Source organism: Rhizobium sp. P1_C7 (assembly GCF_056406295.1).
Genome location: NZ_JBFUAL010000004.1, coordinates 285,091 through 338,657, shown reverse-complemented (window position 1 = coordinate 338,657; position 53,567 = coordinate 285,091). Strand labels below are relative to the sequence as shown.

Annotated in this window: 62 protein-coding genes, 2 tRNA genes and 1 pseudogene (2 of these 65 only partly in view); 29 read left to right on the top strand and 36 right to left on the bottom strand. The window is 61.4% G+C overall.

Features of this window, described 5'->3' with window-relative positions:
* A protein-coding gene (gene cysN / locus AC1D2R_RS08495; RefSeq protein WP_477966675.1) for a sulfate adenylyltransferase subunit CysN crosses the window boundary here: on the top strand, positions 1-1,249 show its 3' portion. 248 nt of this gene lie to the left of the window's left edge; 1,249 of the gene's 1,497 nt are visible here — the last part of the coding sequence; the start codon falls outside the window, past its left edge; it ends in the stop codon at positions 1,247-1,249.
* Between the two features lie 233 nt (positions 1,250-1,482).
* Here cysN and AC1D2R_RS08490 read toward each other — a convergent pair whose 3' ends face one another.
* From AC1D2R_RS08490 to AC1D2R_RS08475, 4 genes are all read right to left on the bottom strand, one after another.
* Positions 1,483-2,301, bottom strand: a complete 819-nt coding sequence (locus AC1D2R_RS08490) for a bifunctional allantoicase/(S)-ureidoglycine aminohydrolase (RefSeq protein WP_477966673.1) — start codon at positions 2,299-2,301, stop codon at positions 1,483-1,485.
* Between the two features lie 136 nt (positions 2,302-2,437).
* Positions 2,438-2,746 carry a hypothetical protein gene (locus AC1D2R_RS08485; protein WP_477966671.1) on the bottom strand — a complete coding sequence of 103 codons (309 nt, stop codon included), beginning with the start codon at positions 2,744-2,746 and terminating at the stop codon, positions 2,438-2,440.
* A 108-nt stretch (positions 2,747-2,854) separates the two neighbouring features.
* Positions 2,855-3,088: a hypothetical protein gene (locus AC1D2R_RS08480; RefSeq protein ID WP_477966669.1), complete on the bottom strand. Its 234-nt coding sequence runs from the start codon at positions 3,086-3,088 to the stop codon at positions 2,855-2,857.
* Positions 3,089-3,278: 190 nt separating this feature from the next.
* Positions 3,279-3,355, bottom strand: a tRNA-Pro gene (locus AC1D2R_RS08475).
* Between the two features lie 268 nt (positions 3,356-3,623).
* On the opposite strand from AC1D2R_RS08475, the gene AC1D2R_RS08470 reads away from it, so the two are divergent.
* A complete protein-coding gene (locus tag AC1D2R_RS08470; RefSeq protein WP_477966667.1) occupies positions 3,624-4,037 on the top strand; it encodes a hypothetical protein in 414 nt (137 codons plus the stop codon).
* A 124-nt stretch (positions 4,038-4,161) separates the two neighbouring features.
* On the opposite strand, the gene AC1D2R_RS08465 is transcribed toward AC1D2R_RS08470, so the two are convergent.
* Positions 4,162-4,497, bottom strand: coding sequence for a hypothetical protein (locus tag AC1D2R_RS08465; protein WP_477966665.1), 336 nt, complete (start codon positions 4,495-4,497; stop codon positions 4,162-4,164).
* A 209-nt stretch (positions 4,498-4,706) separates the two neighbouring features.
* Positions 4,707-4,781: transfer RNA gene (locus tag AC1D2R_RS08460), tRNA-Gln, on the bottom strand.
* A gap of 161 nt (positions 4,782-4,942) precedes the next feature.
* Between AC1D2R_RS08460 and AC1D2R_RS08455 the strand changes: the two genes are divergently transcribed.
* The 3 genes and pseudogenes from AC1D2R_RS08455 to AC1D2R_RS08445 all read left to right on the top strand — a co-directional run.
* The gene (locus AC1D2R_RS08455) at positions 4,943-5,239 is read left to right on the top strand and encodes a cupin domain-containing protein (protein WP_477966663.1); all 297 of its coding nucleotides are present in this window, start codon (positions 4,943-4,945) and stop codon (positions 5,237-5,239) included.
* A gap of 40 nt (positions 5,240-5,279) precedes the next feature.
* Positions 5,280-6,188, top strand: coding sequence for an MBL fold metallo-hydrolase (locus AC1D2R_RS08450; RefSeq protein ID WP_477966661.1), 909 nt, complete (start codon positions 5,280-5,282; stop codon positions 6,186-6,188).
* 13 nt (positions 6,189-6,201) lie between these two features.
* A pseudogene (locus AC1D2R_RS08445) lies at positions 6,202-6,567 on the top strand (thiol-disulfide oxidoreductase DCC family protein); the annotation flags it as partial.
* An 18-nt stretch (positions 6,568-6,585) separates the two neighbouring features.
* Here the strand turns inward: AC1D2R_RS08445 and AC1D2R_RS08440 are convergent.
* Complete coding sequence (locus AC1D2R_RS08440) at positions 6,586-7,491, bottom strand: DUF1499 domain-containing protein (RefSeq protein ID WP_477966659.1); 906 nt, start codon at positions 7,489-7,491, stop codon at positions 6,586-6,588.
* 243 nt (positions 7,492-7,734) lie between these two features.
* Between AC1D2R_RS08440 and AC1D2R_RS08435 the strand changes: the two genes are divergently transcribed.
* A complete protein-coding gene (locus AC1D2R_RS08435; RefSeq protein ID WP_477966657.1) occupies positions 7,735-8,121 on the top strand; it encodes a hypothetical protein in 387 nt (128 codons plus the stop codon).
* 3 nt (positions 8,122-8,124) lie between these two features.
* Here AC1D2R_RS08435 and AC1D2R_RS08430 read toward each other — a convergent pair whose 3' ends face one another.
* Complete coding sequence (locus AC1D2R_RS08430; RefSeq protein WP_477966784.1) at positions 8,125-8,370, bottom strand: hypothetical protein; 246 nt, start codon at positions 8,368-8,370, stop codon at positions 8,125-8,127.
* A 107-nt stretch (positions 8,371-8,477) separates the two neighbouring features.
* On the opposite strand from AC1D2R_RS08430, the gene AC1D2R_RS08425 reads away from it, so the two are divergent.
* Positions 8,478-8,675, top strand: a complete 198-nt coding sequence (locus AC1D2R_RS08425; protein ID WP_477966655.1) for a hypothetical protein — start codon at positions 8,478-8,480, stop codon at positions 8,673-8,675.
* A 74-nt stretch (positions 8,676-8,749) separates the two neighbouring features.
* A complete protein-coding gene (locus tag AC1D2R_RS08420; RefSeq protein ID WP_477966782.1) occupies positions 8,750-9,028 on the top strand; it encodes a hypothetical protein in 279 nt (92 codons plus the stop codon).
* Here the strand turns inward: AC1D2R_RS08420 and ppdK are convergent.
* The 3 genes from ppdK to AC1D2R_RS08405 form a co-directional block, all read right to left on the bottom strand.
* Positions 9,019-11,688 (bottom strand): pyruvate, phosphate dikinase, encoded by a 2,670-nt coding sequence (ppdK, locus tag AC1D2R_RS08415; protein ID WP_477966653.1) that lies wholly within the window; start codon positions 11,686-11,688, stop codon positions 9,019-9,021. The genes AC1D2R_RS08420 and ppdK overlap by 10 nt on opposite strands.
* A gap of 382 nt (positions 11,689-12,070) precedes the next feature.
* Positions 12,071-15,532: a chromosome segregation protein SMC gene (smc, locus tag AC1D2R_RS08410; protein ID WP_477966651.1), complete on the bottom strand. Its 3,462-nt coding sequence runs from the start codon at positions 15,530-15,532 to the stop codon at positions 12,071-12,073.
* 231 nt (positions 15,533-15,763) lie between these two features.
* The gene (locus AC1D2R_RS08405; RefSeq protein WP_477966649.1) at positions 15,764-16,450 is read right to left on the bottom strand and encodes a DsbA family protein; all 687 of its coding nucleotides are present in this window, start codon (positions 16,448-16,450) and stop codon (positions 15,764-15,766) included.
* A gap of 221 nt (positions 16,451-16,671) precedes the next feature.
* Here AC1D2R_RS08405 and AC1D2R_RS08400 point away from each other — a divergent pair, with 221 nt between their 5' ends.
* Entirely contained in the window at positions 16,672-16,809 is a 138-nt protein-coding gene (locus AC1D2R_RS08400; protein WP_477966647.1) for a FitA-like ribbon-helix-helix domain-containing protein, read from the top strand.
* Positions 16,810-17,067: 258 nt separating this feature from the next.
* Complete coding sequence (locus AC1D2R_RS08395) at positions 17,068-17,223, top strand: hypothetical protein (RefSeq protein ID WP_477966645.1); 156 nt, start codon at positions 17,068-17,070, stop codon at positions 17,221-17,223.
* 6 nt (positions 17,224-17,229) lie between these two features.
* On the opposite strand, the gene AC1D2R_RS08390 is transcribed toward AC1D2R_RS08395, so the two are convergent.
* Positions 17,230-17,715 (bottom strand): DUF721 domain-containing protein, encoded by a 486-nt coding sequence (locus AC1D2R_RS08390; protein WP_477966778.1) that lies wholly within the window; start codon positions 17,713-17,715, stop codon positions 17,230-17,232.
* A gap of 97 nt (positions 17,716-17,812) precedes the next feature.
* On the opposite strand from AC1D2R_RS08390, the gene mutY reads away from it, so the two are divergent.
* From mutY to AC1D2R_RS08370, 4 genes are all read left to right on the top strand, one after another.
* Positions 17,813-18,904 (top strand): A/G-specific adenine glycosylase, encoded by a 1,092-nt coding sequence (gene mutY / locus AC1D2R_RS08385; protein ID WP_477966643.1) that lies wholly within the window; start codon positions 17,813-17,815, stop codon positions 18,902-18,904.
* Positions 18,905-18,907: 3 nt separating this feature from the next.
* On the top strand, positions 18,908-19,516 hold the full coding sequence (locus AC1D2R_RS08380; protein ID WP_477966641.1) for an HAD family hydrolase: 609 nt from the start codon (positions 18,908-18,910) through the stop codon (positions 19,514-19,516).
* Positions 19,517-19,518: 2 nt separating this feature from the next.
* Positions 19,519-19,884 carry a nuclear transport factor 2 family protein gene (locus AC1D2R_RS08375; RefSeq protein ID WP_477966639.1) on the top strand — a complete coding sequence of 122 codons (366 nt, stop codon included), beginning with the start codon at positions 19,519-19,521 and terminating at the stop codon, positions 19,882-19,884.
* Positions 19,885-20,122: 238 nt separating this feature from the next.
* On the top strand, positions 20,123-21,052 hold the full coding sequence (locus AC1D2R_RS08370) for a hypothetical protein (RefSeq protein WP_477966637.1): 930 nt from the start codon (positions 20,123-20,125) through the stop codon (positions 21,050-21,052).
* Positions 21,053-21,769: 717 nt separating this feature from the next.
* Here AC1D2R_RS08370 and AC1D2R_RS08365 read toward each other — a convergent pair.
* From AC1D2R_RS08365 to AC1D2R_RS08350, 4 genes are all read right to left on the bottom strand, one after another.
* The gene (locus AC1D2R_RS08365) at positions 21,770-22,900 is read right to left on the bottom strand and encodes a DNA methyltransferase (protein WP_477966635.1); all 1,131 of its coding nucleotides are present in this window, start codon (positions 22,898-22,900) and stop codon (positions 21,770-21,772) included.
* A 31-nt stretch (positions 22,901-22,931) separates the two neighbouring features.
* Complete coding sequence (locus tag AC1D2R_RS08360) at positions 22,932-23,438, bottom strand: hypothetical protein (protein ID WP_477966633.1); 507 nt, start codon at positions 23,436-23,438, stop codon at positions 22,932-22,934.
* 182 nt (positions 23,439-23,620) lie between these two features.
* Positions 23,621-23,974, bottom strand: coding sequence for an antibiotic biosynthesis monooxygenase family protein (locus AC1D2R_RS08355; protein WP_477966631.1), 354 nt, complete (start codon positions 23,972-23,974; stop codon positions 23,621-23,623).
* Entirely contained in the window at positions 23,971-24,300 is a 330-nt protein-coding gene (locus AC1D2R_RS08350) for an NIPSNAP family protein (RefSeq protein ID WP_477966629.1), read from the bottom strand. The genes AC1D2R_RS08355 and AC1D2R_RS08350 overlap by 4 nt, the downstream gene beginning before the upstream one ends.
* 71 nt (positions 24,301-24,371) lie before the next feature.
* On the opposite strand from AC1D2R_RS08350, the gene AC1D2R_RS08345 reads away from it, so the two are divergent.
* Positions 24,372-25,094: an ArsR/SmtB family transcription factor gene (locus AC1D2R_RS08345; RefSeq protein WP_477966627.1), complete on the top strand. Its 723-nt coding sequence runs from the start codon at positions 24,372-24,374 to the stop codon at positions 25,092-25,094.
* A 20-nt stretch (positions 25,095-25,114) separates the two neighbouring features.
* Here AC1D2R_RS08345 and AC1D2R_RS08340 read toward each other — a convergent pair whose 3' ends face one another.
* Positions 25,115-25,786, bottom strand: coding sequence for a GntR family transcriptional regulator (locus AC1D2R_RS08340; RefSeq protein ID WP_037059927.1), 672 nt, complete (start codon positions 25,784-25,786; stop codon positions 25,115-25,117).
* A gap of 181 nt (positions 25,787-25,967) precedes the next feature.
* On the opposite strand from AC1D2R_RS08340, the gene AC1D2R_RS08335 reads away from it, so the two are divergent.
* A complete protein-coding gene (locus AC1D2R_RS08335) occupies positions 25,968-26,657 on the top strand; it encodes an HAD family hydrolase (RefSeq protein ID WP_477966625.1) in 690 nt (229 codons plus the stop codon).
* 22 nt (positions 26,658-26,679) lie between these two features.
* On the opposite strand, the gene AC1D2R_RS08330 is transcribed toward AC1D2R_RS08335, so the two are convergent.
* The 5 genes from AC1D2R_RS08330 to AC1D2R_RS08310 all read right to left on the bottom strand — a co-directional run bounded on the left by AC1D2R_RS08330 (position 26,680) and on the right by AC1D2R_RS08310 (position 29,450).
* On the bottom strand, positions 26,680-26,904 hold the full coding sequence (locus AC1D2R_RS08330) for a hypothetical protein (RefSeq protein WP_477966623.1): 225 nt from the start codon (positions 26,902-26,904) through the stop codon (positions 26,680-26,682).
* Positions 26,905-27,005: 101 nt separating this feature from the next.
* Entirely contained in the window at positions 27,006-27,479 is a 474-nt protein-coding gene (locus AC1D2R_RS08325) for an alpha/beta fold hydrolase (RefSeq protein WP_477966776.1), read from the bottom strand.
* Positions 27,419-27,586 carry a hypothetical protein gene (locus AC1D2R_RS08320; RefSeq protein ID WP_477966621.1) on the bottom strand — a complete coding sequence of 56 codons (168 nt, stop codon included), beginning with the start codon at positions 27,584-27,586 and terminating at the stop codon, positions 27,419-27,421. The genes AC1D2R_RS08325 and AC1D2R_RS08320 overlap by 61 nt, the downstream gene beginning before the upstream one ends.
* A gap of 229 nt (positions 27,587-27,815) precedes the next feature.
* Positions 27,816-28,736, bottom strand: a complete 921-nt coding sequence (locus tag AC1D2R_RS08315; RefSeq protein ID WP_477966619.1) for a diacylglycerol/lipid kinase family protein — start codon at positions 28,734-28,736, stop codon at positions 27,816-27,818.
* Between the two features lie 66 nt (positions 28,737-28,802).
* Entirely contained in the window at positions 28,803-29,450 is a 648-nt protein-coding gene (locus tag AC1D2R_RS08310; RefSeq protein WP_477966617.1) for a hypothetical protein, read from the bottom strand.
* A gap of 235 nt (positions 29,451-29,685) precedes the next feature.
* On the opposite strand from AC1D2R_RS08310, the gene thrC reads away from it, so the two are divergent.
* Genes thrC through AC1D2R_RS08290 form a run of 4 tightly spaced genes read left to right on the top strand, consistent with a single transcriptional unit; the run spans position 29,686 to position 35,965 of the window.
* Positions 29,686-31,086 (top strand): threonine synthase, encoded by a 1,401-nt coding sequence (thrC, locus tag AC1D2R_RS08305; RefSeq protein ID WP_477966615.1) that lies wholly within the window; start codon positions 29,686-29,688, stop codon positions 31,084-31,086.
* A gap of 27 nt (positions 31,087-31,113) precedes the next feature.
* Positions 31,114-32,412, top strand: a complete 1,299-nt coding sequence (locus tag AC1D2R_RS08300; protein WP_477966613.1) for a M16 family metallopeptidase — start codon at positions 31,114-31,116, stop codon at positions 32,410-32,412.
* Positions 32,413-32,441: 29 nt separating this feature from the next.
* The gene (locus AC1D2R_RS08295; protein ID WP_477966611.1) at positions 32,442-33,056 is read left to right on the top strand and encodes a GNAT family N-acetyltransferase; all 615 of its coding nucleotides are present in this window, start codon (positions 32,442-32,444) and stop codon (positions 33,054-33,056) included.
* The gene (locus AC1D2R_RS08290) at positions 33,053-35,965 is read left to right on the top strand and encodes an EAL domain-containing protein (RefSeq protein WP_477966609.1); all 2,913 of its coding nucleotides are present in this window, start codon (positions 33,053-33,055) and stop codon (positions 35,963-35,965) included. The genes AC1D2R_RS08295 and AC1D2R_RS08290 overlap by 4 nt, the downstream gene beginning before the upstream one ends.
* A gap of 6 nt (positions 35,966-35,971) precedes the next feature.
* On the opposite strand, the gene AC1D2R_RS08285 is transcribed toward AC1D2R_RS08290, so the two are convergent.
* The 3 genes from AC1D2R_RS08285 to AC1D2R_RS08275 all read right to left on the bottom strand — a co-directional run bounded on the left by AC1D2R_RS08285 (position 35,972) and on the right by AC1D2R_RS08275 (position 38,127).
* Positions 35,972-37,057, bottom strand: a complete 1,086-nt coding sequence (locus tag AC1D2R_RS08285) for a zinc-binding metallopeptidase family protein (protein ID WP_477966607.1) — start codon at positions 37,055-37,057, stop codon at positions 35,972-35,974.
* 87 nt (positions 37,058-37,144) lie between these two features.
* Positions 37,145-37,336: a CsbD family protein gene (locus AC1D2R_RS08280; protein WP_477966605.1), complete on the bottom strand. Its 192-nt coding sequence runs from the start codon at positions 37,334-37,336 to the stop codon at positions 37,145-37,147.
* Positions 37,337-37,521: 185 nt separating this feature from the next.
* Positions 37,522-38,127, bottom strand: a complete 606-nt coding sequence (locus AC1D2R_RS08275; RefSeq protein WP_477966603.1) for a YqgE/AlgH family protein — start codon at positions 38,125-38,127, stop codon at positions 37,522-37,524.
* A 139-nt stretch (positions 38,128-38,266) separates the two neighbouring features.
* On the opposite strand from AC1D2R_RS08275, the gene AC1D2R_RS08270 reads away from it, so the two are divergent.
* The 7 genes from AC1D2R_RS08270 to AC1D2R_RS08240 all read left to right on the top strand — a co-directional run bounded on the left by AC1D2R_RS08270 (position 38,267) and on the right by AC1D2R_RS08240 (position 44,197).
* A complete protein-coding gene (locus AC1D2R_RS08270) occupies positions 38,267-39,106 on the top strand; it encodes a protein-disulfide reductase DsbD domain-containing protein (RefSeq protein ID WP_477966601.1) in 840 nt (279 codons plus the stop codon).
* A 65-nt stretch (positions 39,107-39,171) separates the two neighbouring features.
* The gene (locus tag AC1D2R_RS08265; protein ID WP_477966599.1) at positions 39,172-39,657 is read left to right on the top strand and encodes a redoxin family protein; all 486 of its coding nucleotides are present in this window, start codon (positions 39,172-39,174) and stop codon (positions 39,655-39,657) included.
* Between the two features lie 252 nt (positions 39,658-39,909).
* Positions 39,910-40,836, top strand: a complete 927-nt coding sequence (locus AC1D2R_RS08260; protein ID WP_477966597.1) for a LysR substrate-binding domain-containing protein — start codon at positions 39,910-39,912, stop codon at positions 40,834-40,836.
* Positions 40,837-41,546: 710 nt separating this feature from the next.
* The gene (locus AC1D2R_RS08255; RefSeq protein WP_477966595.1) at positions 41,547-41,675 is read left to right on the top strand and encodes a hypothetical protein; all 129 of its coding nucleotides are present in this window, start codon (positions 41,547-41,549) and stop codon (positions 41,673-41,675) included.
* Positions 41,672-42,412 (top strand): metal ABC transporter ATP-binding protein, encoded by a 741-nt coding sequence (locus AC1D2R_RS08250; RefSeq protein WP_477966593.1) that lies wholly within the window; start codon positions 41,672-41,674, stop codon positions 42,410-42,412. The genes AC1D2R_RS08255 and AC1D2R_RS08250 overlap by 4 nt, the downstream gene beginning before the upstream one ends.
* Entirely contained in the window at positions 42,409-43,281 is an 873-nt protein-coding gene (locus AC1D2R_RS08245; protein ID WP_477966591.1) for a metal ABC transporter permease, read from the top strand. The genes AC1D2R_RS08250 and AC1D2R_RS08245 overlap by 4 nt, the downstream gene beginning before the upstream one ends.
* Positions 43,282-43,297: 16 nt before the next feature.
* Positions 43,298-44,197, top strand: a complete 900-nt coding sequence (locus tag AC1D2R_RS08240) for a metal ABC transporter substrate-binding protein (RefSeq protein WP_477966589.1) — start codon at positions 43,298-43,300, stop codon at positions 44,195-44,197.
* A gap of 26 nt (positions 44,198-44,223) precedes the next feature.
* Here the strand turns inward: AC1D2R_RS08240 and AC1D2R_RS08235 are convergent, their stop codons facing one another.
* Positions 44,224-44,532 (bottom strand): Dabb family protein, encoded by a 309-nt coding sequence (locus AC1D2R_RS08235; RefSeq protein ID WP_477966587.1) that lies wholly within the window; start codon positions 44,530-44,532, stop codon positions 44,224-44,226.
* A 244-nt stretch (positions 44,533-44,776) separates the two neighbouring features.
* On the opposite strand from AC1D2R_RS08235, the gene fdhA reads away from it, so the two are divergent.
* Positions 44,777-45,967 (top strand): formaldehyde dehydrogenase, glutathione-independent, encoded by a 1,191-nt coding sequence (gene fdhA, locus AC1D2R_RS08230; protein WP_477966585.1) that lies wholly within the window; start codon positions 44,777-44,779, stop codon positions 45,965-45,967.
* Between the two features lie 71 nt (positions 45,968-46,038).
* Here the strand turns inward: fdhA and AC1D2R_RS08225 are convergent, their stop codons facing one another.
* From AC1D2R_RS08225 to AC1D2R_RS08200, 6 genes are all read right to left on the bottom strand, one after another.
* A complete protein-coding gene (locus AC1D2R_RS08225) occupies positions 46,039-46,842 on the bottom strand; it encodes an endonuclease/exonuclease/phosphatase family protein (RefSeq protein WP_477966583.1) in 804 nt (267 codons plus the stop codon).
* Positions 46,843-46,936: 94 nt separating this feature from the next.
* On the bottom strand, positions 46,937-47,377 hold the full coding sequence (gene rnhA, locus AC1D2R_RS08220; RefSeq protein ID WP_477966581.1) for a ribonuclease HI: 441 nt from the start codon (positions 47,375-47,377) through the stop codon (positions 46,937-46,939).
* Positions 47,374-48,339 carry a homoserine kinase gene (locus tag AC1D2R_RS08215; RefSeq protein WP_477966579.1) on the bottom strand — a complete coding sequence of 322 codons (966 nt, stop codon included), beginning with the start codon at positions 48,337-48,339 and terminating at the stop codon, positions 47,374-47,376. Before AC1D2R_RS08215 ends, rnhA begins: the two co-directional genes overlap by 4 nt.
* Before the next feature lie 251 nt (positions 48,340-48,590).
* Positions 48,591-49,592, bottom strand: a complete 1,002-nt coding sequence (ispH, locus tag AC1D2R_RS08210; RefSeq protein WP_477966577.1) for a 4-hydroxy-3-methylbut-2-enyl diphosphate reductase — start codon at positions 49,590-49,592, stop codon at positions 48,591-48,593.
* 120 nt (positions 49,593-49,712) lie between these two features.
* Complete coding sequence (locus AC1D2R_RS08205; RefSeq protein ID WP_477966575.1) at positions 49,713-50,468, bottom strand: SURF1 family protein; 756 nt, start codon at positions 50,466-50,468, stop codon at positions 49,713-49,715.
* Positions 50,461-50,844: a DUF983 domain-containing protein gene (locus tag AC1D2R_RS08200; protein WP_477966573.1), complete on the bottom strand. Its 384-nt coding sequence runs from the start codon at positions 50,842-50,844 to the stop codon at positions 50,461-50,463. The genes AC1D2R_RS08205 and AC1D2R_RS08200 overlap by 8 nt, the downstream gene beginning before the upstream one ends.
* A 130-nt stretch (positions 50,845-50,974) precedes the next feature.
* On the opposite strand from AC1D2R_RS08200, the gene AC1D2R_RS08195 reads away from it, so the two are divergent.
* A complete protein-coding gene (locus tag AC1D2R_RS08195) occupies positions 50,975-51,616 on the top strand; it encodes a chloramphenicol phosphotransferase CPT family protein (RefSeq protein ID WP_477966571.1) in 642 nt (213 codons plus the stop codon).
* A 61-nt stretch (positions 51,617-51,677) separates the two neighbouring features.
* Here AC1D2R_RS08195 and AC1D2R_RS08190 read toward each other — a convergent pair whose 3' ends face one another.
* The 4 genes in view from AC1D2R_RS08190 to AC1D2R_RS08175 are tightly spaced (at most 57 nt apart) and all read right to left on the bottom strand, a layout consistent with a single transcriptional unit that may run on beyond the window.
* Positions 51,678-52,556, bottom strand: coding sequence for a cytochrome c oxidase subunit 3 (locus AC1D2R_RS08190; RefSeq protein ID WP_477966569.1), 879 nt, complete (start codon positions 52,554-52,556; stop codon positions 51,678-51,680).
* A gap of 57 nt (positions 52,557-52,613) precedes the next feature.
* Positions 52,614-53,219, bottom strand: a complete 606-nt coding sequence (locus tag AC1D2R_RS08185; RefSeq protein WP_477966567.1) for a cytochrome c oxidase assembly protein — start codon at positions 53,217-53,219, stop codon at positions 52,614-52,616.
* Positions 53,220-53,357 carry a hypothetical protein gene (locus AC1D2R_RS08180; protein WP_477966565.1) on the bottom strand — a complete coding sequence of 46 codons (138 nt, stop codon included), beginning with the start codon at positions 53,355-53,357 and terminating at the stop codon, positions 53,220-53,222.
* A protein-coding gene (locus AC1D2R_RS08175; RefSeq protein WP_477966563.1) for a heme o synthase crosses the window boundary here: on the bottom strand, positions 53,357-53,567 show its end. It continues 746 nt past the right edge of the window; only the last 211 of its 957 coding nucleotides appear in the window; its start codon lies off the right edge, out of view; its stop codon occupies positions 53,357-53,359. The genes AC1D2R_RS08180 and AC1D2R_RS08175 overlap by 1 nt, the downstream gene beginning before the upstream one ends.

The following is a 53,567-nucleotide window of genomic DNA, read 5'->3' as shown; positions in this document are numbered from 1 at the left end:
GCTGCTCGACGGCCTGCAGGCTGAGCGCGAACAGGGCATCACCATCGACGTTGCCTATCGCTATTTCTCGACCGACAAACGCTCGTTCATCGTCGCCGACACGCCCGGCCACGAACAGTATACGCGCAACATGGCAACGGGCGCATCAACTGCCGATCTCGCGATCCTGCTCGTGGACGCCCGTGCCGGCATTCTGGAACAGACGCGCCGCCATGCGACGATCGCCTCGCTGCTCGGCATCAAGCAGTTCGTGCTCGCGATCAACAAGATCGACCTGACGAACTATGACCGTGCCGGCTTCGAGAAGATCACGCACGAATTCAGGGAATTCGCCCTGTCTCTCGGCGTCAAGCAGATCACCGCGATCCCGATGTCGGCGCTGAAGGGAGAAAACGTCGTCTACCCTGGCGAGGCCTCGATGCCGTGGTACTCCGGCCCGACGCTGGTCGAAACGCTGGAACTTGCCACCGTACGGTCTTCGCAGACTGTCGGCTTCCGCCTCTCCGTCCAGCGCGTCTCGCGTCCGGGCGAAAGCTTCCGCGGCTATCAAGGCACGGTTGCCGGCGGCTCGGTGAAGCCCGGCGACAGCGTGATGATCTTGCCGTCCGGCATGGTCGCCAACGTTGCGAAGATTGTAACGTTCGACCTCGTGCGCAACGCAGCCGTCGCCGGCGATGCGATCACGCTCGTCCTCGACCGCCAGGTGGACGTCGCGCGCGGCGATATGATCGTCGCGATCGATGCCCAGCCGCAGGTCGGGCTCGCCTTCGACGCCCAGATCGTAGCGTTGCAGCCCGAGGGAATCGAGGCCGGCAAACGCTACTGGCTGAAGAGCGGCAGCCGCCGCCAGCGCGTGCAGGTGCAGCCGGTCGCCCAGCTGCAGCTGAAGAGCGGGACCTGGACGTCGGCAGAGACGCTCTACATGAACGCCATCGGCAAGGTGCATCTCGCCTTCGACGAGGCCGCTATCTTCGATCCCTACGAACAGAACCGTTCCTCGGGCTCGTTCATCCTGATCGATCCGGACACCAACAACACGGTGGCCGGCGGCATGATCACGGGCAAGCGCTCGGAGCTCGGCGGCATCCATGGTGGCGATGCCCGCGTGATACTGTCCTTGCCGGCCGATCTCGCCGATCAGATCATGGCTAGCGAACTCTTCGCCAGCCGCCGCCACGAAGCCGAGGTCCGGCGCATGACGGCCGCCCAGGCCGCCGACCTCTGGTCGGACGCCGCAAGCGACATCTGAGTGTTGGAGGCGAGAACCGGGGCCGAGAGGCCCCGGTTCATCGTTGGAAATGCGGAAAGCAACCGGTACTGCGATGTCAGTGTTGAATGTTCCCCATTCGCTCCCTCATCCTTCCATTGTGGCGGGGTCCAGTGCGCTCAAATCCTTGAGCGCGAAAGACCCTTCTCACGGCACAGACGCGCCGTGACTGGATTCCTGTGAAGAGCACAGGAATAACGGCGGCGCATGTATCTCTACCACAACGCCATATGGCGATTGACGTCCTTGTAGAGCAGGTAGCGGAAGCGGCCGGGGCCGCCCGCGTAGCACGCCTGGGGGCAGAAGGCGCGGAGCCACATAAAATCACCGGCTTCGACCTCGACCCAATCCGTGTTCAGCCGATAGACCGCCTTGCCCTCGAGCACATAGAGGCCGTGCTCCATGACGTGGGTTTCCATGAAGGGGATAACGGCGCCGGTTTCCAGCGTGACGATGTTGACATGCATGTCGTAGCGCACGTCCGCCGGGTCGATGAAGCGGGTCGTTCCCCAGCGGCCGTCGGTATCTGGCATCGCCGAAACCGGGTGGTTGTCCTCATGCGTGAAAATCGCCGGCGGCGGCTCCAGGCCGTCAACCACCTGAAACGCCTTGCGCACCCAGTGGAATTTCACCGGCGCGGCACTCTTGTTCCACAGGCGCCAGGCCGAGCCTGCCGGCAAATAGGCAAAGGAACCGGAGCGGAGCGCGTACGGCGTGCCTTCGAACTCGACCGTCATTTCGCCTTCGACCACGAAGAGCACGCCTTCGGCGCGCTTTTCCGGCTCCGGCCGGTCGCTGCCGCCGCCCGGCTGCACTTCCATCACATATTGCGAAAAGGTCTCGGAAAAGCCGGTGAGCGGACGCGACAACACCCAGGCGCGCGTTGCCGACCAGTGCGGCAGCACGCTGGTGACGATATCCGTCATGACGGTGCGGGGAATGACGGCGTAGGCGGTCGTGAAGACTGCCTTGCTCGACAAAAGTTCGGTCTGCGGCGGCAAGCCACCCAGGTTGGAATAGAAGTTGCTGCTCATCGGTCCACTTTTCATGACACGGGATTACCACCAGCTTTAAGCGCCGGATATGCCGCAGGCAACATCTAGATTGGCAAGAGTTCTTTTCTAATCGGAGCGCGATTGCCCTGTCGGCGTGGAGGCGACGCGGCAGGTACTATTGAAAATTATAGAAGGACTGCGAGTCGTGGACGCAGGCGTAATCGAGAACGCACTGCTTCCCATTCGCATCGCGCAAATTGGTGGTGCCGCGCTTCTCACCGAGCTTACATTTGGCCGGCGGATAACGGAAGCTGCGGCCACCGATGCCGACGCGGACGAAGACCGATTTGTTCTGGCGGATGATCTGCGCGAGCTCGCTGCACGTGTGTGTGCGGCCATCGACCTTCAGCGATTCAGCCGCAACGGCTGCTGACGGGATCAGAAAAACAGCGGCCAGAATAACACCCATTACCCTGACATCCATGTCGCCCTCCTGAAACGAAGATCACTCCAAGCCGAGACTATACTCAGGATTGGAAAAACGGAAAGCGTCCACTTTCCCCGGCAAGGGCCTCGCCGAACCGCGTCCGAGCTATTCGATACCCGCGCTGTTCAGCGCCAGCCTTCCAAGTCTCTTCGCCGACACGGCCGTGCGGGTCGACGCGCAGCGTATTACATCAATGCCCCTGAGGATTTTGATCATCTGCCGCGCTTCGTCATGCTGCATCCGCGCAAGCCACACGCCGTCGATCTTTGCAGGCGCCTGCGTCGCCTCATCGACAATCGACCATCTGTCGTCGTCTTGAACCAGGATATACTTTGACATGTTGTCCATACTTCAGGTTTTTCTTGAAGTTGACGCTAACATGACAAATGCGACATGCGTATACCTCACAATGCAGTACGAATTACCTCATTGCGGTAGTAACGAAGTCAGTATTGATCGACGGTCGGGCCTATCTCGCCAGGGTCAGCGACGAAGCAAGAAAAAAGCCCGCTTTCGCGGGCTTTTTGGCTGGTCGGAGTGGAGTGATTCGAACACTCGACCCCCACGTCCCGAACGTGGTGCGCTACCAGACTGCGCTACACTCCGTGACCAGCGGCGCCTCTATAGACCGACCCATCCCATTGCGCAAGCTCCAATATTCAAAAGCCTGCGCATTTTTTTGGCCCCGGCGGATTGGTGAAATCGGTCGCCGGGATGGAGCAAAAAGCCACACCCGTTGCAAATTATGCAATTGCGAAGGCGAGCCGATTTTCTTTTGCTGAGTTCCGGGCTAAAGGGCTCGACGGGACACGCGGAACCGTTGCCAGGCAGCGGTTCCCCGCGATCGAATGCGCGACAATTCAGGGACGATATGATGAAACTCCGCACCTTTGCCGCGGCCGGGCTCGCCATTGCGCTGGCCGGCTGCACGACCATTCCGACTGCAGCAGATCCGATCTCCAGCCGTTGGGTCGGCCAGTCGGCCGGCAAATTCTTTGCCGCCTTCGGCCCGCCGCTTACAGATGCCGATAACGGTTCCGGCAACGTCTATACCTGGAAGGGCGGCTACAAGACTGTAGCGGTTCCGGCGAAATATTCGGAAGGCGCCGACGGCAAGCGCGGCAAGCAGACCTCCCCAGCCCGAAAGCTCTACCTCCGCTGCCAGGCAGAGATCACCACGAACTCCGACTACACGATCCGCACCATCCGCATCTCCGGCGACGTCCCGGGCGTCAACGGTCCCTCCTACTGCGCCGAATTCCTGGCGCCGGCCAACAAGGCGCAATAAGGCCAACCGGATCGATGAACAGGAAAGGCGGCCTTGCGGGCCGCCTTATGCATTTGAACCGATCGGCATCCAGTCCCGAGACCCCTCTCTGGACTGGGGTCGCCCCGCTTATTCGCAGCCACGCCTATTCGTGAATAGTGTAGGAGCCCATTTCGCAGAGGTTCTGCGTATCTGTCGTCGTATCTAGGTCCGAGTTCTCCTCGAATTCGAAGCGCATGTCATACTTGCAGACGTCGCGACCGTCGGCAATCGTGATATCGATGCTCTCGCCCGGATTGAGAACCTGCTCGCCGAAGACATCGTCTTCCCACTCGTTGACGCCGACCGGCGAGGTGTAGAAGTTCGTAAGTACCGAGTTCGTGCCGTTCTTCAGCGAAAAAACGAGATCTTCCGCACAGGATGCGCCGGCGGACGCCAGCAAGGCCGCCGCAACCGCGACGGACATCAGTTTCAGTTTCATGGTTTGCCCCTTGCTCAGAATTGAGCAAGCGGAGGCTTATTTTGCGCGCGGATTTTGTCAACGCCAATGGCGCTAAACGCAAAGCCCGGCGGGAACCAAATTTGGTGCGATCGGGTGGCTGTGGGGTTGGCAAGGATCGGACGGCCCAGCGACGCTCCATCCGGGGAATAAAACGTAACCTATGTGGTCCAGAACGGACCGAAAAGCCGTGGCTGGGGCGCCAGGATTCGAACCTGGGAATGCCGGTACCAAAAACCGGTGCCTTACCGCTTGGCGACGCCCCAGCAGAGTTTGGAAGCGGAGACCGCTTGCCAAATCGACGCCTGATTAGCAAAGGACGATGCCGGTCACAATCATTAAGTTTCGGCCCAAGCATATTTCTGTGCGCATCTGCAGGCGCCGTGCTAGGTCTGGAGAGATGAGACCGAAGTCTGCCGGAGTGATGATGAGCCAGTATCGTGCCCGCCCGCCTGCCCTTGCCACCCTCCTCGTCGACGACGCCGTGGTGCGGATCACGCGCTGGGACTTCGAGCCAGGCGCCGATACCGGCGTACACACCCATGGCATGGGCTATGTCGTGGTGCCGATGACGGATTGCAAATTCCTTCTCGAGGAGAAGGAGGGCAGCCGCAGGGTCGATATCGCCAAGGGTGCCGCCTACCGCCGCGATGCCGGCATGGAACACAATGTGGTCAACGCCGGCGAGCAGCCGATGTCGTTCATTGAGATCGAGTACAAGTAACGGGCCGTCAGCAATTCAACGGCATTCAGCGTAGAACGACATGGCCAACCCTCACTTCAATCGTGCCTTCGATCCGGCCTACGGGCAGCCGGTCCCGGTTGCCCCGCATGTGCAGCGCATCACGGTCAACAATCCGAGCGCCTTCACCTTCCACGGCACCAACAGCTACATCGTCGGCGTGGACTCGGTGGCGGTCATCGATCCCGGGCCTGAGGACGAGGCGCACTTCCAGGCGCTGATGGCCGCACTCAGGGGGCGCGAGGTCACGCATATCCTCGTCAGCCATACGCATCGCGACCACTCGCCGCTCTCGCGGCGCCTGCAGGAGGCAACCGGTGCGCCCGTCGTCGCAGAAGGGCCGCACCGCGCCGCACGGCCGCTGCATGCCGGGGAGATCAATCCGTTCGCGGAAAGCTCCGACATGGAGTTCCGCCCGGACATCGCCATTGGCGACAGCCAGACGATCGAGGGCGACGGGTGGCGACTGACAGTCGTACCGACACCGGGCCACACCGCCAACCATCTGGCCTTTGCGCTCGACGGTACCGGTGTCCTCTTCTCCGCCGACCATGTGATGGCCTGGGCAACCTCGATCGTGGCACCGCCGGACGGGTCCATGGCAGACTACATGACGTCGCTCGACAGGCTTATCGCGCGGCGCGACCGCTTGTTGCTGCCGGGGCACGGCGGGCCTGTTCGGAGGCCGGTGTCGTTCATGCGGGCGCTGAAGACGCATCGGCGCATGCGCGAGCGCGCCGTGCTGGGGCGCATCCGGGCCGGCGATGTCTCCATTCCAGAGATGGTGAAGGTGATCTACCGCGATACCGATCCCCGCCTGCATGGCGCAGCCGCCCTTTCGGTGCTGGCCCATATCGAGGATCTGCTCGAACGCGGCGAGATTGAGACCGATGGCCCGCCGGCGCTCTTCGGATCGTATCGGCCAGTGTAACAGATGTGATGGAATGCACACCGACCGCAGCTGTCGCAGGGATGCCGCCGTTCCCGAGTTTGCCGATGACAAGGTCGTCTTCGATGGCGAATACGTGATCTGCTCGGCGTGGGTCCAGTTCGCGCTGAAGCATGACAAGGCGGCGCGGTATCGCTTTCTCGTCGCCCAATCACCGCTCGGCGAAGCCCTCTATCGGCGCTACGGGCTGGACGGACGCGACTACGAGAGCAACATACTTGCCGAGAACGGGCAGGCTTTCTTCAAGTCGCAGGGATCCATCGGATGATCGCCGGGCTCGGTGCCCCTGGTGGGTTCGGACCTCCCAGCTCCTGCCGCGGGGCCTCGCCGATCGTCTTTAGAATTCGTGGTGCGCAACCGCCGCTTTTGCTGGAGTTCTCTAGCTCCCGGCAATGCCGAGCAGTTCGGCATCGAGCGCCTTCAGATAGTCCTCGGCGATTTCGGCGCTGAAGCCGAGATCGGCGGGGCCGTAGCGAGAGGCGACGCGGACATCGACGAAGGTCGTTTCGGCCTCTTCGCGCAGCCGGATGACGACATCGAACCGCAGGCCGAGAACAAGGGTGCGCGTGTCGCCCTGCAATGTCACACCGTTGGCGCGGCGGATGAGCTGGGCCACGTCGTCGTCGTAGGGTCTCGGGGTCGGAACGGGGACTGCCTCCGGAGCATCTGCGACGGCATTCTCTTCGGCGCCAGCGCTGGCGGGCTTGTTTTCCGGAGCGCGCGGCGGCTCGCTGTCACCCTCGGCGCGGGTGATCCTGATGCCATTTAGCTTGGCGACCTTCTTGACCGCCTCGAGCACGCGGTCGATCGCGCCGTCGTAGCGGCGGCCGGTCAGTTCCGGGTAGGTTTCCAGCTGCTTCTCGCGGTCGTCTGCCGTCACCGCATTGCGCTTCAGCCAGATCTGATCGGCATTTGGCGACTTCAACCATTCCGGCGCGGAAACGAGATCAGTCGACACATCGTAGATAGCCGGCAGGGCGAAATAGCGTTCTACCGCAAGCCCCCCGATCGCCAGCGGCAGCGCGGCGAAAATCAGCCCCTTCAATGCGTCATGTCCGCCCTCGGCGCCTGTCAACCACAGGCTTCGAAGACCGGCGAAGGCCAGGAGGGCGGCCAACGCCGCAAATCCTGCGGAGACAAGGAGAACGAGGACGAGATAGGGTGTCGCCAGTCCGCCGAAGCGATGGCCGAACAGCGCTGCGAGGCAAAGTACCAGCGAGAACGCTGCGAAACGCCGCGAAAAGCGGGCGGCACTGGAAACAGGGCGGTCGAAACGGATTGCCATCAAACTTACCGGTTAGTCGCAAGCGGCGCGTCCCGCATGAACACGCATATCGCCCTATGACTTGTTTAGTGCAAGATTCGCCTAAATTGAAACTGTTGTCTCGAACTGGACTGCGCAATCCACGGAGAAGACAGTGATAGCCTCGCGCAAGACGACGATGGCGTGCGTGAGCGATTTCTGATATTGCATGAAATGACCGTAATGCAGCATGTTCATCGCGCAGGGACGAACAGGAGAAGGGCAATGATTGCATCCGAGCTTGCAGTGGAGACCCAGGCGCCGGCTTTCACCGGAACCGATGGCAAGGACCCGCTTCTGCCGGTGGAGCTTCTGGAACTCGAGCTGTCGCTCGACAGCTATGATGGCGATGCCGATTTCTGCGATGCAGTTCGGGAAGCTGCCGCGAAGGCGGGCGGCGAGTTTCTGTTCGACCTCCCGGCCGAGGGCCTTATGGAGGATTGCAAGCGGATCGCCGTGCTGCGAATCCCGTCTGCTGCCTCGGACATGCGGATCGTTCTTGCGGCACTCGAGCAGAACGGCACTGACATCCGCATGGAAACGCCTGCTCCCGAGACCGCGCATGTGGTCCGGTTTGCCGACGCATTCATCAAGGTACTAGAGAGGTTCTGACCCTCAATCACGACCGCTGGCGGCTTCCGCCACGCTGCGGAAGGCAAACTTGCGCCCGCACTGGCATTTGATCATGCAAGTCTCCTGGTGGTTCGACGGACGCTGTATAAAGAAACCGCGCGGCAGGTGATCAACGGTAAAACCCGGATGTCTGCGCTTCGGGTCGTCGATTTCCGACGCTTCGGCAAAACCGCTATTGCCGCATTGCGGGCAGGTCAGTTTCTTCGAAAATCGATCACGTAATGCCATGCCTGCCTTCCATTGCTCAGAAGCAGCCTTCTTACAGGCGAATGGCGCTGGACGAAAGCCGGAACCAAAGCCATGAGGCATCGTTTCTCCATCAAAGGAGATTCGTCATGCCGAACAGAGAACCAATGCCCATCCCGAGCGCCGACACGCCGAGAGGACCGACACCAACCCCGGGAATTCCCGACCGGGTTCAGGAAAAACCGCCGCTGACGCCGGCGCAGGATCCCGGCGACACGAAGAACCCGCAGGATCCGACGCTCAACCCCGCGCTCCTGCCTATCGGTGACCGAGCAGGAGCGGCCTGAGGTGGCATTTCCGATTGACGGACGCGCACGAATGGCCTTTGGTGAGTGAACAAGGTCAATGGCTTAATATGTCGATGCGGATCCTCACCCTAACCTTCGCCCTCGCCGCAACTGCCATAGGGCTGTCCGCGTGTCAGACGATTTCGCCCGAGGAGCGTCGTGCCGCGGACGAGCGGCAATGCATGAGCTATGGCTTCAAGCGCGGCACCGACGCATTCGCCACCTGCCTGCAGCGTATCGACCTCGATCGACAGGCACGGGCGCGTTACGACAGCGACATGGTCATGATGGACATGTCCTACAGCCTGGGCGGACCGTATTATGGCCGCCCTTACTACCGCCACTATCGCTGAGCGGCACGAATGACCGCCTGAGCCGCTGCAAGCCTTGCGATCGGCACGCGGAACGGCGAACAGGAGACGTAGTCGAGCCCGATTTCCTCGCAGAAGTGAATGGACGCGGGATCGCCGCCGTGTTCGCCACAAATTCCGAGTTTCATGTCGTTGCGTGTGCGCCTGCCGCGCTCGGTTGCGATGCGGATCAACTCTCCGACGCCGTCGAAGTCCAGCGATATGAACGGATCATGCTCGATGATGCCCTTGCGCTGATAGGTCGGGATGAAGGCCGATGCATCGTCGCGTGATATGCCGAAGGTCGTCTGCGTCAGGTCGTTGGTACCAAAGGAGAAGAATTCCGCGGCTTCCGCAATGACGTGGGCCCGCAGTGCCGCTCGCGGAAGCTCGATCATCGTGCCGACAAGATAGTCGATCCGCATGCCGGCTTCCGTCATCACATCTCTGGCGACGGCATCGATGCGCTCCTTGACGTAGTCGAGTTCCGAACGAAGGCCGACCAGCGGCACCATGATTTCCGGAACGACAGCAGCGCCGGTTTCATGGGCTGCAGCCACCGCCGCCTCGAAAATGGCGCGCGCCTGCATTTCGACGATCTCGGGATAGGAGATGGCGAGGCGACAGCCGCGATGGCCGAGCATGGGGTTGAATTCATGGAGTGCATCGACGCGCTGGCGCAGTGCGGCCGCCTCCAGGCCCATCGCTGCGGCAACATCGGCGATTTCCTCGTCGCTCTTCGGCAGGAATTCGTGCAGCGGCGGATCGAGCAAGCGGATCGTCACCGGCAATCCATGCATGACATTGAAAAGACCCGTGAAATCGAGCCGCTGGATGGGCAGCAGCTTGTCGAGCGCCGCGCGTCGACCCTTCTCGTCCTCGGCGAGGATCATTTCGCGCATGACATGGATGCGCTCACCCTCGAAGAACATGTGCTCGGTGCGGCAGAGGCCAATGCCTTCGGCGCCGAACGAGCGCGCCGCGCGAGCATCGGCCGGCGTGTCCGCATTGGTGCGTACCGTCATGCGGCGGACGCGATCGGCCCATTGCATGATACGTCCGAAATCGCCGGAAAGCTCCGGCTGGACCATCTGAACCTCGCCTTTCAGAACCTGGCCTGCCGACCCGTCGATTGTGATGACGTCGCCCTTTTTCAGCGTGACACCCAATCCGATCAGGCGCTCGTTGCGTGGGTCGATACGCATCGTGCCGGCACCGACAACACAGGGAATACCCATGCCGCGGGCTACGACGGCAGCGTGGCTGGTCATGCCGCCACGCGTCGTCAAAATGCCTTCGGCCGCGTGCATGCCATGAATATCTTCCGGGCTCGTCTCGACGCGCAAAAGGATGACCTTGCGCCCCTCCTCCTCGGCGGCGACGGCCTCCTCGGCGGTGAAAACGATCTCACCGGTCGCAGCTCCCGGCGATGCCGGCAGGCCGGTGCCGATCACCTCGCGCGGCACCCGTGGGTCGATCGTCGGGTGCAGCAACTGATCCAGCGAGGACGGCTCGATACGGAGCACTGCCTCCTCCTCGGTGATTAGTTTCTCGTCCACCATGTCGACGGCAATCTTCATCGCCGCGCGCGTCGAGCGCTTGCCGGAGCGCGTCTGCAGCATCCAGAGCGTCCCGCGTTCGATGGTGAACTCGATGTCCTGCATGTCGCGGTAGTGCGCTTCAAGCCTGGTGCAAATCAGAGAGAATTCCTTGAAGGCATCCGGCATCAACTTTTCCATCGACGGCCGGTCGGAACCGGAGCTGATGCGTCCCTCCTCGGTAATGCTCTGCGGCGTGCGGATGCCCGCGACGACGTCCTCGCCTTGCGCATTGACCAGGAACTCGCCGTAAAGCGACTTTTCGCCGGTCGAGGGGTTGCGCGTGAAGGCGACGCCCGTTGCAGACGCGTTGCCGAGATTGCCGAACACCATGGCCTGAATATTGACGGCTGTGCCCCAGTTTCCCGGAATGTTGTGGAGATGCCGGTACGTGACGGCGCGGGCGCTCATCCAGCTTGCGAATACGGCCCCGACGGCGCCCCATAGCTGCACTTGCGGGTCCTGGGGAAATTCCTCGCCCAGCTCTTCCTCAATCATCGACTTGTAGAGCGAGACGACATGCTGCCATTCGCTGGCCGTCAGTTCCGTATCGTATTCGTAGCCGAGCCGACCTTTCTCATCTTCGAGGATTTCCTCGAAAACATCGTTGTCGATGCCCATGACCACGTCGGCATACATCTGAATGAAACGGCGATAGCTATCCCAGGCGAAACGCGCATCACCGGCGTCGTGGCCGAGCGCCTGCACCGTATGGTCATTGAGACCGAGATTGAGCACCGTGTCCATCATGCCGGGCATCGACACGCGCGCACCGGAGCGTACAGACAGCAGGAGCGGCCTCTCCCCCGCGCCGAAGCGGCGCCCGGTGATCGCTTCGATGCCTCCAATACCGGAAAGCACCTGCGCTTTCGGCTCTTCGCCGATCCGGTGCCCGCCGTCGTAGTAGGCAGCACATGCGTCCGCGACGATCGTCAGGCCGGGCGGCACAGGGAGACCGAGGCTGCACATTTCTGCGAGGTTTGCGCCCTTGCCGCCCAAAAGCTCACGGTCAAGCGCACGACCTTCGGCCGTCCCGTTGCCGAATGTGTAGACCCATTTGGTCATATTCCCCCCAAACCCAAATCGGGATCAACTTAATCCGTTGGAGTTGAAAAGAAAATCGACAAATGCGGCCAAAATGTTGCAACGCACAATATCCGTTGAGGGCGGAACGATTTTTGATTGCCTGAAAAAGAATAAAGCTTTGCGGGACCGCAACAAAGTCCCGCAAAGCCTTATTTCCGTCCGGCCAGGAAAACCGGACGGGGGGTTCAGTATGCCGGCACGAAACGGAGGGCAATAAGCCTCGACATCTGCGCGCGGCAATCACTCAAAGCGGCATCGCAGCCGCATTTATGGATGTTCTAATACAAGATTGGTACGAAGACATCACCTTATTGGGTGAAACGGCCAACCGACGCCGACTTTTTTTGGGTTTTTCGTCGTATCAGGCGATCTCGCGCAATTGCTCGGCGGTCTGGAGGTCGACGGATACGAGCTGCGACACGCCCTGCTCGGCCATCGTGACGCCAAAAAGCCTGTTCATGCGGGCCATGGTGATGGGGTTGTGCGTGATGATAACGAAGCGCGTTTCCGTCGAGGCGGCCATTTCGTCCATCAGGTTGCAGTAGCGCTCGACATTGTGGTCGTCGAGCGGCGCGTCCACTTCGTCCAGCACGCAGATCGGCGCCGGATTGGTCAGGAATACGGCGAAGATCAGCGCCATCGCCGTCAGCGCCTGCTCGCCCCCGGAAAGCAGCGTCATGGTCTGCGGCTTCTTGCCGGGCGGTCTCGCCAGAATTTCGAGGCCCGCTTCCAGCGGGTCTTCTGATTCGATCAGCTGCAGCTCGGCCGTGCCGCCGCCGAAGAGATGGGTAAAGAGGCGCTGGAACTGACCATTGACGACGTCGAAGGCGGCGATGAGGCGTTCGCGACCTTCTCGATTGAGGCTCTGGATGGCGCCGCGCAGCTTGCGGATGGCGTCGATCACGTCGTCGCGCTCCTTGATCAAGGCCTCGAGCTTATCGCTAAGTTCCTTCTGCTCCTCCTCGGCGCGCAGGTTGACGGCGCCAAGGCGCTCGCGCTCCATCTTCAGCCGTTCGAGCTCGCGCTCGACCTCGCGCAGATCCGGTATCGCCTGCACGGCCTGCAGGCCGGCGAGGCGCAAGGCTTCGTGCGGCGCGACGTTCAGCGCCTCGCGGATCCGTGCCTCCCCCTCCTGCCGCTTCTCGCGGGCGGAAACCAGGCGCTCTTCCGCGCGGCCCCGGCGCTCGCGGCTTTCGGCAAGCCCCGACAGAGCGGTCGCCGCCTTGTGGTCTGCATCGCGTTGAAGAAGCTCGGCTTCAGCAAGCACGTCGGCCGCATGGCGGCGGGCTTTGTCTGCCTGCTGCAGCTCGTTCAACAGCGCCCGGCGCTTATCGTCGAATTCGTCCGGGGCCATTTCCAGCTCGACGGCTTCGTCGCGGGCTTCTTCCTCGCGCTCGCGCAGGGTGGCGATGTGATCTTCGGCGCTGGCGGCACGCTGGCGCCAGGTGTCCCGCTCCTGACCGATGGCGATGAGTCGACGCTGGCGGGCCTCGTTCTCGCGGTTCAGGCTTTCGTGGCGTGCGCGGGCCTCCGCAAGAGCACCACGATCGGTAGCCACATTCGCCTGCTGCAGCCGCAGCCGCTCGTCAATCGCCGTCACGTCGGGCGCGTCATCGAGCTCGATGCGGGCATTCTCTTCCTGAACGGCCACGTCCTCGAGCTGGGACTGCAGCTGGCTGACCGCCTCGGCAATCACGTCACGGCGGCGGATCAGATCGCCGGAGGCGCGCTCGGCAGCAGTGAGTGCATCGCGGGCGTCGGCCAGGTGTCGCGCAGAAAGCCTGACCGCATCGCGCGCATCGGCAAGGCGACGCTCTTGGACACCGATCGCCTCGGCAGCCACGGAAAGCTGTTCCTCAGCTTCTACCAGAACATCGCGGGCGAGTGCTGCTTCGCTTTCGAGTTCCGAAAGGCGGTTCTTCTGGGCAAGGCGCAGGGCCGCCGCACTTGACGCATCCGCCCCGGCGACATGACCGTCCCAGCGATAGACCGCGCCGTTCCTGGTCACCAGCCGCTGGCCGGGTTTCAGTTGGTGCATAAGCGTCAGCGCATCGACATCCGGCACCAGACCGATCTGCCTCAGCCGCCGCATCAACGCTGCCGGTGCGCGAACGTGCTCCAAAAGCGGCGTGGCGCCGGCCGGCAGGCTGGGGTCGGACGCCCCGTCGCCGTTCTCTGACCAGTGTGCCGGAGCATTCGGATCGAGCGGGGATTCCAGATCGTCTCCCAAGGCAGCGCCAAGGGCTGTTTCAAAACCGCGATCGACGCGCAGGTCGTCCGCGACCGGAGAAAATTCGCCCGCGGAAGCGCCGGCGGCGAGCATGCGGGAAATGGTACGGGCTTCGGTTTCGAGCGCGTTCACTTTCGAGCGCGCCTGATCGACCGGCGCGCGGGACATCGCCTCGGTCTGCCGGGCCGCGGCAAGCGCCTGTTCGATGGCCTGCATCGCGGCTTCCGCCTCTGCAACGGCGATCTCGCCCGCTTCGACCACAGCCCGCTTCTCGTCCGGATCAGGCAGGGTGGCAATCTTTTCGCCGATCGCCGAGAGCTCCCGGTTCGCCTCGTCCATCTGCCGCTCGAGCCGCATTCTGCGGTCGGAGAGATCGCGAATGGCGCGTTCCAGCTGATTGCGCCCGGCTGACGCTTCGGCACGTTCGGCCGTCACAGCGGTGAAGATCCGCTCGCTGTCGGCAAGCCTCGCGGCCGCTTCCTCGAAGGCCTCGCGCGTCTCCTCCGCGTGACGGCCGGAATCGGCAAGGACGTCAGCGATATCAGCCTCTTCGGCATCGAGGCGTGCCAGGATTGCGGCATTGTCGGCGACCAGGCGCTCTTCGCGCCCGATGTCTTCCGCCAGTTGGGCAAGGCGGCGCGTGAGCTCGTCGCGTCGCCGCAGGATGCGGTTTGCATCCTCCTCCAGCTGCGTCTTGGCGAACTGAAGGCGCTGCAAGGCTGCGGCAGCACGCGCCTCGCCCTCGCGCAAATCCGGCAGCCTCAGACTCGCAATACCTTGCGACTTCGCCGCCTCCATCTGCGCCTGCGCCTTTTCGGCAACGACGACCGTCGCCTGATTGAGAGCGCTTTCAGCCTCGGCTTCTGCGTCCTTGGCCTGCGCCCAACGAATATGAAGCAGCATGGCCTCGCGGGCACGGATGTCGGCGGACAGGGACTTGAAGCGGCTCGCCTGCCGGGCCTGGCGTTTCAGGCTCTCGATCTGGCTTTCGAGCTGGGAGGTGACATCGTCGAGACGCTCGAGATTGCCTTCGGCGGCGCGTAGCCGGAGCTCGGCCTCGTGGCGGCGCGAGTGCAGGCCGGAAATGCCGGCTGCCTCTTCCAGTAGCTGGCGGCGGGCCTGCGGCTTTGCCGAAATCAGCTCGCCGATGCGCCCCTGCCCGACCATCGACGGCGAACGGGCGCCTGTGGATGCATCCGCAAAGAGCAGCTGGACATCCTTGGCACGGCTTTCCTTGCCGTTGATGCGGTAGATCGACCCCTGTTCGCGCTCGATGCGGCGGGTCACCTGGATCTCGTCGCTGTCGTTGAAGGCGGCGGGCGCGGTGCGGTCGGAATTGTCGAGATAGAGCGCGACTTCGGCCGTGTTGCGCGCCGGGCGGTTTCCCGAGCCCGAGAAGATCACGTCGTCCATGCCCGAGGCACGCATGTTCTTGTAGGAATTCTCGCCCATCACCCAGCGCAGGGCTTCGACAAGGTTCGACTTGCCGCAGCCGTTCGGCCCGACAACGCCGGTCAGTCCACGCTCGATGATGAATTCGGTCGGCTCTACGAAGGACTTGAAGCCGATGACGCGAAGCTTGTTGAACTTCATGCGGCCATCTCCCCCTCTCCCCTCGGGGAGAAGGTGCCCCGCAGGGGCGGATGGGGCGCCTCATACGACAAGCGTGTTGCAAAATACTGCCGGAGTTCCGCGGAGCTATCGCTCCCCGGCCCTCTCATCCGTCGTGCGGACACCTTCTCCCCACTGGGCAGAAAGCAAAGCCCAAAGCAAAAAACGGGCACGCGGCTTCTGCCGCCGTCCGTCATTCCGGAACGGTTCAAATTAGAGCAGGCTGTCGATAAGGGCCGACAACGTGTCAACCGACATGTCTCCAGAATAGCGCTTTCCGTTTATGAGGAAAGTCGGCGTGGCGTTGACGCCGAACTCCTTGGAGCCCCGTTCCCGCGTCGCGTTCACTTCATCCAGCAGCTTCTGGTTCGTCAAGCACTTCGTGAAGCTATCCTCAGTAAATCCAGCAAGTTTGGACATCTGAAGCAGCGCCGCGCGGCCATCGTCGGCGGCAGCCCAGGTCTCCTGCTGCTTGAAGAGCATCGAGACCATCGGGAAATACTGTTCCGGGGTGCTCAGTTCTTCCGGCTTAGCGGCATTGCAGCGGGCCAGCATGAAGGCTGCGGCAGCGCGCGGATCGAAGGGGAATTCGCGAATAATGAAACGAACCTTGCCGGTGTCGACATACTTCTTCTTGATCTCGTCGAAGGTCGTCGTGTGGAAGTGCGCGCAGTGCGGGCAGGTCATCGACATGTATTCGACGATCTTGACCGAGGCGTTTTCCGGGCCGAGCCCCATTTCCGGCAGCGCGCCGGGCGTCAGGACGGCGGTCATATCGACGTCGCCGTCGGCCTTCGGCATTTCGACCGCCGCATTCGCGGTGCTGAACACCGCCAGGGTTGCCGTCGCGGCGGCGACACCGCCGAGAAGCTGGCGTTTTGTCAGTTGCATTTCAGACATCTGCATGAGTTCCCCATATGAGAAGAGAGTGACGGCATAACTGTGCGATATAACGACGTGAGGCCGCGAACAAGGCACGCTTTGCCAACTTCCTTCAAAGAATTGTGACCATGCCAAGGTTACAAGATTAATTGTTCTTCATGTGTCGTTGTTCCGTGGCGCCCCATCGTTTGCTATCAACGTTGAGGATGTGAAATCATCACCGAAACGGAAGCCGTTAAATGTCTGCGATTACTTTTCGCAACCTTCCTGACGAGACCGATCGCGCCCTGAAGCTTCGGCCGGCCCGCACTGGGCGAAGCACCGAGGCGAAGATTCGCGACATTCTGGAAGAAGCGATTCCCCCAAGGAACAAATGAACCGCATTCGGCCGCGAGTGTGTCGAGCTTCAGATCACGCGCGATGCAACGCCGATCAAACCCGCAACTTCGAATGATCATTCTCGATACGAATGTCGTTTCACAGACGATGAAGACGAATTGCGAGCAGAGGGTGCTGGGCCGGCTCGACGGCAAACGAAAGGAAGACCTTCGAGCCCGCTTGAGCAGTTTGGTATCGAGGTTGTTCAAATCCCGCGTTTTGGCTTTCGACGAGGCGGCAGCCTTTCAATATGCCTCATGCTCCATCATGGTCGCGCGGCGCGAAGAGGGATTTCGCTGCCCGATGGCCAGATTGCGGCTATCGCGAAGGTGCACGGCTTTGCTGTTGCGACGCGTGATGTAGCGCCGTTCGATGCGGTCGGCGTGCCGGTCATCAATCCCTGGACCGTATAGGAAGCATTATCGGCGCTTTCCCAGTACCGCCGTGCCGAGCCGCTTCACCGCCTCACGCAGTTTGTCGCCCTCGATCCCTTCCATCATGCCTTCCAGCCTTTTCGCCGCCTCGCCCTTCAATGGCTGCGGCGTGCGGGAGCGTTTTGCGGCCTGCGACACGGGTTTTTGGACAATTCTGATCTGATGAACGGCCGAGAAGCCGAAAAAGCTGTTGATGCGCTGGATGAGTTCGCCCTGGGCATGGGTGAGGAACAATGCGCGAGCGCCCTCGCAGGCGATGGTCAGTACACCGGGGCGGAAGCTGCCGTCGTCGTTGCCCCTCGCCCAGGCTATCTTTTCCGGCCGCGTGCAATCGGCGAAGTCCACGCCAGCGATTTCGTCCCACGAACCGAGGAGCGCCGTGTTGATACCGGCGCGGCGGGCGAGCACGGGATCGATCAGGCCATTGGCCAACTCGGAAATCTGCTTCACATCTTTGCGTGGATAACTCATCGAAACCTTCGGATGCCGCCGCCGTTCGGCGCCGCTGCCTTGATCGGACGCCATTGCTTCGCCAAGTATAGGCCACTTCCCCACAACACGGCAAATGATGACATCAACGACTCTCGACGCGCCTTCCGCAAAGCCCCTCCTCGACTGGTACGACCGGCACCACCGCGACTTGCCGTGGCGCGTCTCGCCGCCGATGACGGCGCGCGGCATCAAGGCCGAGCCCTATCATGTATGGCTTTCCGAGGTGATGCTGCAGCAGACGACGGTGCCGGCGGTGAAGCCGTATTTCGCCAATTTCCTGGCACGCTGGCCGACCGTGGGCGATCTTGCGAATGCGCCAAGCGAGGATGTGATGGCGGCTTGGGCAGGCCTCGGCTACTATGCCCGCGCCCGCAATCTGAAAAAATGCGCAGAGGCGGTGGCGCGCGACCATGGCGGCGTGTTCCCTGACACGGAAGAAGGACTGAAGGCGCTTCCCGGTATCGGCGACTATACGGCAGCGGCTGTCTCTGCCATCGCCTTCAACCGGCAGTCGGCGGTAATGGACGGCAATGTCGAGCGCGTGATCTCACGCCTTTATTCCATCTCGGCACCGCTGCCGGCGGCAAAACCGCTGATGAGGGAGAAGGTTGCGCTGCTGACCCCCGCGGACCGGCCGGGCGATTTCGCTCAGGCGATGATGGATCTCGGCGCGACGATCTGTACCCCGAAGCGTCCGGCATGTTCCCTCTGTCCGTTCAGGGGAGCATGCGAGGCGCTACGGCTGCACGATCCGGAGAAATTCCCGGTCAAGGCCGCGAAGAAAGAGAAGCCGGTTCGCTATGGCGCAGCCTTCATCGCTGTCACTGCGGATGGCGAGATCCTGCTGCGGCGGAGGATCGAAAGCGGCCTTCTCGGCGGCATGACGGAAGTGCCGACAACCGGATGGACCGCACGCCAGGACGGCGAGACATCGGCGGATGCGGCGCCCTTTGCGGCAGGCTGGGAGGCCTGCGGTACAGTGACCCACGTATTCACCCATTTCGAGCTTCGGCTATCGATCTATAGGGTGGCGATCCTCTCGCGAATTCAAGCAGATAACGGTTGGTGGGAGCCGGTTACAAATCTTGTTTCCCAGGCGCTGCCGACCGTCATGAAAAAAGCGATCACAACGGCTATTCCACTTGCGTTCAAACACCCGAAGGACTGACAGATGCCCATTCATCATATCGTTTTCGATATTGGAAAAGTTCTCATACATTACGATCCGAATATTCCGTTCAGCCACCTCATTCCTGACGCAGCCGAACGCAAATGGTTCTTCGACAACGTCTGCACCCATGACTGGAACGTCGAGCAGGATCGTGGACGCACCTGGGGAGATGCGGAAGCGCTGCTGATCGATGCTCACCCGACGCACGAGGAGCACATCCGCGCATTCCGCAAGCACTGGCACGAGATGGTATCACACGCCTACGACGACAGCGTCGCTATCATGGAGGGACTGATCGCGGACGGCCAGGACGTGACGATGCTGACCAACTTCGCCTCCGACACGTTCCGCGAGGCGCAGGTCCGCTTTCCATTCCTGGTCAAGCCGCGGGGCGTCACAGTGTCCGGCGATGTCGGTCTCGTCAAGCCCGACATTGCCATCTACGAAACCCACGCGAAGAGCTTCGATCTCAATCCCGCGGCAACTGTTTTCATCGACGACTCGGCACCCAACGTCGCAGGTGCCAAAGCGGCCGGCTGGGATGCCGTCCTGTTCACCGGCGCCGACAAGCTGCGCGCCGACCTTGTCGCACGCGGCGTCAGGATCTGAGAATGGGGTTCGATCCAGTCAAGAAAATCATCCGCTTTCACGATGCCATCAACGCGCTCGATTTTGATGCGATCGAAGCCTATTTCGCCGAGGATGCGACCTACGTTTCCAACGGCGTCGGCAGCCTGTCGGGACGCGACGAGATCATGGACGCCTTCCGGAAGTACTTCGAAGACTATCCGGACCAGACGGCTTTCAACACGCTGGTGGAGAAGGTTGGCCCGAAGGCCGGCCGCGCCGTATGGTCGGTTCGAGCCACCCACAGCAAGACAGGCAAGCCGCTGATCCGGGAAGGCGAGGAAACGATCACCTTCGACGAGAACGGCCGCGTCACCCATGTCGAAGTGACCGATTATCAGGCGTTCTGACCGCAGACCTACCTTCCCGGCGCGACACGGAACGTCAAATTGCGCGTCGCGTTAGGAACAATGAGTGCCTTCGACGGTTTTGAGATGACCCGTGCATGACGCGGCTTGTAGCAAAACGATAAGTCAGCTCGGCTGACAGGAGGTTACGATGGGTAGAGGTATCTTGCTTTGGTTTCTCGGAATTCCGATTCCGCTGATCCTGCTTATCCTGCTTTTCTGGCATTAGGGGGTGGTCGCGATGTCGTATACTTCCTCTGCCGTGGCCACGGACGCGCCACTGGAATCCTCGTCCTCGGCCGTGAGCTGGGGACCAATCGTTGCCGGCACTCTGGCTGCAACTGCGATCACGCTCATCTTCATCGTGATCGGATCGGGCTTGGGCCTGACGATGATCTCGCCTTGGTCGCATGACAGCAGTTCTCTCACCACCGTCGGAGCATCGGCGGCGATCTGGCTGATCGTCGTGCAATGGGTGTCCGCGGCGCTCGGCGGCTACCTGACCGGGCGGCTGCGAGCCAAATGGGTCGGTGTCCATACATACGAGATATTCTTCCGCGATACCGCCCACGGCTTTCTGGCCTGGGCGCTGGCAACGGTGGTGGTGGCCGGGTTGCTCGGCTCGGCACTCTCCTCCGTCGTAAGCACCGGTGCGCAGGCAACGGCGACGGCTGTGGGCGCTGTCGGTGCGGCAGGCGCGGCGACGGCTGCCAACGCCGGTGACGGCGGTGGCGCGTTTTCTCAGGCCTTTTTCACGGACGCGCTCCTGCGCCCGGCAAATGCGACGGCGGCACCTGCGAATCAAGGCGCGGGGGCCGGCCAAAACAATGAGGCCGTCAGTGCCGAGGTATCGCGCATTCTTCTGCACGGTGTTGCCGCGGGTGAGTTTTCGGCCGACGACCGAACCTATCTGGACCAAGTGGTTGCATCGCGGACAGGTCTCTCGGAAGCAGATGCGAAGGCACGGGTGGATGCTGTGCTGAAGCGCATCGATGACGCCAAGGTGGCGACACAACAGGCAGCGGATACGGCGCGCAAGACAGCATCGGCCGTGGCCCTGCTCGGCGCGTTGTCGCTCTGTGTCGGCGCTTTCATCGCAAGTGTGGCCGCCGCAATCGGCGGCCGGCAGCGCGACGAGGACGAAGAGCGGATGGCCCTGCTTCAACGCTGAAAGCACGTCGTCAACGGCACGAAAGCGCCTGGGGTTTCCATCCCGGGCGTTTTCAGATTCTTGACCAATGTCAGGTGCGGGCCTCACAATATCCGGCTCTATCGTCTTGAGACTGAGCCAGTCGGTTGATACAAGCTTGAATTGTGAGCCTCCCCAAACATGCTGCCGGGTTGTATGGCGGATTTGACTGACGGCGACCGCGTTCACAAGGTCGGTGAGTAATCGGCAGACATCGACTTGGACAGCGGATCGTCTGATGTTTGACGCTACAATTAAGTTTGCGCCCTCCAATATTACCGCGTTGAAGAAGGAATTGCGCAAGCAGTATGCGAATGTCAGGTCTTCACATGTCGATGAAGCATTGGATGCCTCATTCCGGTTCAGAACATACGCCGCAATGCGTCTTGGACCAAGTGGGGGATTCGGCTCGGCGGGGATCCAGTCGGATCCATGCCTACTGCTGCTTCGTCTCAAGCTGCTGGGATATAGCGGAACTAGCGTGCGGACCTTGCGGCGCCTGACCTGGGAAGCCCCATATCCAGACCGTTGGCAAGACGACGACACAGAACGCGCGCTCAGAAAAGGCTTTGTGCCTATCGCAGCGAATTCGCAGGTGAAGACGCCCGGGGTGTTGATCCCCGGGCGCCTTTTACCTTCTTCCGCAACTGGAGGTACAAAAACCGGAAGAAGGCAGTTTCGATCAGGCTTGAGCGTGGGTCACTCCGCCTTTGCCAGATCACTGCGGATCACGGACCGCAAATCGTCGATCGGGCGCAGGGATTGTCCGTCGTCGAAATGCCAGAATGTCCATCCGTTGCATGCATCAAGACCCTGGACCTTCGCACCAAGACGATGAATTGAACCGGCCTCGCCGCCGGAAGCCACCGTACCGTCCGCGCGCACGATCGCACTATGGCGCCGCTTCGCATCGGTCAGCACCTGGCCAGGCTTGATCAGGCCGCTTTCGACGAGCACGTTGAACGCCACGCGGACTTCCTGCTTCTTGCCGGTCATGACCGTCAGTTCAGCCTTGCCGAGCGGCTCCACCGCCTCGATGCGGGCGGAGGCTGCGTCGATGTAATCCTGCTCGCGCTCGATGCCGACGAAGTGACGGCCGAGGCGCTTGGCAACGGCGCCTGTCGTGCCAGAGCCGAAGAACGGGTCGAGGATGATATCGCCGGGCTTCGAAGACGCCATGATGACGCGGGCCAGCAGTGCTTCCGGCTTCTGGGTCGGATGCGCCTTCTTGCCGTCCTCGCCCTTCAGGCGTTCGTTGCCGCTGCAGATCGGGAACAGCCAGTCGGAGCGCATTTGCACGTCGTCGTTGGCAGCCTTCATCGCGTCGTAGTTGAAGGTATAGCCCTTCGCCTTCGCATTTGGGCTCGCCCAGATCATCGTCTCGTGGGCGTTCTGGAAACGGCGGCCCTTGAAGTTCGGCATCGGGTTGGTCTTGCGCCAGACGATGTCGTTGAGGATCCAGAAGTTCAGATCCTGCAGCGTGGCGCCAACGCGGAAGATATTGTGATAGGAGCCGATGACCCAGAGGGTGCCGGTCGGCTTCAAAACGCGGCGGCAGGCCAGCAGCCAGGCACGCGTGAAGGCATCATAGGCCTCGAAGGAAGCGAACTGATCCCACTCGTCGTCGACAGCGTCGACAAGTGACTGGTCCGGACGGTGCAGCGTGCCGCCGAGCTGGAGGTTATAGGGCGGATCTGCGAAAATGACGTCTACGGAGTGGGTCGGCAGGGCTTCAAGAGCAGCAACGCAATCGCCCTTGATGATCGTGTCGATCCAGGCGCCCGGCTGTGCGGAGGCCTTGAGATCGGCAAGCGGAAATACTGACGCCATCTGGAAACTCGCTCATACATAATTACGCTTTTTACTGTCTGTTATGGTTACTCAGTTTGGTTACCAAAGCCTGAATTGCTGAACGAATTTGGGAAAATAATCGCGACGTGGAAAACTTTAGCGAGATGCTGTTGAGAGAAACCATGAAAAAACGAGAAGCTGTCGAACATCTGAAGAGGAACGCCTCAGCCGTGCGCGCGCTCGTTGCGACCTCGCTTATCTCTTCGGTTCGGTCGCCCGCGACGACAAGAGATATCGACCTCTTGTCTTCGATCAGATCAGCGTCAAACAAACTCATGCTCGCAGAAACTCTAGACGCTTCGGTGACATCACCACGCGTGACGGCGTGCATCCACGCCTCAAATCCAAGATCGAGAAATCGGCGTTGCAGGTATGCTGACCACGCGAGATCAGGCATGTACTTGATGACTTGCGAGAGGCGATCGACGGCATTGAGCGCGCAGTTGCCGGAAAATCCTTTGCAACTACCAAAGCGATTTGCTTCTTCACCTGCGCTGAAACGCGTGATCGAGATCATATCCGAAGCAATCCGAGCGCTGCGCCAGAAAATAAGATCGCTGCATCCGGACATCCCATGGCCACAGGTTAAGGCGATCGGAAATGTCTTGAGCCACGCAAGATCCTATGGGGCGTGATCGCCGATGAAATTCCGCATCTGCAGATTGCCATCGACGATCTGTGCGCGCGTTTTACCGACGACTAGGCCGCCGTGTCATGCACCCGGCGGCTGTCGGTCGGTGCTTCGGCGCGCTCGTTCATTCCGTAATCGCGAACGATGTGGCCGATGCGCAGGCGGTAGTCCGCAAAGACGCCGTTGCGGCCGGCAGCCTGAGCGGCACGGTGGACTTCGAGGTTGCGCCATGCCTTGACGGCCTCCTCGTCGCGCCAGAACGACAGCGAAAGCAGCTTGCCGCGCGTTGTCAGGCTCTCGAAGCGCTCGATCGAGATGAAACCATCGATCTTGTCCAGTTCGGCGCGCAGTTCGCCGGCAAGATCGAGATAGGTGTGGCGTTCGCCCATGTAGGGAAGCACCTCGAATATGACGGCGATCATGGCGCGACCTGTATGGCGTGAGGTAGGGATACGTTCATCAGGAAGATGCGGTCCTCTTTCAGAATGAAGCGTTCGCGCTTGGCGAATTCGTAGTTTTCCTTGCCGAGCGGATCGGTGGCGAGCCGCGCGCGGTAAGCCTCGTAGGCGGCCAAGCTTTCGATGTTGTAGACGCCGTAGGCCGTAGTTGCCGAACCCTCGTGCGGTGCGAAATAGCCGACGAGATCGGCACCATTGCGCGGGATTGCCTGGCCCCAGTTGCGGGCGTATTCGCCAAACTCCTCCTTCCTGAAGGGGTCGATCTCGTAGCGGATGAAGCAGGTTAGCATCTTTGTCTCCTTGTGTTGTGAGACAGTTCTCGCATGTTGCCCGGCGACAATGCTTCGGTTACGATCGAAGTATGAAAGAAGGACCTGACATCGCCCAGATCGGGGCACTCATCGGCGATCCCGCCCGCGCCAACATGCTGACCGCGCTGATGGACGGCAAGGCATTAACGGCAACGGAGCTCGCGGCCGCCGGCGGCGTCACCGTGCAGACGGCAAGCACGCACCTCGCCAAGCTCGAGGCCGGCCAATTGCTTGCCCAACGCAAGCAGGGCCGCCACCGCTATTTCACGCTCGCAGATGACGGCGTCGGCAAGCTTTTGGAGAGCATCATGGGCTTTGCAGCCGGGCGGGGGCATCTGCGCCACCGGCCAGGCCCGAAAGAGCCCGCGCTGCGCAAGGCTCGGATCTGTTACGACCACCTGGCCGGAGACTACGGCGTTCGGATGCTGGACAGCCTGATCACCACGGGCGCGATCGGTGCGATCGGCGACGGGCTGGCTATTACATCGCGAGGCGCGAGCGAGTTGAATTGCATCGGTATCGATGTCGGCGATCTCCAATCGTCGCGCCGTCCTCTCTGCCGCTCCTGTCTCGACTGGAGCGAGCGGCGCGCGCATCTGGCAGGCAGCCTCGGCAAGGCCCTGCTTTCGAATTTATTCGACAAGGGCTGGGCGCGACGCACGGCAGGAAGCCGTTCGGTGATATTTTCTCCCGACGGCGAGCGGCAGTTTCTGTCGCTCTTTCCGCTGCTGCCTTCGGGCGAAGCGCTTCCTGCAACATCGGCGCAAGCCTGACTCTCTTCACGAGCAGCCCGTCAACCGACGATGGCAAACGCTTCCCGGGCGCCTGTGCCCTTTTGAGCGGACTGCGGCGCACGGCCGATCCACTGCACATGTCTCTCGAGGGTGGAAGCGGCCTCCTCGACCCTGCCCTGCCGGAGCGCCAGCAGGATCGCGCGATGGTCGTGGTCGGTGCGCTTTTCCCAGCCTGAACGCCAGGCGGAAAAGAGAAAGCGGGCGCTTGCCGCATGAAGATCGTCGATCGAGGCAAGCAGGCGGCTCATGCTGCATGGCGCGAGAATCAGGCGGTGGAAGCGGCGGTTCGCATCCTCCCAGGCCTGAACATCCGCGGCCGCATCTCCATCGCGCGTGGCTTCCTCGGCGGCATCGAGGATGGCCGGCGTCAGGTGCTGGGCGGCATGGCGCAATGCCAGTACTTCGAGCGCGGCCCGCATCTCCGCGACCTCGCGTACTTCCTTCAGGTCGAAGGATGCCACGCGAACGCCTCGGCGCGGCTCGCTGATCGCCAGGCCTTGCGCCTCCAGCCGCCGGAAGGCCTCGCGCACCGGCACGTGGCTGGTGCCGAACTCCTCGGCGATATGATCCTGCCGAAGACGCAATCCCGCCGGCAGCTCGCCGTGAACGATTCGGTCGGCGAGAACGCGGCTGATGCGGCTTGCGATTGTGTCTTCAGGTTCTTTACCCATGCCCATCCATTAGAGAGCCGGAATTGGCTTGTCGAGGCAAGAACGGCGGCGCGCGGCAGGCAATTCCGGCAGGAAAGCGGCAAAGCCGCCCGCGCGGCGCAATCCAGCCATGTCGCGCGGCCGGTTGAGCTCCGGCCACCCATCGTGTAAAGCGGCATGATCCCAAACAAGGCTTGATAACATGGACGGCTTCGACCTCATCATTTTCGACTGCGACGGCGTTCTCGTCGATTCCGAAATCATCGCCGCGCAAGTCGAATCCATGCTTCTGACGGAAGCAGGCTACCCGATAAGCGTCGAGGAAATGGGCGAGCGCTTCTCCGGCATGACCTGGGCGAACATCCTCTTCCAGATCGAGCGCGAGGCGAGCATTCCCATTTCCGCATCGCTTCTCGACAAGTCCGAGCAGTTGCTTGACCTGCGGCTCGAGCAGGACGTGCAGGCGATTGCCGGCGTTCAATCGGCTCTGTCGCGGCTGGACCTCAAGCGCTGCATCTGCTCAAACTCGAGCAGCAAGCGTCTCGACATGATGCTCGGCAAGGTCGGTCTCAAGCCGCTGTTTGCGCCGCATATCTTCTCAGCCAAGGATCTCGGCGCCGATCGCGTCAAGCCGAAGCCGGATATTTTCCTGCATGGCGCCAAGCAGATGGGCGTTTCGCCTGCCAGGGCCGTGGTCGTCGAGGATTCCGTTCACGGCATCCATGCGGCGCGTGCGGCCGGCATGCGGGTCATCGGCTTCACCGGCGCCTCGCATACCTACCCTTCGCACGCCGACACGCTGACGGACGCAGGCGCCGAGACGGTCATCTCGCGCATGAGCGACCTGCCAGGCGTAGTCACCGCGCTCGCAGAATGGGAAGGCGCTCTGTAGGAGAAGGAAGATAGGCCATATTTCAGGCCTGTCTTGTTTTATCAACCGACTTTCTCCTCTCGCTTGCCGCCTCCTTCCGGTTTTCCGCGATTCGTGCGGCTATTGCCTTGCAGATCGCCTTGGGATGATCTTCCTGCAGATAGTGCGCACCGGGTCCGAGCTTGACCAGCTCGCAATTCTCAAGCGCTGCCGCGAACTCTTCGGCAAATGCCGGAGAAATGAGCGCCCCCGGCTCGGCGGAAAACAAGAGCTTTGGACAGGAGGACGCGCGCAGCGACGCATGCGCTGTCCGCAGCCTCTCGTGGACATCCGGCGGGCTCCCCTCGATCGGCAGCTCGCGCGGAAACCTTAAGCACCCGCCTGCGGCATTCGGCGGTGAGGAACCCGGTAAGCTTCCGTTTCCTCCTCGCTCAGCGTTCTGAGGATCGAGGCAGGCAGCACCTTCTCGATGAAGACGTTCTGCTCGAAGATCAGCCTTTCGCCTTCGCCCGGCGTCCTCAGCGCCCTGAACAGGTCTCGCGTAGCATCGCGCTGATGGAAATCATCCCAGGACTGCGTCGGCCGGATGAATTCCATGAAAGCCAGTCCAAGCACGGCGTCGGGGCGGCGCGCCGCCAAATCGAAGGCAAGAGCCGTGCCCCAGTCCTGAGCAACGAGCACGAAACGATCCAACCGCATCGCATCGACGAAAACAGCCAAGTACCGGGCGTGGTCTGCAACGCTGCATTCGATGTCGGGCTTGCCGGACCGGCCGAGACCGATCAGGTCGGGCGCAATGCAGCGGGCGAGCGGAGAGACGTGCGGGATGACGTTTCGCCAGATATAAGACGATGTCGGATTGCCGTGACGGAATAGAACCGGAGTGCCGCTCCTTCCTCGACATAGGCAATATGACTATCGAGAATCCCTATCGATTTTTCAGTTGCCATCACTTCTCTCCTCCGAACGCGGTGGCAAAAATAATCTGCTTGAAGAGTTCAAGGGGGCGATCGGACCGGTCCACATTCATGCGCAGCATTGCGCCCTGCCAGCTCGACAGCAAGAAATCGGCCAGGTCCGGCGGCGCAAACGTCTTTGCGAACTCGCAGGAGGGCCTGTCCCTGGGCGATGCAATCGGCAAAGGGAACGGCCCCCATAGCCCGAAGATCTCCATGAACGCTATATTCTAAGGCTAAGCGCGCCCGCGAGCATCTCGAAGCGGGCCGGCAGCTGCCCCGGGGCCTCGCCGTCGCTGTCGATCAACGCGACTGCCTTGCCGATCGGCCAGGCTTCGACGCACTTGGCCCTGTGTACGCTGACGAGTGGGCTGTTGAGGTGGGCGCCGCTGTATATGCTGTTCATGAGCATCAGGATCTTCAGCCTCGGCGCCGCGCGAATGATAACGACGTCGAACCAACCATCGGCGACATCCGCGTCGGGCGCCACTTTCATTCCACCGCCAAACCATGCGCCATTGGCGACGGCGACCGTCGTGATCGGCCCGTCGTAGACATCTTCGCCATCGAGGCGGAGACGCACGCTGCAGGGCTTGTACAGCAGGATCTGCACGAGGCTGTGGTACAAGAACACCATGCTACCCGGCAATCGCCGATGCCGGCGCGCCGCGTTGACTGCGCGGACGATCTGTCCGGAGACGCCAAAACTTGCAATGTTGGTGAAGTGCCGCGCGAGATTATCGCCATCCTCATCGCTGCATGTCAGCAGACCAGCGTCTATCTGCCGGATTGCGGGGGATGTCAGATGCTCGGCGAGCTTTTCCGGGCTCTGCGGCATGGAGAAATTGCGCGAGAAGTCGCAGCCCGTACCGGTCGCAATGAAAGCGAATGCCGTTTCGGGACGGCTTGACTTCAAGACGCCACCCGCCACCTCGCCAATCGTGCCATCGCCACCCACGGCAACCACGAGATGGGAGCCGCCCTCCGCCAGTTCACGCCCGAAACGCTCGCCGTCGCCGAACCCCTCGGTCTCACGCAAGCTTATGTCGGCGCGTCTCGTCTCCAGCGCACGCCTCAGCATTGACCAGAATAGTTTTCGTCCACGCCGGCCGGGGGCCGGATTCACGACGATGCCGATCTTCACCTGATCCTCTTTACCACAGCTGGTTGGAAGCACCGTAACGCCAGGGTACAAGGAAGGGTGCCGAACTTATTTTTTCTTCTTGCTGCCTTTCGGCGCGCCTTGGTCAAAGCCAATGTTGACGCGCACGAGAGCGCCTGAGCCGACCGGCAGCCTGATGCCATCCTTGCGGAACAGCACCTGCGTCGCAGCCGTGGATGAAACCTCTGCCTGGAAGTTCGTGACTTCCGAATACAGCGCATCCTCACCGTCGAGAACCGTGATGCGTACGGGCAAAGTCACCTTGCCGGAATTGCCGGCAGGTCCCGCGAGGACGCGCAGCTGCGCCACAACAGTCATCGTCAGGTTCGTTTCGTTCAGCGTGCACTGGCGCGTGTAATTGCCGATCGAGGCCTGGTAGGCCAGCTTCTGCGCGTCGCCCGTCCTGGCGCCGCCGGCATAGCTGCTGAAGATCGCCTCTGCATCCTTCATGTAGATCTGCGGGCATGCGCCCTGCACGACGGGGGCGGTGGCCCCCGAGGCCGTCGTCGCCGTGCCGATGGAGAGATTGCTCGAGGAAGGATTGGCGGGGGCCAGCGGCATGATCTGCGCCGTTCCGCCGGACTGGGCCGGCGCTTCGGCCTTGTTCTCCCCGCCCCCCATGCCGAGCGAGTTGCAGCCAACCAGAATAGCGGCGACCGATGCAGAAACGATAAGACGCGAGACCTTGCCAAGCACGACTATTCCACCCTCTTCACAAAGTTTTTTGGCAGGCCCAGCGAGTTGCAGACAGGGCCTTTCGTGACAGTTTGCGATGGTCTATATCAGCGGCGCAAACAAAAATCGATTGGGCAAGCACTGTTTTGATGCACATTTCGGGACTGCTGTCGGCCAGGCACGACAGGGCGAGCGAGATGCTACGCGGGGCAAGCTTTCTCTCCAACCCGGATTCGCTCCGGCCGGCACATCAAGGATGACGACAGTGAAATATATCTCGACCCGCGGCGAAGCCCCTTCCCTCGGTTTCTGCGATGCATTGCTGACGGGTCTAGCGCGTGACGGCGGCCTGTACGTACCCCGCGAGTGGCCGCAGTTCTCCAAGAAGGACATTCGAGCGCTTCGCGGCAAGAGCTATCAGGATATCGCCTTCACCATCCTTTCGCCGTTCACCAACGGCGAAATCCCCGACGCTACCTTCCGGGCGATGATCGACGAAGCCTACGGCACCTTTCGTCATCCGGCGATTGCGCCCCTTGTCCAGACGGGACCGAACAGCTTCGTGATGGAACTCTTCCACGGCACGACGCTTGCCTTCAAGGACGTTGCCATGCAGCTGCTGGCGCGGTTGATGGACTTTGCGCTGGAGAAGCGCGGCGAGCGCGCCACCATCGTGGGGGCCACGTCGGGCGACACCGGCGGCGCAGCGATTGACGCCTTTGCCGGGCGTGAGCGCACCGACATCTTCATCCTCTTCCCGCAGGGCAAGGTTTCGCCGGTGCAACAGCGGCAGATGACGACCTCCACCGCTGCCAACGTTCACGCGCTCGCCGTCGAGGGCAACTTCGACGACTGCCAGAACCTCGTCAAAGCCATGTTCAACGACGCCGCCTTCCGCGACAAGGTGAGGCTCTCGGGCGTGAATTCGATCAACTGGGCGCGCATCATGGCCCAGATCGTCTACTACTTCACGACCTCGATCGCGCTTGGCGGCCCGGACCGCAAGATCTCGTTCACGGTGCCGACGGGCAATTTCGGGGACATTTTCGCGGGTTACTGCGCAAAGCGCATGGGACTGCCGATGGGCAAGCTGGTGGTCGCCACCAACGAAAACGACATCCTCGCGCGCACGCTGAAAACCGGTCGCTACGAAATGAAGGACGTCAAGGCGACGACCTCACCTTCCATGGATATCCAGATTTCCTCGAACTTCGAACGCCTGCTGTTTGAAGCCTATGATCGCGACGCATCCAAGGTGCGAGCCGCCATGGACAGCCTGAAGCAGTCGAACGGCTTCGAGATCGCACCAGATGCCCTCGCCTTCATCAAGAAGGACTTCCGCGCGGGGCGCGCCAGCGAAAAGCAGGTGGCCGAGACGATCAAGAAGACTGTTGCTGAAACCGGCTATCTCCTCGATCCGCACTCCGCCATCGGCGTTTTCGTTGCGGAAAAGCACGAAAAGCCGAACATGCCGATGGTCACGCTCGCCACGGCTCACCCGGCAAAATTCCCGGCGGCCGTAAAATCCGCCTCCGGTATTGACCCCGCGCTTCCAACGTGGCTTGCTGATATGATGCACAAGGAGGAGCGTTTCCAGATCATCAAACCCGAGCTCAAGGCCGTTGAAACCTTCATCGGCAAGCATGTCCGGGCCTGAGAGACGGCAGGCGCAGAAAGATAGCCAATGACAGTTGAGTGCACCCGGCTCAAATCCGGGCTGACAGTAGTCACACAAACGATGCAGCATCTCGAAAGCGCTGCGCTCGGCGTGTGGATCAAATCGGGTTCGCGTAACGAAACGGAAGACGAGCACGGCATTGCGCACCTGCTTGAGCACATGGCGTTCAAGGGGACAGCGCGCCGTAGCGCCCGCGAAATCGCGGAGGAAATCGAGGATGTCGGCGGTGAAGTCAACGCCGCGACGTCCACCGAGACAACGTCCTATTACGCCCGTGTTCTGAAAGACCACGTTCCGCTTGCTGTCGATATTCTTGCCGATATCCTGACGGAATCCGCCTTCGAGGAAGAAGAACTCGAGCGCGAAAAGCAGGTCATCCTGCAGGAAATCAACGCTGCGAACGACACGCCCGACGATGTGGTTTTCGACAAATTTTCGGAGACAGCCTATCGCGACCAGACACTGGGACGGGCCATTCTCGGCACGCCGCAGACCGTCGTCTCCTTCACACCGCAGCAGATCCGCGGCTATCTCGGCCGCAATTATACCACCGATCGCATGTTCGTTGTCGCGACCGGCGCCGTGCAGCATGACGAATTCGTGCGCATGGTCGAGGACCGCTTTGCATCGCTGCCGACGGCCCCGAACGCACCGCCGGTCATGGAAGCTGCGAAATATATCGGTGGTAACATCCGCGAGACGCGTGACCTGATGGACGCGCAGATCCTCCTCGGCTTCGAGGGCAAGGCCTACCACGCCCGCGATTTCTACTGTTCGCAGATCCTCGCCAACATCCTCGGCGGCGGCATGTCGTCCCGGCTGTTCCAGGAAGTGAGGGAAATCCGCGGCCTCTGCTATTCGATCTATGCGTTCCATTGGGGCTTCTCCGACACCGGCATCTTCGGCATCCATGCCGCGACCGGCGGCGAGAACCTGCCGGAACTGGTGCCCGTCATCATCGAAGAACTGCACAAGTCGGCGGCAAAAATCGACCAGAAGGAAATCGAGCGTGCTCGCGCGCAGATCCGCGCGCAGCTGCTGATGGGCCAGGAGAGCCCGGCAGCACGGGCCGGCCAGATCGCACGGCAGATGATGCTCTACGGCCGACCAATCTCCAATCCGGAAATGATGGAGCGCCTCGAGGGCATCACCGTCGAACGACTGACAGACCTGGCCGGGCGCTTGTTCTTCGACACCGTGCCGACGCTTTCGGCGATCGGCCCGCTCGAACATCTTGCTCCGATGGAAGATATCGCCGCGTCGCTTTCATCGCCCGCCCCTCAGAGCAAACAGGCCGTACTCTGAACCCACCTCCATCCTGCCGGGAGTAATCGATGCCCAAATCGGTTTTTCGGTTCCTGTCGCGGCAGCCGGAAGCAGTGGAGCTTGAGAACGAGCATTATGTGCTCCGCCTGCCCCGCTACCAGGACTTCAATCAGTGGCACAAGCTGCGGGCTGCAAGCCGGCAGTTTCTCGAGCCTTGGGAGCCTACCTGGCGCCGTGACGAACTGACGGAGGGCGCCTACCGCGCCCGCGTCATTCGCGGCAAGCAGGAATACGCTTCGGGACAGGCGATCCCGCTGTTGTTGTTTCACAGGAACAGCATGACACTGCTCGGGGGCATCACCATCGGCTATATCCGAAGGGGTGCCGCTCAGAGCTGCATGATCGGCTACTGGATGGGCGAAGCCCATGCCGGCCAAGGCCATATGTTCGCCGCACTTCGGTTGGTTATACCCTATATCTTCGCTGGGCTTGAGTTGCACCGTATCGAAGCAGCCTGTATTCCAGACAATGCTCGGAGCATCCGCCTACTTGAAAAAGCCGGGTTTCAGCGGGAGGGCTATCTGCGCGGATATTTGAAAATCAACGGTCAGTGGCATGACCATGTGATGTTTTCACTACTGGCCACCGACACGGATAAAGGCAGGACAACCGACAGCCGATGACTAAAAACCGCATGCTGCCCTCATCACCGGCCGGACGACATATCGCGGTGATCGCAGCTCTTTTTCTGTCGGCTTTGGCGCTGATGACAGGTGCGGCGCAGGCAGCCGAACCCGTGAAGATTTCCCGTGACGACACGGCGCTCGATCTGACGGCGACCACCGAAATCTATGCCAACCAAGGCGAGGCCTTCCAGGTCTCAACCGCGGCCGGCGCCGACGGTATCCGCCGCCGTATTGAGGTACGTGCCAGCTCCGACAACCATCAGGGCGACTGGGCGGTGTTTGCGCTTGCCAACGTCTCGGACGAGCAGCTGGAGCGCGTGATCGTCGCCCCGCATTTCCGTCTCGTCAATTCCAAGCTTTTCTGGCCGGATCTCGGCTCGCAGCGCATCATCGCCATCACGCCGAGCGAAGGCTTTGCGCTCGATCGGCAGCCGAGCGATGAAGCGGACGTCTTCCGTATCACGCTCAACCCCGGCGCTGTGATCACCTTCGTCGCGGAACTGGCCACCCCCGAGTTGCCGCAGATATACCTCTGGGAACCGAACGCTTACAAGGACACTATCAACGCATTCACGCTCTATCGCGGCATCGTGCTCGGTATCGCCGGCCTGCTGGCCGTGTTCCTGACGATCCTGTTCGTCGTCAAGGGAACGTCCATGCTGCCGGCGACAGCGGCGCTCGCCTGGGCGGTGCTCGGCTATATCTGCGTCGACTTCGGCTTTCTTGGAAAGCTTGTCAGCATCGCATCTGCGGACCAGCGAATATGGCGCGCCTGCGCCGAGGTGGCGCTGGCGTCGAGTTTCGTGATCTTCCTGTTTACCTACCTGAACCTGAACCGCTGGCACACGCATCTCGGCTACCTGACGCTTGCCTGGGTGCTCGGCCTTGCTCTGCTCTTCGGCGTGGCAATCTACGACCCGTCGATCGCCGCCGGCGTCGCTCGGCTGTCGTTTGCCCTCACGGCGACGCTCGGCCTTTTGCTGATCATCTATCTCGGGCTCAACCGCTATGACCGGGCCATCCTCCTGGTTCCGGCGTGGGCGCTCATTCTCGTCTGGATCTTCGGGGCGTGGCTAACGATTACGGGCCGGCTCGACAACGACATCATCCAGCCGGCGCTCGGCGGCGGCCTCGTTCTCATCGTGCTCCTTATCGGCTTCACGGTGATGCAGCATGCCTTTGCCGGCGGCGCGTTCCAGCAGGGTCTGTTTTCCGATCTGGAGCGGCAGTCTCTTGCACTGACCGGTTCCGGCGACATGGTCTGGGACTGGGATGTGGCGCGCGACCGAGTCGTCACCATTCCTGACGTTTCCGTCAAGCTCGGCCTCTCGCCGGGCGCCATGCACGGCGCGGCGCGCAACTGGCTGCCACGGCTGCATCCCGACGACCGAGACCGGTTCCGCGCCACGCTCGACGTGCTGCTCGAGCATCGCCGTGGCCGGCTGAACCACGAATTCCGTATCCGTGCCGAGGACGGCCATTTCCACTGGCTCTTGATTCGCGCCCGTCCGGTGCTTGGTTCGAACGGCGAGGTCATCCGCTGCGTCGGCACGGTGGTGGATGTGACGGAACAGAAGAATTCCATCGACCGCCTGCTGCAGGATGCCCTTCACGACAACCTGACGGGCCTGCCCAACCGCCAGCTGTTCCTCGACCGGCTGCAGGGTGTGCTGGCGCTGGCTCCCGGCGGCGACACGCTTCGCCCGACGGTGATGGTGATCGACATAGACCGCTACAAGTTGGTCAACGATGCTCTGGGCATTGCCGCCGGCGACAACATCCTGATTGCGCTTACCCGCCGCCTGCGTCGGCTGCTCAAGCCGCAGGATACGCTCGCCCGCCTCTCCGGCGATCAGTTCGGTCTCATTCTGACGTCCGAACGCGATCCGACGAAAATTGCCGATTTTGCCGACGCTGTCAGCAAGGCGATCATGGTGCCCATCAATTTCGCCAACCGCGAGATCATTCTGACGGCGTCGATTGGCCTTGCGTCCTTCGTCGACCAGCAGGAAAACGCATCCGGCATGCTGAGCGATGCGGAACTTGCGATGTACCGCGCAAAGCGCGCCGGCGGCAATCGCGTAGAGCCTTTTCAGCCGGCGTTCCGAGATTTCGGCGCCGACAGACTTCAGCTGGAATCGGACCTTCGCCGCGCCCTGGAGCGAAAGGAACTCTCGATGGTCTACCAGCCGATCGCCGGGCTGGAAGACGTGGAGATCGCCGGTTTCGAAGCGCTGATGCGCTGGGATCATCCTAAGCGCGGCAGCATTCCGCCGTCCGAGTTCATTCCCATCGCCGAAGCCTCCGACATCATCAACATGCTCGGCGTCTTCGCGCTCGAGCGAGCAACAAACGACTTGATGGGCTGGGAAAACCAGACCGGCGAATTGCCGATCTTCGTCTCCATCAACCTGTCGAGCGCGCAGCTACTCAACAACGAACTCTATGACGACGTGCGCTCGGTTCTGGCAAAGACGCATTGCGATCCTTCGCGCCTGAAGCTTGAACTGACGGAATCCATGGTCATGGAGAATCCGGAACAGGCTCGTCTCGTGCTGGAGAAACTAAAGGACATCGGACTCGGCCTCGCCCTCGACGACTTCGGCACCGGCTATTCGTCGCTCGCCTACCTCACGCGTTTCCCGTTCGACACCATCAAGCTCGACAAGGCGCTGGTGTGCGACACCAGCGACAGGAAGTCGACCGTGCTCCGCGCGGTCATTTCGATGGCGCGCGAACTGGATATGAAGGTGGTGGCGGAGGGTATCGAATCCAACGACGATGCAATCGAGCTTGCGAAGATGGGCTGCACCTATGGCCAGAGCTATCTGTTTGGGCCGCCCATGGCTTCCGAGTCCGTGCTGCGGCTGCTGAAGGAGCGCTTCCCGTTGACGAAGCGAGCTTAGCAAGGCTCAGGCCGCGACTTGTCGCTGGCCCGATGCTGCGTTCTGGATCAGGCGATGCAGGTATTCGAGCTTCACGACGACGAGCGCCGACAGGACGAAGGGGTAGGAATCTCGCTGTCCCATGCTGCGCTGAATGGCATTGACAGCAACCGTCAGCGGGACCCAGGCGTTGACCAATTGCTCCGCACTACCGGCCCTATAAGGATCGAAATCGACTTCCGAGGCCATTTCCTCGTGGCCGCGCGGGTCGATTGCGATGCCGAAACTGCGCGCGGTCTCCAGAGTATCGACGATATGGAGGTAGTGCGCGAAGCATTCGGCGAAATCCTCCCAGGGATGCGAGGCGGCGTAGGCGCTGATGAAGCTCTGCTGCCATCCAAGCGGCGCGCCGTTGGAATAGTGATCTTGCAGCGCTGCGGCATAGTCCTGGCGTTCGTCTCCGAAGACCGCGCGAAATCCTTCAAAGCCGCCACGGTCCCGGACCAGCCTGTTCCAGGCGAAATGCCCCGTCTCGTGACGAAAGTGGCCAAGCAGAGTGCGATATGGCTCGTTCATGGATGCGCGGGCTTGCTCGCGGGTCAGGTCGTCGGCTTCGGCGGCGCGGATTGCGATCAATCCCTCCTCGTGTCCGGTCATTGCGGGAACGACGTTACCGTCCAGTTGGACGCTGTCCTCAAGGAAATCGAAGATAAGCCCGCTGACAGGATCGCTTTGACGATCCGGGGGCGAAAGATGCCAGCGCAGCAGGGAGTAAAAAAGGTGTCGTTGCGACTGGCTGATGCGCCGCCAGCGGTCTATCCCGTCCTGCGTGTCGATGTTCGGCACCAGTCTGTTGTAGCGGCATGCAATGCAAAAACCGCTTGGGTGGTCGTCGGCGACCAACCAGTTGCAGATATCGAGCACCGCGTTGGCGCAGAAGCGAACATCGCGATGCGGCTGAGCCAAAAGCCGCCAGCCCCCGCCGTCCCGAGGAGCAAGGGCGTGCAACGAAAGGTCGTCCGGCAGGAAGCCCAGCTGATGGCTGCAGCGCATGCACTGGCGGTTGTCGAAATGAACGACCTGATCGCAGTTGTCGCAGGCAAACAGCCTCATCGCACGTCTCCAATCAATGGACATTCACAACCTGAAAGCCCGCCACGCAATGCGTAGCGGGCGATAGTTAAACCCGGAAAGCAGACATCAAAGCCGATCCACGGCGTCCTTCAGCTTGTCCTTGGCGGTGCCGGTTGCAACCTGAACCTTGCCCTTGGCTTCCTGAACAGCGCCTTCCCCACGCAGCGCATCGTCACCTGTCGCATTGCCGACCGCCTGCTTCGCCTTGCCGGCGATCTCATTGGTTTTACCGGAAATCTTGTCGGTGGTGCTTCCCATCAAAATGGCTCCTTTTTACAGCGGACTTGGTCGCCGCTTGCCAAAGGGAAACACCCGCCAGCTTAAATCGTTCCGATAATTATCCGCTGCAGCATCCTTGATAGCACCAACACTCCGACTGACAGTCGGTGTACATCGCCTCATAAAATGCACTGGGGAAACCGAGTGATCGCCTGGAGGCAGGATTATGCGTGGCCGGCCTCGGTCGAGAGCATGGCTGCGCTTACCCCCATCCCGGCAAGGGCGCGCTCATACTTGTCGTCGAGCCCGCGATCGAAGATCAATTCCTCGTTCGCCGGGCAATTGAGCCACCCGTTGCTGCCGATTTCCGCTTCCAGTTGTCCGGCCCCCCAGCCCGCATAGCCAAGCAGCATGGTCGCGCGCTTCGGGCCGATCCCTTTGGAAATGGCACGGATGATGTCCAGCGTCGCGGTCATGCAGATATCGTCGCTGACGGGGATGCTGGACTCCGAGAGGTAGTCGTCGGAGTGGAGCACGAAACCGCGACCGCTCTCGACAGGGCCACCGGCCTGGATCGGCAGGTCGCGCGAATGGGGAGGCAGAACGATCGCCTCGTCATCCTTGATCATATCGAGATGCAGCAATACATCGGTAAAGGTAAGGTCCTGGGGGCGATTGATGATGAACCCCATGGCGCCCGCGTCCGAATGGGCGCAGATATAAATAACGGCTCTTGAAAAGTTGCTGTCCATCATGCCTGGCATGGCAATGAGGAATTGGCCATCGAAGAAACCGCGTTCACGTCTGTTCTTCAGCGTCGATAAGGACATTATTCCTCCTGCTGCCAGACCGCCGAGGCCCCGACAGGGGAAGCATGAGCCAATGTCCGGGATCAATCAACCGAAAATGAGAATTTAATTGAGCGAAGCTTCTGGCCGAAGCCTACTGTTTTCAATAAGCCTTTGTTCCATGACTTCTATTTCCCTTCCGATACGCCGGATTCTGGTGATCGCCATTTCATCGACCCTTTCGCTCTCGACTTGGTCCGCAGTGCGTGCGGAGATGAGCGCGTGGGCCGACAACGAAGGCGGTCGGATGCGGCTTATCGCGCTGCCGCCGGATGCGAGCGGAAGGATCCGCGCCGCCTTGCAGATCGAGCCGAAGCCCGGATGGATCACCTATTGGCGGGAACCGGGAGGCGGCGGGATCCCGCCCCACATCACGTTCCCACCGGACACTGGTATCACGCTCGACCACATGGATTTCCCCGTTCCGAAACACATCACCGACGGGAAGGTCGACGAGGTTGCCTACGATGCTCCCGTGACGTTCCCGCTGAGGCTGTCCGCGAAGAATGGGGTGGCGAGCGAGATCAAGGGGGATGCGTTCATTGGCATCTGCAAGGACATCTGCGTACCGTTCCAGGCGCAATTCGCGATCAAGCTTTCGCCTGTGGCACAATCGCGCCCGCAAGAGGAAACGATCCTTGCCGCGGCGGAGGCAAAGCTGCCCGAAGCCCCCTCCTCCGTGTTCGAGGTGACGAAACACGCGCTCTCCGAAGACATGAAGGAACTGACGCTTGAGATCACCCTGCCTGAACCTGGGGGGACTAGGCCCGAGGTGATCGTCTCCGGCCCAAGCGGCTACGTGTTTACGCGGCAGCTGAGCAGCAGGCGCGTGGGCACCGCTCTCACGACGACCATCGCCATCGCCAAGCTGCCGAAGAACTACGATGTTCGCGGCAAGACCTGGGGTGCACTCGTCATCGACGGCGCGCGCGCGATCGAAAGCCCGCTTGCCTTTGAATAGCCGCATCCTATAGTCCACCCACGATCCGCGGCCTCGCGCCGCAACCCCAGAACGAGGAGAAAGCCATGACGATCGCAATCGGCGACACGCTTCCTGCGGCCACTTTCAAGGAAAAGACGGCGGACGGCCCAGTTGAAACAACGACCGAGCAGCTGTTCAAGGGCAAGCGCGTCGTGCTTTTCGCGGTGCCGGGCGCCTTCACGCCGACCTGCTCGCTGAACCACCTGCCGGGCTATCTCGAAAACCGCGACACCCTTCTGGCGAAGGGCGTCGATGACATCGCCGTCATCGCCGTCAACGACTGGCACGTCATGGGTGCCTGGGCGCAGTCTTCCGGCGGCCTTGGCAAGATCCACTTCCTCGCCGACTGGGACGCAGGCTTTACAAAGGCCCTCGGCCTCGACGCCGACCTTTCCGGCGGCGGTCTCGGCGTTCGCTCCAAGCGCTACTCGATGCTGGTCGAAGACGGTGTCGTCAAATCGCTCAACGTCGAAGAAAATCCGGGCCAGGCGACTGTCTCGAGCGCCGCCACGATGATCGAACAGCTATAGGCGGCCACGACAGCAGACCTAACGAGGGGCCGTGCTCGACCACGGCCCCTGACGGGAGAGGGCGCGCTTGTACTTCTGCAAATATTCTCGATACGCTCGTTTCGCGACTGAAACGTCGCAAGGCACAGGGCCTCGGTAAGGACTTCCCAGATCTCCTGCCACATTGTCACGTCTCCTTTGTGACCATTGAATCCACTTGCCCAAGTCTTTCAAACGAGATTATCGTCAGCTTCGGATAACCTGAGGTTATGAATGAAGCGCGGGCGCCTGCCGTTGACGGCCCTAAGGACATTTGAAGTTGCCGGGCGCCTGGGAAGCTTCACGTCCGCGGCGGACGAGCTGTTCGTCTCTCAAGCAGCCGTCAGCCGGCAGGTTCGCGAACTGGAGGCAGCCCTGGGGCATGCGCTGTTCGAGCGGAAGCATCGCAGCGTTGCGCTGACGCCCCATGGAGAGCGGTTGCTTTCCGTCCTGACGGACGCTTTCGACAAGATCGGGGACGGCCTGGAGAGCATTCGAAACAGCGATGTCTCCTCAGCCGTCATCGTCAGCTCGGAGCCTTCTTTCGCGGCGTGCTGGTTGCTCCCCCGTTTACCCCGGTTTCAGCGGGCTCACCCTGACATCGACATCGTTCTCGACGTCGACCCACGCCTGATAGAGTTTCGGACCAATCAGGCCACGATCGCTATTCGCCACAGCGCTCGAAACACAAACTGGCCGAGGGTGGAGTCCCGGCATCTGATCGGCGTGACCATGGTCCCCGTCATTGCCCCGGCAACGATCAAGCCGGACGCGCCGCTGACAAAGCCGTCCGACCTGCTGCTCTACCCCCTCATTCACGAGGAAAATCGCAATCTATGGCAATCCTGGTTCGATCTTGCAGACGCAGATACCCCTGCCGCGGCGGAACGCGGGATGGTTTATCCCGACAGCGGCCTGGTATTGCAAGCCGTCCTGCGCGGTCAGGGTGTAGGCCTTATCGATGAGTTCTTTGTCCGCGAGGAGATATCCGCCGGTCGATTGATCCAGCCTTTTGCCACGACGGTTTCGCATGGCGCGTACTGGATCGTGGCAAGAAACCTCGACACTATCCCCGAGGCGACAGCAAAATTCCTACGCTGGTTGGAAGCGGCAATGCGCGATGGTCGTCGAGTGGCCGATCAGCGCGACAACCCGAGCTGAATTTCAATTCTGTGGTAGGGTGCCCCCGGTCCTTTCCAGTCGTGATCGACGTCCCGGCCCTCACCCGAAAATCATGGCGCGACACCTCGATTTCGGCGACGAGCGGCGCGTAGCCTTGCGTGAACAAGGACCCCAATGAACCTTGATGCAGTTTGCTTGCAACCATGATGGGCGCCAGATGCAGAGCTGGATCGAGCCGCTGAGCTCACTGGCCTTCCTCACCGGGCGGCAGATCTGCCAATCGAAAAATGTCTTGATGTCTTTCGGAAGGTCGTGCGCGATAAATAGCCAGGGGCGGGAATCTCCCAATTGGCCTCGGCGATCTGCCGTTCGATCGAGGAAGCGCGTTCGGCGGCAGCTTGCTTGATGTGCGGAATGCGCAAATGTCTCACTGCAGGTACGACTGTCCGGTGTTATCTTAATCTCGATGGCGACCTCCTTTGTTTGGGAGCTCCGTAAAAGATTGGGGGCAATCGGATGGCGAGAAAATGCGGCCAAATTTGTATCCTAACTTATGGGCTTTGAGCAATTCTTCCTCTTGCTGCCCCTTACAGCCAAAGCCGCCCCGCAGCGCCTACGGTGCTCGGCCATGCGGCTGGAAGCATAGCGCGGGGAATCCACTTCTTCTTGTCCGCGCACGATGATCGCGCCTCCATTTCGCCACAATCGTTATAACATAACAGTAATGTTATTACATTATTGAGGGTGAAATGGACAATCGGGGAAGACGTATCGCAACGGGGCTGGTCGGCTATTCCGCCGCCAACCGCTTGTGCGGCGCGGTGCTGGCGATCGCCGCACTTTGGGCGGCGATCGCCTGGGCGGCGCGACTGCCATGAGTCCGGACCTGATCCGGCTCTCCAACCTGACTGTCGCCTACAACAGGCACCCGGCGGTCCGCCATATTTCCGGAAGCATCGCCGCGGGCAGCCTGACAGCGATTGCCGGGCCGAACGGTGCCGGCAAGTCGACGCTTTTGAAGGCGATCATGGGCGAATTGCGTCCCGCCGAAGGGCGTGTCGAGCACCGCTTGCACCAAACAGACTTCGGCTACCTGCCGCAGGCCGCCGATATCAATCGCCACTTCCCGATTTCGGTGCTCGACACAGTGCTGGTCGGCGCCTGGCGACAGGCGGGCGGTTTCGGTCGGATCGCCAAAGGCGAGATGGCGAAAGCGCTTGAGGCCGTTTCGGCAGTCGGGCTGGAGGGGTTCGAGGCACGGCAGATCGGCACGCTTTCCGCCGGCCAGTTGCAGCGCGTGCTCTTCGGCCGGCTGCTGCTTCAGGACGCGAAGGTGATCCTGCTCGACGAGCCTTTCACTGCAATCGACGCGCGCACCACACGCGACCTGATCGACATCATTCTGCGATGGCACGGCGAGACCCGGACGATCGTCGCGGTGCTTCACGATTTCGAGCAGATCCGGGACCATTTTCCGCAGACACTACTGATCGCCCGGGAGATGATCGAATGGGGCGCAACGACCGATGTAATGTCAGCGCAAAACCTGCTGAAAGCCCGCGCCATGGCCGAACGCTGGGATGAGGACGCAGGCATCCGCGAGCCGGCGGCATGAGCGCCTACGACCTGCTTCTCGCTCCCTTTGCCGATTACGGCTTCATGCGCCGGGCGCTTGTCGCCTGCCTGTGCCTGGGGCTCGGGTCAGGGCCGATCGGCGTGTTCCTGCTGCTGCGGCGGATGAGCCTCGTCGGCGACGCGATGAGCCACGCCATCCTGCCGGGCGCGGCAATCGGGTACCTGGTCGCCGGCTCGCTGTCGCTGACAGCGATGGGCATCGGCGGGCTCGTGGCAGGGCTCGCCGTGGCGCTGCTGTCGGGCGCTGTGAGCCGGGCCACGTTGCTGCAGGAGGATGCGAGCTTTGCCAGCTTCTACCTGGCGTCGCTCGCGCTCGGCGTTTTGATCGTTTCGCTTCGTGGCTCGAATATCGACCTCCTGCACGTTCTCTTCGGCACCATTCTGGCGATCGACGCCCCTGCCCTCTATCAGATCGGCGCCATCACCTCGCTGACGCTGCTGGCGCTCGCGGTCATCTACAGGCCGCTTGTCGTGGAGTGCTTCGATCCGAGCTTCCTGCGCGCGATCGGAGGGCGCGGCCCGCTCCACCATTTCCTCTTCCTGCTGCTCGTGGTGCTCAATCTCGTTGCGAGCTTTCAGGCGCTCGGAACGCTCATGGCAGTCGGGCTGATGATGCTGCCCGCGGCGATCGCGCAGCTCTGGTCGCGCAGCCTGCCCTCGATGATGGCCGTTGCCGCCGCAAGCGCGACGGCGTCCGGCTATCTCGGCCTCGTCGCGTCCTACCATCTCGAGCTTGCTTCCGGGCCGACGATCATCATGACGGCCGCCTCGATCTACGGCTTTTCCATCTTCTTCGCACCGTCGGGTCTTGTCCGGCGCCACTTCCCCCGCCCGCATCTGAAGGGCTAACACTCAGGAGACTTCCATGATTTCCCGCAGGCTGCTTCTGTCCGTCGCGCTTCCCGTGCTGATGGGTCTATCCGCCATGCCGGCTTCGGCCGATACGCTGAAGGTCGTCGCGTCCTTCACCGTGCTTGCCGATGTTGTCAAGCAGGTCGGCGGCGAGCATGTGAAGGTCATCAGCCTCGTCGGACCGAACGGCGACCCCCATGAGTTCGAACCCTCGCCTGCCGACGCCAGGAGCCTCAATGCAGCGAAGGTCACCTTCGTCAGCGGCGAGGGCCTTGAAGGCTGGATGGACAGGCTGATCGATGCCTCCGGCTACAAGGGACAGCCGGTCGTCGTCTCGGAAGGGATCAACACCCGCACCATGCAAGAGGATGGCCGGACCGTCACCGATCCGCATGTCTGGAACAGCCCCGTCAACGTCAAGGTGTGGGTTGCCAATATCGAGAAGGCACTTTCCGCCGCCGACCCGGCCGATGCAGGCGCCTTCAAGGCCAGGGCCGAAGCGTATTCGAACAAGCTCGATGAGCTCGATGCCTATGCGCGTTCGAAATTCGGCACGATACCGCCCGACCGGCGCAAGGTGCTGACCAGCCACGACGCGTTCGGCTACTTCGGCCGCGAATACGATGTCGGCTTCCTTGCGCCTCTCGGGGTCTCGACGGAGAGCGAAGCCTCGGCCGCAGACGTTGCCAAGCTGATCGAGCAGATCAAGGCGGAGCACGTGAAGACCTATTTCTTCGAGAACTCGAACGATCCCCGTCTCGTCAAGCAAGTCGCCAACGCGACCGGCGCGGAGCCCGGAGGCGAACTCTATGTCGAGTCACTGTCCGACGCCATGGGACCGGCATCGACCTACGAGAAGATGTTCCGCTATAACGTCAACCAGATCTCCGCCGCCATGGCGAAGTCCAGCTGACGCCAGGGATCACGATCGGCCAATCCCTATACCTGGAGATCAAAGACGATAAGACCACCCAAGCCTCCGTCCGTCGACGAGACGATGCGCTCGCCGACGGCTACATGCTCGGGATGGACGAGATAGACATCGCGGGCCTCGGGACTTTCGAAGGTCACGGCAAATCCATCGACAAAGCCGCCATGCAGGCCTTCCGGCGACACGTTCGGTCCGTGCTTGATGTCGAGAATGCCTGGGATGAGCTGCTTCAGCGCGACTATTGATTCGAACAAGGACTGCTTCTCTTCGCCCGACATAGCGGCCTTCAGCCGCATCAGCACGCAGTGCAGGATCATATGGTGACCTCCCGAATGATATCTCGGGCACAATAGAGGGAAAACATGACAGGGCAAGCAGCAAAGGCCCAGCAACGCGAGCGCGAAGAGGCACACGGGCCACATGCGTCGCGGCCATTTCCGGCGTCCAAACCGTCGTAAACGGAACGACGCGCCGTCCGTTCTGCTTTAAGCTGTGGCGATCGACTGCGCACGGAAGAGGAGCCGTGCACAGCCTGCAGCATTTTCAACGGAGGAGACGAAAATGAGCAAGAACAGAGGCGTCGTCTACATGCGACCCGGCAAAGTCGAGATCCACGATATCGACGATCCGAAGCTCGAGGCGCCCAATGGCCGCCGCATCGAGCACGGCGTGATCCTGAAGGTCATTTCGACCAATATCTGCGGATCGGACCAACACATGGTGCGCGGCCGCACCACCGCCATGCCGGGGCTCGTTCTCGGGCACGAGATTACCGGCGAGATCATCGAGAAGGGCGTCGACGTCGAGATGCTTGCCGTCGGCGACATCGTCTCCGTGCCCTTCAACGTTGCCTGCGGCCGCTGCCGTTGCTGCAAGGAGCAGGACACCGGCGTCTGTCTGACGGTCAACCCGTCGCGCGCCGGCGGCGCGTACGGCTATGTCGACATGGGCGGCTGGATCGGCGGCCAGGCCCGTTACGTCACGATCCCCTATGCCGATTTCAACCTTCTGAAGATTCCGGATCGCGACAGAGCGATGGCGAAGATCCGCGATCTCACCATGCTCTCCGACATCCTGCCGACCGGCTTCCACGGCGCCGTCAGGGCGGGTGTCGGCGTCGGGTCGACGGTCTACATTGCCGGAGCCGGCCCGGTCGGGCTCGCGGCCGCCGCTTCGGCCCGCATTCTCGGCGCCGCTGTCGTCATGATCGGCGACTTCAACGAGGATCGTCTCGCCCACGCCGCCAAAGTCGGCTTCGAGCCGATCGACCTCACGAAGAGCGATCGTCTCGGCGACATGATTGCGCAGGTGACAGGCAGCAACGAGGTGGACAGCGCCATCGATGCCGTCGGCTTTGAGGCGCGAGGCCATAACGGCGGCGAACAGCCGGCGATCGTGCTCAACCAGATGATGGATATCACCCGTGCCGCAGGTTCCATCGGTATTCCCGGCCTCTACGTCACAGAGGATCCCGGTGCGGTCGACAATGCGGCCAAGCACGGAAATCTCGCGCTGCGCTTCGGCCTAGGCTGGGCCAAGGCGCAGTCCTTTCACACCGGCCAGACACCCGTCTTGAAGTACAATCGCCAGCTGATGCAGGCGATTCTGCACGACCGCCTGCCGATCGCCGACATCGTCAACGCCAAGGTGATCCCGCTCGAAGACGCGGTTCAGGGCTATGAGATGTTCGACCAGGGCGCCGCCACCAAGTTCGTGCTCGATCCGCATGGGGACGTAGCGAAGGCCGCGTGAGACTAAGCCTCCCAAGGCACGACGCGACGGGTGCGCAGTGCATCCGCCGCGTCACTTTGATGAAGAACCAGCTACGCGATCTCCAGCAGCAGCGCGCGGTGATCGGAGACCTCCGGCTGCGCGACGACGTCGAACGTGACGACAGCCACATCCGCTGTGACCAGCATGTAGTCTGCGAAACGCCCTTCCTTGACGTAGTGCGACGTTCTCGTGTCCGTGTGGCCGCGTGACACCACGAGGTCGCTCAGGCCGAGTTCGGCAAGCGCACCGAACATGACGCTGCCGGGCAGGACGTTGAAATCGCCGCAAACCACGAGCGGCTCGCCCTGGCGCCAGACACGACATATCAGGTCTACGAGGCGTTCCGCCTGCGCATGGCGCGCTGGCATATCGCCCTTGCCGGCGAGATCGCGCAGGCCGTGAAGGTGGGCGATCGTTACCGGACCATCGGCATCACAATCGAAGAGGCGGATGCAATGCGCGTTGCGGGCGCGGGGATGCGGTCCATAGCCGTCGCCGGAGAAATCGCCGTGCACGAAATCCATCGCATGGCCGATGACCGGATGTGTTCGGCGCACGAACGTCGCGAGGCCAAATTCGGACCAGACTTCGGCCTCGCCCTCGAACAGCTTGCCGCGTGCCATCGGCGCGAAGAAGGCGTCGTGTTCGGGTAGAATGGCCTTGATTTCGTCGAAGAGATTGGCGCGCTGTGGCAGGACATGGCTGCCGTCTCGATACTCCAGCCAATCGCTCGACACCGCGACAGAGCGCGTCACCTCCTGCAGGCAGAGCACGTCGGGATCGGAATTCCTCAGATACGGCATTAGCGGCGCGTGCAGCTTGCCGCCCCAGGCGTTCAACGAGATTATGCGCACCGCGTCCCTCCCCGTATCAGCAGCTGAGCTGCTTTCCCGATCGATTCGGGGAAGCGCTCTATATCTTTGTTTTTGCGTAGTTCCGTCCGAAATTCTACCGCTTCTTGAACGGCTCCATACCCTTGCGGGCAAGCTCGTCTGCGCGCTCGTTTTCGGGGTGGCCGGCGTGGCCCTTGACCCAGTGGAGCGTGACCTTGTGCCTGTTGCGCGCTTCTTCAAGCGCCTGCCAGAGTTCCGCATTCTTGACTGGCTTCTTGTCGGCGGTCTTCCAGCCGTTCTTCTTCCAGCCGAAGATCCACTTCGAAATACCGTCCATGACGTATTTGGAATCAGTGTGGAGATCGACCTCGCAAGGGCTCTTCAGCGCCGTCAGGGCCGAGATCGCAGCCAGCAGCTCCATGCGGTTGTTGGTCGTGTCGGCTTCGCCGCCGCAGAGTTCCTTTTCGACGTCGCCGTAGCGCAGGACAGCACCCCAGCCGCCAGGACCGGGATTGCCGGAGCAGGCTCCATCAGTGAAGATATCGACGTGCTTCATGCGGCAAGCCCGTATTCGACAGCAGAGGCAATCTGTCGGTGAAAGCGCAGCTTTCGCAGATATTCAAGCGGGTCCTTCTTGGTGACCATGGCGCCTTCCGGCGTCGTCAGCCAGTCGTAGAGCCGCGTCAGGAAAAAGCGCAGCGCCGAACCGCGAGAGAGGATCGGCAGAGCTGCACGTTCGGCATCGCTCAGCGGCCGGACACTCTGGTATCCCTCGAGCATCGCCATGCCTTTGGTGATGTTGTAGGCGCCATCCTTTTCGAAGCACCAGGCGTTCAGGATGATCGAGACGTCATAGGCGAGCAGATCGTTGCAGGCGAAGTAGAAATCGATCAGGCCCGAGAGTTCGTCTCCGAGGAAAAACACGTTGTCCGGAAAGAGATCGGCGTGAATGACGCCGGCCGGCAGCTCCTTCGGCCAATGGGCCGATAAAAATTCCAGCTCGCCGCGAACCTCGTTCTGCAGGCCCTTTTCAACTTCGTCGGCGCGGGCTTCGGATTTGTCCCAGAGCTCCTGCCAGCCGTCGATGGATAGCGCATTCGGCCGCTTGCGTTCGAAGCCCTCGCCGGCGACATGCATCTGCGCCAGCGCCCTGCCGACTTCGCGGCAGTGCTTGGCTTCGGGTTTGCGCAGCCACATGCCCTCCAGGAAGGAGATCAGCGCGGCGGGCCGGTCGGAGAGCGTTCCCAGCAACGCGCCATCCCTGCGCGGGAGCGGCAGCGGGCATGAGAGGCCGCGCGCTGCAAGATGCTGCATCAGCCCGAGAAAGAAAGGCAGATCGTTCTTTTCGACGCGCTTTTCATAGAGCGTCAGGATCAGCGGGTCTTTGGAGGTGTGGAGGAGGAAGTTCGAATTCTCCACGCCCTCGGCGATCCCCTTGTAGGAGAGCAGAGTGCCGGTATCGTACTCCGTCAGGAACCACTTCAAATCGTCTTCGGAAATATCGGTGTAGACTGCCAAGGCGGGCTCTCAGGTAGCTTACGAAAAGGAACAGCGGGTTGCGGTAGCATATATCGCGTACGAGGGCCGTCTCGTATACCTCATTCCTGTGCTTGTCACAGGAATCCAGCCACTGCACGTCCGCGCCGTGAAGGAAGAAAAATGGAGAACGCCGGAGATTCCAGATGTTTCCCGCCCAAGGACTTGGGCGCCCTTCATTCCTGTGAAGGAATGAAGGTGCATCTGGCTTGCCGCCGAACGAACTCTATCCCTCAGCCATTCACAAACGCCATGTCGGCCGATGTCAGCTCTATACTACGCAGTTCGCGGTTGACGAGGAAATGCTCGTTTTCCTGGACGGTTTCGGCAAGCTCGACCTTCGCATCGAACCGCGTGCGGAATGCCTCGATGATCTCGTTGACGATCACCTCCGGAGCCGAGGCGCCGGCCGACAGGCCGAGCGTCGAAATCGCGCCGATCTCGTTCCAATCGAGTTCGGAGGCGCGCTGAACTAGGATCGACTTCCTCGCCCCTGCCCGTAGTGCCACTTCAACCAGCCGCTTGGAGTTGGACGAGTTCGGCGCCCCGACGATGATGAAGAGATCGCAGCCGGGCGCCGCCTGCTTCACGACTTCCTGGCGGTTCGTCGTGGCATAGCAGATGGAATCGGCCGCCGGCGCCGTCAGGTTGGGGAAGCGCTCCTGCAGGCGCGCGATCACGCCTGCCGTATCATCGACGGAAAGCGTCGTCTGCGTCACATAGCCCATCTGGTCGGGGTCGACAGGCACATAGACGTCGGCATCCTCGATGGTCTCGATCAGTGAGACGGAACCCTCGGGCAGCTGGCCCATGGTGCCGATTACTTCCGGATGGCCGGCGTGGCCGATCAGGATCACATGGCGGCCGAGCTTGTTGTGACGCATGGCCTGCTTGTGGACCTTGGAGACCAACGGGCACGTGGCGTCGAGATAGAAAAGATTGCGGGCGCTCGCATCCTCGGGAACTGACTTCGGAACGCCATGGGCGGAGAAGACGACCGGCTGGGCTCGATGCTCTTCCGGGATCTCGTTCAGTTCCTCGACGAAGACGGCACCCTTGGCTTCCAGCCCTTCGACGACATAGCGATTGTGCACGATCTCATGGCGGACATAGACGGGCGCCCCATAGGACTTCAGCGCCAGGACGACGATCTGGATAGCGCGGTCGACCCCGGCACAGAAGCCGCGCGGTCCGCAAAGCCTGATCGTCAAAGGAGGTTTCGCTGCGATGTTCATGTCTGTTCCGTCTTATATTCCCTCATTCCTGTGTCGTCACAGGAATCCAGCCGCAGGCGGCCCCCGGGTTCAGGGATCCGTTGATCCTCTAGCCCAATATGGGCAAGAATTGAAGCGATACTATTGCGCAGGCGGGTCGCGACGCTTGCGGAACCGGGCAACTGCGACCATCAAGGCCAGCGTCGCCGCCAATCCATACCAGGTGAAGGCATATTGCATGTGATTGTTCGGCAGGTCGACCTCGGTCACCCCACCGATCGGAAACCCCTTGGGATTGGGCGTATCATCGGCATCGACGAAGAAGGGGACGACGCTTGCCTTGTCGAGACCGACGCTCGACGCCATCACGTCGAGGTCCTTCCAATAGAAAATGTTCTTGGGGATGTCGTTGTCGGGCACCACCCACGAAGGCTTGCCCGGCAGCTTGGCACGCGCAAGGCCGGCAACCGCCTGCTGGTCGGTCAACTGACCCTGCATGCGCATTTCCGGTTCCTTGTTGTCGTAGGGCACGAAGCCGCGGTTGACGAAGAGGTAGCGACCGTCGGCAAGCTGTAGCGGGGTGTAGATGTAATAGCCGGTCTGGCCGCGCCAAGTGGCGAAGAAGTGCCGCTCCCTGCTGTTGTCGTAGACGCCGCTTGCGGTGAGCCGGCGGTACTCGATGTCGCCACCCTTCGCCGCCATGGCCTCGATATCGGCCAGCGGAACCGGCGGCGTCTCGCGACGCTCGGCGATGTCGGCGAGCAGGCCTTCCTTCCATTGCAGACGCTCGAGCTGCCATGTGCCGAGCGTGACGAGGATGGCGAGCGCGACTGCGACCGCGACGCCCGTCAGGACCGGCAGCTTGCGGCGAGGCGCCGAGTGTCGAGTGTCAGTCACGGGAAAGGCGTCCTTCGCGGGCGTTGTGGCGGTATTGCATGGCAATCAGAACGCCCTTGCACCAGCGCAGCGAAATTAACGAGAGGATGACCGTCGATGGACCGAAGAGAAGAATATGCAGCCAGATCGGCGGCGAATAGTTCACCTCCAGCCAGAGCACCGAACCGATGACGATGAAGCCGACGATCAGGATAACGAACACCGCCGGTCCGTCGCCGGCGTCTGCGAAGGAATAGTCGAGGCCGCAGGCGGCGCAGCACGGCTTCAGCGACAACAGGCCATCATAAAGCTTGCCCTGGCCGCAGCGCGGGCAGCAGCCCTTGATGCCGGTCTTCACCGGATCGACAGGCGGAAAATGCGCATTGTCGTCGTTCATGTTATCCTTCCAATTGGCTGTGAATCCCAGGAGCCACGCCATAACTCACCCATAATGTATTCGCAGAACGAAAGGAAATGCCTGCGCGCTTTCGCCTCACCGATTCGCGCCAAACAGAAGAAGAAAACTGATGACCAACGAGAGCTCTGCCGCCCAGATCGTCATTCTGAACGGTGCGCCGCGAAGCGGAAAATCGACGATAGCCAAGGTAATCCAAGAGCAATTCGAAGGCGCGTGGATGAACCTCGGCGTGGATTCCTACAACGATATGACGCCCGAGCGCTATCTGCCGGGCATCGGCCTGCGTCCGGGCGGAGAGCGCCCGGATCTCGAGGACGTCATACCGTTCTTCTACGCGGCGCTCTACGAGTCGATCGCCATTCACGCAGGTCTCGGCCTCAACGTCGTCGCCGATCTCGGACACCATGACGCCTACTCCCGGCCGCTCGGCATTCTGGCCGATTGCGCGCGGCGGCTGGAGGGTTTGCCAGTGCTTTTCGTCGGCGTCAAATGTCCCCTCGACGTCATCATGAAGCGGCGCGAGGTCGGGGTTCCCGGTCGCGAGATGCTGTACGCTACGGCAAGCAATGCCGAGACGGTCCCGCAGGCGGTGGGGCGCTGGCAAGAGGAGGTCCACATTCCCGGCATCTACGATCTGGAGGTCGATACCTCCGTGCTGACGCCGACCGAATGCGCCGAAGCCATCCGTCACCAGCTCGATATCGGCATCCCGGATCCTTCCGCGTTCGAGCGCATCGCCGAGGCACGCTGACTTGCAAAAGAAAAAGGCGGGCGCCGTGGCACCCGCCTTTTTCATTGGAGTTTCGCGTCGGTCAGCCGGCTGCGAGCGGCGCGCCCCAGCCGCCCCAGACGTAGATGCTGAAGAACAGGAAGAGCCAGACCACGTCGACGAAGTGCCAGTACCAGGCGGCCGCCTCGAAACCAAAGTGCTGCTTCGGCGTGAAGTCGCCACGCATCGCGCGAATAAGGCAGACGATCAGGAAGATCGTACCGACAAGGACATGGAAGCCGTGGAAGCCCGTCGCCATGAAGAAGGTCGCGCCGTAGATCGAGTTCTTGAAGGCGAAGGGAGCATGCGCGTATTCGTAGGCCTGCACGGCGGAGAACAGAATGCCCAGCAGAACCGTCAGCGTCAGGCCCTGGATCAGACCCTTGCGATCGTTGTGCAGCAGGGCATGGTGCGCCCAGGTAACCGTTGTGCCCGAGAGAAGCAGGATGACGGTGTTGTAGATCGGCAGGTGCCACGGGTCGAGAACCTCGATGCCCTTCGGCGGCCACTGGCCACCGGTGAAGGCAAGGCGCGATGCCTGAATGGCCTCATGCGGATAGAGGCTGGCGTCGAAATAGGCCCAGAACCAGGCGACGAAGAACATCACTTCTGAAGCGATGAACATGATCATGCCATAGCGCAGGTGCAGCGACACGACGCGGGTGTGGGAGCCCTCGTGGGCTTCCTTCACGGTGTCCGACCACCAGCCGAACATGACGTAGAGCACCAGCGCCAGGCCGATGAAGAACAGCCACGGATGAGCCCACTCGATGCCGAAGATATGCAGCGAACCGCCGTTGATGTAGCGCATGAAGCCGACGCCACCGAACGCCATGATGAAGGCGCCGATCGAGGCCAGAAGCGGCCATGGGCTCGGGTCGATGATGTGGTAATCGTGATGTTTCTGATGCGCATCAGCCATGTAAGCTATCCCCGGTCTCTTCCTCTTCGTCCCGGCTTAGCCGGAAACGACCCTCAATCAAAGTTTCTTTTCAAGCTTTACCGTTCCACCCTCGTTCGAAGCCAGCGGCTTCGGACCATCTTTCGGGTAGAATGTATAGGACAAGGTGACCGTGTGAATATCCTTGGATTCCACGGTCTTGGTAATTTCCGGATCGATATAGAAGACGACCGGCATTTCAAGTTTTTCGCCTGGCTTCAGGACGGTCTCGTTGAAGCAGAAGCACTGCACCTTGTTGAAATAGGCGCCCGCCTCGCCCGGCGTCACGTTGAAGACCGCCTGGCCGCGCTGCGGCCCGTTGGACTTGTTGACGGCAGTGAAATTGACCTGAATGGTCTCACCGATCCGCGGGTTGACTTCGCGCTCGACCGGCTTGAACTCCCACTCCAGGCCGGGAGCGACGTTGGCATCGAACGTGACGCGCATCTTGCGGTCGAGAACGACGGTGGACGCCTGTTCGACACGCTGTGTCGTTCCGTTGTAGCCGGTAAACTGACAGAACATCCTGTAAAGAGGAACGGCCGCATAGCTTGCGGCACCCATGCCCACGACAAAGGCAAGGCACATGAAAACGACGGCGCCGTTGTTGCGCGGCTTTCTGGGCGTGCTTTGCAACTCGCTCATCTACATGTGTCCCGCCGCAAACTTCACGATTGTGATCGCGTAGAAAAGAATGACAAGGCCGGCAAGCACCAGGCCAAGAGCGACGTTGCGGTTGCGGCGCGACTTGCGCTGCGCATCGGTAAGCTTGATCGTATCCATCAGAGCCACCCTCCGGTGTGAGAAACCAGCACGGCAGCCAGCCGATCGAACATCAGCGCGGAGAAGATCGCGAACAGGTAGAAAATCGAGAAGGCGAACATCTTCTTCGCGGGAACCATCCTCTGATCGCCATCCGGCATCCGCCAGACGGCGATGGAACAGTAGATGAAGATCGCGCCGAGCGCTGCGGCGACAAGCCCGTAGCCGACG

Coding starts and splice junctions, on each gene's coding strand:
- AC1D2R_RS08260 (WP_477966597.1), top strand. CDS start 39,910: ATGAAGCGCGGGCGCCTGCCGTTGACGGCCCTAAGGACATTTGAAGTT.
- AC1D2R_RS08360 (WP_477966633.1), bottom strand. CDS start 23,438: ATGATCTCGATCACGCGTTTCAGCGCAGGTGAAGAAGCAAATCGCTTT.
- AC1D2R_RS08365 (WP_477966635.1), bottom strand. CDS start 22,900: ATGGCGTCAGTATTTCCGCTTGCCGATCTCAAGGCCTCCGCACAGCCG.
- AC1D2R_RS08375 (WP_477966639.1), top strand. CDS start 19,519: ATGGGGTTCGATCCAGTCAAGAAAATCATCCGCTTTCACGATGCCATC.
- AC1D2R_RS08280 (WP_477966605.1), bottom strand. CDS start 37,336: ATGGGAAGCACCACCGACAAGATTTCCGGTAAAACCAATGAGATCGCC.
- AC1D2R_RS08270 (WP_477966601.1), top strand. CDS start 38,267: ATGACTTCTATTTCCCTTCCGATACGCCGGATTCTGGTGATCGCCATT.
- AC1D2R_RS08255 (WP_477966595.1), top strand. CDS start 41,547: ATGGACAATCGGGGAAGACGTATCGCAACGGGGCTGGTCGGCTATTCC.
- AC1D2R_RS08275 (WP_477966603.1), bottom strand. CDS start 38,127: ATGTCCTTATCGACGCTGAAGAACAGACGTGAACGCGGTTTCTTCGAT.
- AC1D2R_RS08350 (WP_477966629.1), bottom strand. CDS start 24,300: ATGCTAACCTGCTTCATCCGCTACGAGATCGACCCCTTCAGGAAGGAG.
- AC1D2R_RS08195 (WP_477966571.1), top strand. CDS start 50,975: ATGACCAACGAGAGCTCTGCCGCCCAGATCGTCATTCTGAACGGTGCG.
- ppdK (WP_477966653.1), bottom strand. CDS start 11,688: ATGACCAAATGGGTCTACACATTCGGCAACGGGACGGCCGAAGGTCGT.
- AC1D2R_RS08440 (WP_477966659.1), bottom strand. CDS start 7,491: ATGGCAATCCGTTTCGACCGCCCTGTTTCCAGTGCCGCCCGCTTTTCG.
- AC1D2R_RS08490 (WP_477966673.1), bottom strand. CDS start 2,301: ATGAGCAGCAACTTCTATTCCAACCTGGGTGGCTTGCCGCCGCAGACC.
- AC1D2R_RS08190 (WP_477966569.1), bottom strand. CDS start 52,556: ATGGCTGATGCGCATCAGAAACATCACGATTACCACATCATCGACCCG.
- AC1D2R_RS08370 (WP_477966637.1), top strand. CDS start 20,123: ATGTCGTATACTTCCTCTGCCGTGGCCACGGACGCGCCACTGGAATCC.
- AC1D2R_RS08450 (WP_477966661.1), top strand. CDS start 5,280: ATGGCCAACCCTCACTTCAATCGTGCCTTCGATCCGGCCTACGGGCAG.
- AC1D2R_RS08405 (WP_477966649.1), bottom strand. CDS start 16,450: ATGTCTGAAATGCAACTGACAAAACGCCAGCTTCTCGGCGGTGTCGCC.
- AC1D2R_RS08390 (WP_477966778.1), bottom strand. CDS start 17,715: ATGAGTTATCCACGCAAAGATGTGAAGCAGATTTCCGAGTTGGCCAAT.
- AC1D2R_RS08200 (WP_477966573.1), bottom strand. CDS start 50,844: ATGAACGACGACAATGCGCATTTTCCGCCTGTCGATCCGGTGAAGACC.
- AC1D2R_RS08185 (WP_477966567.1), bottom strand. CDS start 53,219: ATGAGCGAGTTGCAAAGCACGCCCAGAAAGCCGCGCAACAACGGCGCC.
- AC1D2R_RS08420 (WP_477966782.1), top strand. CDS start 8,750: ATGCGGATCCTCACCCTAACCTTCGCCCTCGCCGCAACTGCCATAGGG.
- rnhA (WP_477966581.1), bottom strand. CDS start 47,377: ATGAAGCACGTCGATATCTTCACTGATGGAGCCTGCTCCGGCAATCCC.
- AC1D2R_RS08400 (WP_477966647.1), top strand. CDS start 16,672: ATGTCTGCGATTACTTTTCGCAACCTTCCTGACGAGACCGATCGCGCC.
- AC1D2R_RS08425 (WP_477966655.1), top strand. CDS start 8,478: ATGCCGAACAGAGAACCAATGCCCATCCCGAGCGCCGACACGCCGAGA.
- AC1D2R_RS08480 (WP_477966669.1), bottom strand. CDS start 3,088: ATGTCAAAGTATATCCTGGTTCAAGACGACGACAGATGGTCGATTGTC.
- AC1D2R_RS08235 (WP_477966587.1), bottom strand. CDS start 44,532: ATGATCCTGCACTGCGTGCTGATGCGGCTGAAGGCCGCTATGTCGGGC.
- AC1D2R_RS08265 (WP_477966599.1), top strand. CDS start 39,172: ATGACGATCGCAATCGGCGACACGCTTCCTGCGGCCACTTTCAAGGAA.
- AC1D2R_RS08465 (WP_477966665.1), bottom strand. CDS start 4,497: ATGAAACTGAAACTGATGTCCGTCGCGGTTGCGGCGGCCTTGCTGGCG.
- AC1D2R_RS08455 (WP_477966663.1), top strand. CDS start 4,943: ATGAGCCAGTATCGTGCCCGCCCGCCTGCCCTTGCCACCCTCCTCGTC.
- thrC (WP_477966615.1), top strand. CDS start 29,686: ATGACGACAGTGAAATATATCTCGACCCGCGGCGAAGCCCCTTCCCTC.
- AC1D2R_RS08250 (WP_477966593.1), top strand. CDS start 41,672: ATGAGTCCGGACCTGATCCGGCTCTCCAACCTGACTGTCGCCTACAAC.
- AC1D2R_RS08430 (WP_477966784.1), bottom strand. CDS start 8,370: ATGGCATTACGTGATCGATTTTCGAAGAAACTGACCTGCCCGCAATGC.
- AC1D2R_RS08435 (WP_477966657.1), top strand. CDS start 7,735: ATGATTGCATCCGAGCTTGCAGTGGAGACCCAGGCGCCGGCTTTCACC.
- AC1D2R_RS08470 (WP_477966667.1), top strand. CDS start 3,624: ATGAAACTCCGCACCTTTGCCGCGGCCGGGCTCGCCATTGCGCTGGCC.
- AC1D2R_RS08295 (WP_477966611.1), top strand. CDS start 32,442: ATGCCCAAATCGGTTTTTCGGTTCCTGTCGCGGCAGCCGGAAGCAGTG.
- mutY (WP_477966643.1), top strand. CDS start 17,813: ATGACATCAACGACTCTCGACGCGCCTTCCGCAAAGCCCCTCCTCGAC.
- smc (WP_477966651.1), bottom strand. CDS start 15,532: ATGAAGTTCAACAAGCTTCGCGTCATCGGCTTCAAGTCCTTCGTAGAG.
- fdhA (WP_477966585.1), top strand. CDS start 44,777: ATGAGCAAGAACAGAGGCGTCGTCTACATGCGACCCGGCAAAGTCGAG.
- AC1D2R_RS08180 (WP_477966565.1), bottom strand. CDS start 53,357: ATGGATACGATCAAGCTTACCGATGCGCAGCGCAAGTCGCGCCGCAAC.
- AC1D2R_RS08290 (WP_477966609.1), top strand. CDS start 33,053: ATGACTAAAAACCGCATGCTGCCCTCATCACCGGCCGGACGACATATC.
- AC1D2R_RS08340 (WP_037059927.1), bottom strand. CDS start 25,786: ATGGGTAAAGAACCTGAAGACACAATCGCAAGCCGCATCAGCCGCGTT.
- AC1D2R_RS08320 (WP_477966621.1), bottom strand. CDS start 27,586: ATGGCAACTGAAAAATCGATAGGGATTCTCGATAGTCATATTGCCTAT.
- AC1D2R_RS08355 (WP_477966631.1), bottom strand. CDS start 23,974: ATGATCGCCGTCATATTCGAGGTGCTTCCCTACATGGGCGAACGCCAC.
- ispH (WP_477966577.1), bottom strand. CDS start 49,592: ATGAACATCGCAGCGAAACCTCCTTTGACGATCAGGCTTTGCGGACCG.
- AC1D2R_RS08240 (WP_477966589.1), top strand. CDS start 43,298: ATGATTTCCCGCAGGCTGCTTCTGTCCGTCGCGCTTCCCGTGCTGATG.
- AC1D2R_RS08300 (WP_477966613.1), top strand. CDS start 31,114: ATGACAGTTGAGTGCACCCGGCTCAAATCCGGGCTGACAGTAGTCACA.
- AC1D2R_RS08345 (WP_477966627.1), top strand. CDS start 24,372: ATGAAAGAAGGACCTGACATCGCCCAGATCGGGGCACTCATCGGCGAT.
- AC1D2R_RS08395 (WP_477966645.1), top strand. CDS start 17,068: ATGCTCCATCATGGTCGCGCGGCGCGAAGAGGGATTTCGCTGCCCGAT.
- AC1D2R_RS08485 (WP_477966671.1), bottom strand. CDS start 2,746: ATGGATGTCAGGGTAATGGGTGTTATTCTGGCCGCTGTTTTTCTGATC.
- AC1D2R_RS08335 (WP_477966625.1), top strand. CDS start 25,968: ATGGACGGCTTCGACCTCATCATTTTCGACTGCGACGGCGTTCTCGTC.
- AC1D2R_RS08245 (WP_477966591.1), top strand. CDS start 42,409: ATGAGCGCCTACGACCTGCTTCTCGCTCCCTTTGCCGATTACGGCTTC.
- AC1D2R_RS08285 (WP_477966607.1), bottom strand. CDS start 37,057: ATGAGGCTGTTTGCCTGCGACAACTGCGATCAGGTCGTTCATTTCGAC.
- AC1D2R_RS08380 (WP_477966641.1), top strand. CDS start 18,908: ATGCCCATTCATCATATCGTTTTCGATATTGGAAAAGTTCTCATACAT.